General features: G+C 38.3%; 49 protein-coding genes (2 of these 49 cut by a window edge). 48 read left to right on the plus strand and 1 reads right to left on the minus strand.

Annotated elements, in window-relative coordinates:
- The 5 genes from AC1TPB_RS15325 to AC1TPB_RS15345 all read left to right on the plus strand — a co-directional run.
- Positions 1-591: the 3' portion of a flagellar hook-basal body protein gene (locus tag AC1TPB_RS15325; protein ID WP_482077296.1), read on the plus strand. The gene continues 267 nt to the left of window position 1, outside the view; the window shows 591 of its 858 coding nt (coding positions 268-858); its start codon lies off the left edge, out of view; its stop codon occupies positions 589-591.
- A 46-nt stretch (positions 592-637) separates the two neighbouring features.
- Positions 638-1,465: a flagellar hook-basal body protein gene (locus tag AC1TPB_RS15330; RefSeq protein ID WP_482077297.1), complete on the plus strand. Its 828-nt coding sequence runs from the start codon at positions 638-640 to the stop codon at positions 1,463-1,465.
- Between the two features lie 25 nt (positions 1,466-1,490).
- Positions 1,491-1,868 (plus strand): DNA-directed RNA polymerase subunit beta, encoded by a 378-nt coding sequence (locus tag AC1TPB_RS15335; protein WP_482077298.1) that lies wholly within the window; start codon positions 1,491-1,493, stop codon positions 1,866-1,868.
- 323 nt (positions 1,869-2,191) lie between these two features.
- Positions 2,192-2,629 (plus strand): 3-hydroxyacyl-ACP dehydratase FabZ, encoded by a 438-nt coding sequence (fabZ, locus tag AC1TPB_RS15340; RefSeq protein WP_482077299.1) that lies wholly within the window; start codon positions 2,192-2,194, stop codon positions 2,627-2,629.
- A gap of 32 nt (positions 2,630-2,661) precedes the next feature.
- Entirely contained in the window at positions 2,662-4,377 is a 1,716-nt protein-coding gene (locus tag AC1TPB_RS15345; RefSeq protein WP_482077300.1) for a phospho-sugar mutase, read from the plus strand.
- A gap of 40 nt (positions 4,378-4,417) precedes the next feature.
- Here the strand turns inward: AC1TPB_RS15345 and AC1TPB_RS15350 are convergent, their stop codons facing one another.
- Complete coding sequence (locus AC1TPB_RS15350) at positions 4,418-4,609, minus strand: hypothetical protein (RefSeq protein ID WP_482077301.1); 192 nt, start codon at positions 4,607-4,609, stop codon at positions 4,418-4,420.
- A gap of 295 nt (positions 4,610-4,904) precedes the next feature.
- Here AC1TPB_RS15350 and AC1TPB_RS15355 point away from each other — a divergent pair, with 295 nt between their 5' ends.
- The 43 genes from AC1TPB_RS15355 to AC1TPB_RS15565 all read left to right on the plus strand — a co-directional run.
- A complete protein-coding gene (locus tag AC1TPB_RS15355) occupies positions 4,905-7,037 on the plus strand; it encodes a DUF5693 family protein (RefSeq protein ID WP_482077302.1) in 2,133 nt (710 codons plus the stop codon).
- Positions 6,998-8,134: a polysaccharide pyruvyl transferase CsaB gene (csaB, locus tag AC1TPB_RS15360; RefSeq protein ID WP_482077303.1), complete on the plus strand. Its 1,137-nt coding sequence runs from the start codon at positions 6,998-7,000 to the stop codon at positions 8,132-8,134. Before AC1TPB_RS15355 ends, csaB begins: the two co-directional genes overlap by 40 nt.
- Positions 8,135-8,144: 10 nt before the next feature.
- The gene (locus AC1TPB_RS15365; RefSeq protein WP_482077304.1) at positions 8,145-8,891 is read left to right on the plus strand and encodes a WecB/TagA/CpsF family glycosyltransferase; all 747 of its coding nucleotides are present in this window, start codon (positions 8,145-8,147) and stop codon (positions 8,889-8,891) included.
- Between the two features lie 211 nt (positions 8,892-9,102).
- Complete coding sequence (locus tag AC1TPB_RS15370) at positions 9,103-10,248, plus strand: glycosyltransferase family 4 protein (protein ID WP_482064263.1); 1,146 nt, start codon at positions 9,103-9,105, stop codon at positions 10,246-10,248.
- 272 nt (positions 10,249-10,520) lie between these two features.
- Positions 10,521-14,831, plus strand: a complete 4,311-nt coding sequence (locus AC1TPB_RS15375) for an S-layer homology domain-containing protein (RefSeq protein WP_482077305.1) — start codon at positions 10,521-10,523, stop codon at positions 14,829-14,831.
- Between the two features lie 438 nt (positions 14,832-15,269).
- Positions 15,270-17,729, plus strand: a complete 2,460-nt coding sequence (locus tag AC1TPB_RS15380; protein WP_482077306.1) for an S-layer homology domain-containing protein — start codon at positions 15,270-15,272, stop codon at positions 17,727-17,729.
- Between the two features lie 156 nt (positions 17,730-17,885).
- A complete protein-coding gene (locus AC1TPB_RS15385; protein ID WP_482077307.1) occupies positions 17,886-20,330 on the plus strand; it encodes a hypothetical protein in 2,445 nt (814 codons plus the stop codon).
- A 95-nt stretch (positions 20,331-20,425) separates the two neighbouring features.
- Positions 20,426-20,896, plus strand: a complete 471-nt coding sequence (locus AC1TPB_RS15390) for a hypothetical protein (protein WP_482077308.1) — start codon at positions 20,426-20,428, stop codon at positions 20,894-20,896.
- Between the two features lie 199 nt (positions 20,897-21,095).
- Complete coding sequence (locus AC1TPB_RS15395; RefSeq protein ID WP_482077309.1) at positions 21,096-21,356, plus strand: alpha/beta-type small acid-soluble spore protein; 261 nt, start codon at positions 21,096-21,098, stop codon at positions 21,354-21,356.
- A 186-nt stretch (positions 21,357-21,542) separates the two neighbouring features.
- Positions 21,543-22,751 carry a methionine adenosyltransferase gene (gene metK / locus AC1TPB_RS15400; protein ID WP_482077310.1) on the plus strand — a complete coding sequence of 403 codons (1,209 nt, stop codon included), beginning with the start codon at positions 21,543-21,545 and terminating at the stop codon, positions 22,749-22,751.
- A 174-nt stretch (positions 22,752-22,925) separates the two neighbouring features.
- Positions 22,926-27,368, plus strand: a complete 4,443-nt coding sequence (locus AC1TPB_RS15405) for an Ig-like domain-containing protein (RefSeq protein WP_482077311.1) — start codon at positions 22,926-22,928, stop codon at positions 27,366-27,368.
- Between the two features lie 929 nt (positions 27,369-28,297).
- Positions 28,298-28,957 carry a hypothetical protein gene (locus AC1TPB_RS15410; RefSeq protein WP_482077312.1) on the plus strand — a complete coding sequence of 220 codons (660 nt, stop codon included), beginning with the start codon at positions 28,298-28,300 and terminating at the stop codon, positions 28,955-28,957.
- Between the two features lie 568 nt (positions 28,958-29,525).
- Positions 29,526-30,239, plus strand: coding sequence for a hypothetical protein (locus AC1TPB_RS15415; RefSeq protein ID WP_482077313.1), 714 nt, complete (start codon positions 29,526-29,528; stop codon positions 30,237-30,239).
- A gap of 204 nt (positions 30,240-30,443) precedes the next feature.
- On the plus strand, positions 30,444-30,878 hold the full coding sequence (locus tag AC1TPB_RS15420) for a hypothetical protein (protein WP_482077314.1): 435 nt from the start codon (positions 30,444-30,446) through the stop codon (positions 30,876-30,878).
- 33 nt (positions 30,879-30,911) lie between these two features.
- The gene (locus AC1TPB_RS15425; RefSeq protein WP_482077315.1) at positions 30,912-33,599 is read left to right on the plus strand and encodes a stalk domain-containing protein; all 2,688 of its coding nucleotides are present in this window, start codon (positions 30,912-30,914) and stop codon (positions 33,597-33,599) included.
- 70 nt (positions 33,600-33,669) lie between these two features.
- Positions 33,670-34,830 (plus strand): sensor histidine kinase, encoded by a 1,161-nt coding sequence (locus AC1TPB_RS15430; protein WP_482077316.1) that lies wholly within the window; start codon positions 33,670-33,672, stop codon positions 34,828-34,830.
- Between the two features lie 18 nt (positions 34,831-34,848).
- Entirely contained in the window at positions 34,849-35,577 is a 729-nt protein-coding gene (locus tag AC1TPB_RS15435) for a response regulator (protein WP_482077391.1), read from the plus strand.
- A gap of 154 nt (positions 35,578-35,731) precedes the next feature.
- Complete coding sequence (locus AC1TPB_RS15440) at positions 35,732-36,097, plus strand: hypothetical protein (protein ID WP_482064253.1); 366 nt, start codon at positions 35,732-35,734, stop codon at positions 36,095-36,097.
- Positions 36,098-36,378: 281 nt separating this feature from the next.
- Positions 36,379-38,469, plus strand: coding sequence for a helicase-related protein (locus tag AC1TPB_RS15445; RefSeq protein WP_482077317.1), 2,091 nt, complete (start codon positions 36,379-36,381; stop codon positions 38,467-38,469).
- A 295-nt stretch (positions 38,470-38,764) separates the two neighbouring features.
- On the plus strand, positions 38,765-38,920 hold the full coding sequence (locus tag AC1TPB_RS15450) for a hypothetical protein (protein ID WP_482077318.1): 156 nt from the start codon (positions 38,765-38,767) through the stop codon (positions 38,918-38,920).
- A 26-nt stretch (positions 38,921-38,946) separates the two neighbouring features.
- Positions 38,947-39,543: a hypothetical protein gene (locus tag AC1TPB_RS15455; protein WP_482077319.1), complete on the plus strand. Its 597-nt coding sequence runs from the start codon at positions 38,947-38,949 to the stop codon at positions 39,541-39,543.
- Positions 39,544-39,762: 219 nt separating this feature from the next.
- Entirely contained in the window at positions 39,763-40,617 is an 855-nt protein-coding gene (locus AC1TPB_RS15460; protein WP_482077320.1) for a hypothetical protein, read from the plus strand.
- Between the two features lie 114 nt (positions 40,618-40,731).
- On the plus strand, positions 40,732-41,154 hold the full coding sequence (locus tag AC1TPB_RS15465) for a flagellar protein (RefSeq protein ID WP_482077321.1): 423 nt from the start codon (positions 40,732-40,734) through the stop codon (positions 41,152-41,154).
- A gap of 94 nt (positions 41,155-41,248) precedes the next feature.
- Entirely contained in the window at positions 41,249-41,512 is a 264-nt protein-coding gene (locus tag AC1TPB_RS15470) for a flagellar biosynthesis anti-sigma factor FlgM (protein ID WP_482064249.1), read from the plus strand.
- A 27-nt stretch (positions 41,513-41,539) separates the two neighbouring features.
- Positions 41,540-42,049 (plus strand): flagellar protein FlgN, encoded by a 510-nt coding sequence (locus AC1TPB_RS15475; RefSeq protein WP_482077322.1) that lies wholly within the window; start codon positions 41,540-41,542, stop codon positions 42,047-42,049.
- 78 nt (positions 42,050-42,127) lie between these two features.
- A complete protein-coding gene (flgK, locus tag AC1TPB_RS15480; protein ID WP_482077323.1) occupies positions 42,128-43,726 on the plus strand; it encodes a flagellar hook-associated protein FlgK in 1,599 nt (532 codons plus the stop codon).
- 87 nt (positions 43,727-43,813) lie between these two features.
- On the plus strand, positions 43,814-44,749 hold the full coding sequence (gene flgL / locus AC1TPB_RS15485) for a flagellar hook-associated protein FlgL (protein ID WP_482077324.1): 936 nt from the start codon (positions 43,814-43,816) through the stop codon (positions 44,747-44,749).
- A 23-nt stretch (positions 44,750-44,772) separates the two neighbouring features.
- Positions 44,773-45,225, plus strand: coding sequence for a flagellar assembly protein FliW (fliW, locus tag AC1TPB_RS15490; RefSeq protein ID WP_482077325.1), 453 nt, complete (start codon positions 44,773-44,775; stop codon positions 45,223-45,225).
- Positions 45,219-45,470, plus strand: a complete 252-nt coding sequence (csrA, locus tag AC1TPB_RS15495; protein WP_482077326.1) for a carbon storage regulator CsrA — start codon at positions 45,219-45,221, stop codon at positions 45,468-45,470. The genes fliW and csrA overlap by 7 nt, the downstream gene beginning before the upstream one ends.
- A 13-nt stretch (positions 45,471-45,483) precedes the next feature.
- Positions 45,484-45,861 carry a flagellar protein FlaG gene (locus AC1TPB_RS15500; protein WP_482077327.1) on the plus strand — a complete coding sequence of 126 codons (378 nt, stop codon included), beginning with the start codon at positions 45,484-45,486 and terminating at the stop codon, positions 45,859-45,861.
- A 22-nt stretch (positions 45,862-45,883) separates the two neighbouring features.
- Positions 45,884-47,323, plus strand: coding sequence for a flagellar filament capping protein FliD (fliD, locus tag AC1TPB_RS15505; protein WP_482077328.1), 1,440 nt, complete (start codon positions 45,884-45,886; stop codon positions 47,321-47,323).
- A 23-nt stretch (positions 47,324-47,346) separates the two neighbouring features.
- The gene (gene fliS, locus AC1TPB_RS15510) at positions 47,347-47,751 is read left to right on the plus strand and encodes a flagellar export chaperone FliS (RefSeq protein WP_482077329.1); all 405 of its coding nucleotides are present in this window, start codon (positions 47,347-47,349) and stop codon (positions 47,749-47,751) included.
- Positions 47,744-48,145 carry a hypothetical protein gene (locus AC1TPB_RS15515; RefSeq protein ID WP_482077330.1) on the plus strand — a complete coding sequence of 134 codons (402 nt, stop codon included), beginning with the start codon at positions 47,744-47,746 and terminating at the stop codon, positions 48,143-48,145. Before fliS ends, AC1TPB_RS15515 begins: the two co-directional genes overlap by 8 nt.
- Before the next feature lie 96 nt (positions 48,146-48,241).
- The gene (locus AC1TPB_RS15520) at positions 48,242-49,075 is read left to right on the plus strand and encodes a flagellin N-terminal helical domain-containing protein (RefSeq protein WP_482077331.1); all 834 of its coding nucleotides are present in this window, start codon (positions 48,242-48,244) and stop codon (positions 49,073-49,075) included.
- A gap of 118 nt (positions 49,076-49,193) precedes the next feature.
- Positions 49,194-49,574 carry a hypothetical protein gene (locus tag AC1TPB_RS15525; RefSeq protein WP_482077332.1) on the plus strand — a complete coding sequence of 127 codons (381 nt, stop codon included), beginning with the start codon at positions 49,194-49,196 and terminating at the stop codon, positions 49,572-49,574.
- A gap of 2 nt (positions 49,575-49,576) precedes the next feature.
- Positions 49,577-51,430: a motility associated factor glycosyltransferase family protein gene (locus AC1TPB_RS15530; RefSeq protein WP_482077333.1), complete on the plus strand. Its 1,854-nt coding sequence runs from the start codon at positions 49,577-49,579 to the stop codon at positions 51,428-51,430.
- Between the two features lie 57 nt (positions 51,431-51,487).
- Positions 51,488-52,465 (plus strand): UDP-N-acetylglucosamine 4,6-dehydratase (inverting), encoded by a 978-nt coding sequence (gene pseB / locus AC1TPB_RS15535; RefSeq protein ID WP_482077334.1) that lies wholly within the window; start codon positions 51,488-51,490, stop codon positions 52,463-52,465.
- Between the two features lie 309 nt (positions 52,466-52,774).
- Positions 52,775-53,203 carry a hypothetical protein gene (locus AC1TPB_RS15540; RefSeq protein ID WP_482077335.1) on the plus strand — a complete coding sequence of 143 codons (429 nt, stop codon included), beginning with the start codon at positions 52,775-52,777 and terminating at the stop codon, positions 53,201-53,203.
- 846 nt (positions 53,204-54,049) lie between these two features.
- Positions 54,050-54,397, plus strand: a complete 348-nt coding sequence (locus tag AC1TPB_RS15545; protein ID WP_482077336.1) for a hypothetical protein — start codon at positions 54,050-54,052, stop codon at positions 54,395-54,397.
- A gap of 71 nt (positions 54,398-54,468) precedes the next feature.
- Positions 54,469-54,948, plus strand: coding sequence for a hypothetical protein (locus AC1TPB_RS15550; protein ID WP_482077337.1), 480 nt, complete (start codon positions 54,469-54,471; stop codon positions 54,946-54,948).
- 25 nt (positions 54,949-54,973) lie between these two features.
- Positions 54,974-55,099: a hypothetical protein gene (locus AC1TPB_RS15555; RefSeq protein ID WP_482077338.1), complete on the plus strand. Its 126-nt coding sequence runs from the start codon at positions 54,974-54,976 to the stop codon at positions 55,097-55,099.
- Positions 55,100-55,378: 279 nt separating this feature from the next.
- On the plus strand, positions 55,379-55,651 hold the full coding sequence (locus AC1TPB_RS15560; RefSeq protein WP_482077339.1) for a hypothetical protein: 273 nt from the start codon (positions 55,379-55,381) through the stop codon (positions 55,649-55,651).
- 406 nt (positions 55,652-56,057) lie between these two features.
- Positions 56,058-57,671, plus strand: partial view of a TDP-N-acetylfucosamine:lipid II N-acetylfucosaminyltransferase family protein gene (locus AC1TPB_RS15565; protein ID WP_482077340.1) — the 5' portion only. Its footprint extends 66 nt past the window's final position; only the first 1,614 of its 1,680 coding nucleotides appear in the window; the start codon lies at positions 56,058-56,060; its stop codon lies beyond the right edge, outside the window.

A 57,671-nucleotide genomic window follows, 5' to 3' on the forward strand; every position in this document is an offset into this window, starting at 1 on the left:
AACGATTTTGCTATTATTTCTAATATTTTAGTAGATGGATTGAACTTTGATCAATCAGGGAAAGCTATCGCTCAAAACGGTGAAATTACGTATCAGCCGCAAGCATACTTCACACTTCAGAATGCTTCCGGAGAGATGCGATATACTAGAGGTGGCCAATTTACTGTAGACAGTCAAGGTAATCTGCTTACAAATAATGGTGATCATTTACTTAATACGAACAATCAGCCAATCGTATTACCAGCAGGAGTAAGTATTAATGAGCTTACATTAACTGCTGATCGTCGTCTTGTTACATCAAATGGTGAAGATACGGGCATTCAACTCTTAGTCTCTCAAATAGAGAACCCTAACGGATTAGTTCGTGAAGGTGATGGTAATTTCCGATTAGTTTCCGGCACTGCTGAGGCTATTGCGGATAACGCTCAAGTGGAAGTAAGGCAAGGTTATATTGAGCTTTCTAATGTGGATATGGCACAAGCATCTGTGGATCTAATGATAGCAGCTCGTGCATATGAGGCGAATCAGAAGATCGTTCAGTATTATGATCAAACATTGCAAAAATCTGCGAATGAAATTGGGAGAATCTAATGAACTCAGATAAGTTGGATGATCTTCTAGTGAGGTGTAAATTATAATGAATAACTCGATGATTAATGCGATCAATTCCATGAATGCCTATCAAAATAAAATTAATACGATTTCCGATAACGTTGCCAACCAATATACAGTCGGCTACAAATCGAAATCAGCTGTATTTGATGATCTATTGACGACTACAAAAGAACAGCCACAAGCTTTTGGACTTGATGGTCGCTTAACTCCACTTGGTTTCAATCAAGGTTGGGGTTCGCGCGTAACGGGAATTGCAACGGATTTTACGCAAGGGCCACTTAATCAGACCAATGTGTTGACCGATATGGCAATTGAAGGTAATGCATTATTCGAAATTATTGCTGATAATGCTGGAACAAAAGCATATACGCGAGATGGCTCATTCCAGATTAGTATGAATGCTGCTGGTCAAGGAGTGCTTACAACAAGTGAAGGCTATGCTGTGTCTGGGACATTAGCGGACGGCTCAACAGGCCCGATTATTATTCCAGAGGGACATAATATACAGGTTCAGACGGATGGAACGGTACTCGCTGTTAATAATGGTGGGACAATTAACGTAGGATCTATTAATATTGTTAAAGCAGTTAGACCTGATGCGATGACTGCTATATCGGATAACTTATATGCTGTATCGGCGGGCTTGAATGTAGATGAAGTTGTTGCTAGAATAATTCCTAACAGTAATAATAAAGTTGCAATTCGCCAAGGTTACCTAGAGCAATCTAATGTGGATATGACTACACAAATGACAGATTTAGTTAGAGTGCAGCGAGCTTATCAGTTAGCTGCAAGAGCTTTAAGTTCTAGTGATACGATGATGCAATTAGCTAATAACTTACGCTCGTAACATATAGGACGAAGGTGATTGTACAATGAAAGAAAGCGGACATGAAGTGGCGGATCGGAATAGAACAGCGCAGTCTTCAAGCCTAGGTGAAAATAGGGTGCTTGATGACACGGAAAGAAGCATGCTGCTTTCCCGTTCTGACAAACACAAATCTGCCGCACGAAGTGCTAAAGAAGAGGTTCCAGTCGAAGTAGAAAAGGAAATGACCACCAAAAAAATGCCGTGGTGGGCTAGTTCAATATTTTGGATCATTCGTAAATGCATCGCACCGATCATTATGATTGCCATGCTGTTAACTGGCCTTTACATTGGCTATGTTATAGTCGGTGGTCAACCGAAGGAAGATGTATTTGAGTGGAGCACGTGGAAGCATATGTGGGATTTGATTTTCGCTGAAACTTAGAAAATATATTAATCTTCAGTTTAATAAATAATGAGCGCAAAAAGAATCAGTCAGCGATTGCTGACTGATTCTTTTTTTATGCGCCCAAGCCAATGAAAACCTTGATGAAAAGTTTTCATTTTCCGTGAGGTAGTCTATAATAGTTGAAGGTTACTGTAATCAATATACCAAGAGACCTACCCTTTAGAATATTATTCTAAAAAGCAAGTCTCTTATCTCAACCTTCATTACCTGCAGGACAATGAGGGGTAATATCAGTATAGGGATAACGACACACTTTTATACAAAAAATAATGATAATGTTGGAAGGGGTAAAATATACTATGATGGATATCAATGAAATTATGAATGTAATACCACATCGCCCGCCGTTTTTACTTATAGATCGCATTACGGAAGTAGAACCAGGTGTGAGGGCTGTAGGTATCAAAAACGTTACAATGAACGAACCCCACTTTGTAGGGCATTTCCCAGGTTATCCAGTTATGCCGGGAGTATTAATTGTAGAGGCGTTGGCTCAAGTTGGTACTGTAGCTATGCTTACGGTTGAAGGTAATGCAGGTAAGTTAGGATTCTTCGCTGGTATTGACGGATTCCGTTTCCGCGGTCAAGTGACGCCTGGCGATACACTTACTTTAGAAGTGGAGATTACAAGACTTAAAGGATCTATTGGCAAAGGTAAAGGTACAGCTAAAGTAGACGGTAAAGTCGTTGCAGAAGGCGAATTGATGTTTGCGCTATCCGATCCAACTAAGAAATAGAAGAACTACAGTATAGAAAGAGGTTATTGGTAATGGGACAATTGTTGAATGAAGAAGTATTGAATAAATATGAGTCATGGCTGAATGATCGTAATATTGATGCAGCTACTAAGCAAGAGCTACAAGAGTTGTCAGGTCAAGATGGTGAGATTTTAGATCGTTTTTATCGCGATCTTGAATTCGGTACAGGTGGCTTACGTGGTGTTATGGGTGCAGGTACGAATCGTCTTAATGCTTATACAGTCGGTAAAGCTACTCAAGGACTAGCGAACTGGTTATTGGAATCTAATGTAGCATCACCATCAGCAGTTATTGCACATGATTCACGTAATAACTCACCACAGTTTGCGCTTGATGCTGCACTTGTATTGGCTGCTAATGGAATTCGCACATATTTATTCAGTTCACTTCGTGCTACTCCGCAATTGTCTTATGCCGTTCGTGAGTTACAGGCAAACACTGGAGTTGTTGTAACGGCAAGTCACAATCCTCCTGAATATAATGGTTATAAAGTATATGGCGCTGATGGTTGTCAGTTAATACCTGAGGATGCAGAAAAGGTCATTGCGGCAATTGCTCGTATTGAAAGCTTCGATGAAATTAAGCGTATGGACCAACAAATAGCTGAAGATGCTGGTCTTTTAGTATGGCTTGATGAGAAAATCGATAACTCCTATGTTGAAACTGTTGTAGCACAAAGTGTCAATCAAGAGCTACTACATGGCGATCTAGGCAAAAACTTCAAAGTAGTATTTACACCGCTTCATGGTGCAGGTAATCAACCAGTTCGCGATGTATTAGCGGCTGCAGGTTTTGAACAAGTATACGTTGTAGCGCAGCAAGAGCAACCCGATGGATATTTCAGTACAGTCAAATCTCCAAATCCAGAGGAGAAAGAAGCATTTACACTTGCTATCGAGCTTGCTCAAAAAGTAGGTGCTGATGTTATTGTTGGTACTGATCCTGATGCAGACCGTATGGGTGCTGTTGTGAAAAACAATGAAGGTGAATATGTTGTACTTACAGGTAACCAATCGGGAGCGTTAATGATTCATTACTTGTTAAGTCAATTGCAGCAACGTGGACAATTACCTGATAACGGCGTGGTCATCAAAACAATTGTAACGAGTGAGATGGGTGAAGCGGTTGCTAAGCATTATGGTGCCGCTGTAGAAAATACGCTGACCGGTTTCAAATATATTGGTGAGAAGATGACGGCTTACGAAGCGTCAGGCGAAAAAACTTTCTTATTCGGATATGAAGAAAGTTATGGGTACCTTACTGGTACGTATGCACGCGATAAAGATGCCATTGTTGCAGCGATGTTAATTTGTGAAGCTGCAGCATATTATAGTACACAAGGCAAAACATTGTATGATGTCTTACAGGAATTGTACCAACAATTCGGTTACTATCTTGAAACACAACAATCACGTACATTGAAAGGAATCGATGGCGTACAGCAAATCACTGCCATTATGAATAGCTTCCGCGAGCAGCCTCCTGTGGAAATTGCTGGTGTAGCTGTAACTGAAGTGCTTGACTACTCCAAAGGTATTCAAGGGTTACGTCCTGAGAATGTATTGAAATATATGCTTGCAGACGGTTCTTGGTTCTGCTTGCGTCCATCCGGTACCGAGCCGAAAATTAAAGTATATTTCGCGGTGAAGGGTTCTTCCACAGAGGATTCGATTTACAAACAGGAGAGTATATCTACAGCAGTAATGCAAAGAGTAGACTCTCTATAGATGTAACTCAAATTGTCCACTTGTGATCACGATGGTTATGCTAACGTAGCATAGTCGACGGCGAAGATGAAACGAACTTGGAAAGTACGGTTCGCGTGTACCAACCACGTACACTTGCGCTTCCGCCTTTCTCAAGTAGCGTTCCATCTTCTTGATGCTGACAAGCGAACAATTTGACCTTGATTGGAATAGGATATTCAAATCGTCCACTTGTGATCACGATGTAACGCATTGTAGTGTAGTCGACGGTGAAATGGTCATCTTCGCTTGTGTACTTGAACCGTACACGTTGCTGGGTTGTGTTTTATTGCTAGGCACAGGTATACGTACAGTCTAAAATTTAACGATTTTAATTATTTTAATAAAGATCGCATCAATGAAGCATTTTATAGTATAGAACGTATAATTAGGTTGCCATCTTTACTTACTAGTGTAAGTTCGAAAAGTCTACTTTTTGAACAACCTCTTATATAATAAGGTGGCCTATGTTTTGCTCAATGATGGTTCTGCAGAAAGAGAGGGCTTTTGTGCGCACACTATGGCAGCGTTGGAGTAGACAGGCTAAGATTTGTCTATGGGTGATTACATTAATAGGCGTTATAGCAGCAATTCCACTAAGCTTTTTACGGGTTGAGATGGAGAGTTCCGCTAACACGGTTGAGTATGTATTTGATTATCGAGACTTAGAGGAAATAGCGAATTATCAATTAGACTTTACGCAATATATGGACGAGCAGCTTACTAATCTAAAAGCCGCGGGTGTTCAATCGATGTCTTTGTATGAAAGTTCTTTGAAGGACTTAATGCAATCAGGTCGATTAGTGTATTACTCTGAGAAAGAAATGGCTGCTTTGCAAGGTGAAATACTCAATACTAATGTTAATCATACATACGTTCTTTTCAGTAGTGAGCAAGCTGCTACTGAAATTTCACCGATTATTGAACGTGAATTTGAACGTCAAGGGGTTAGTGTAACAGATTATGAGTATAAAGGTAGATCGGGTCTTATTATCAATGAAGCAGTAAATGCTGCTACATTGAAAACATTAGATTTTGATCCGATGACGATTGATAAGCTGATTGATATGGGATTCCATATCGTAGCACGCTTCTCTGATCGTATTCAACCATATGATGTGAAATGGGCAGAAGAACAGCTTGCTCGTCTGAATGAACATGGTGTTACACGTATTATTTTTGATGGCTCTAAAGCAAAAGGTGCTACGGATCAAGCTGAAATGAAAAGCTTGACGCAATATGCTGCACTTCTTGAAAAATATAATATCGGCGTAAGCATTATTGAGAATTTGAAAGCACCACAAGAAGGCTTGAATAAGCTTGCTTATGGTACAGACTATAATATTGTTCGCGTGTACTCTCTATCTGCTGAGGATAGCTTTACGATGACTACAGAAGGTATGGCGGATCGCTTCTTATTAGCTGCCAAAGATCGTAACATTCGCATATTCTTCCTGAATGTTGGGATCAAATCAAACGGTAACACTGGTGTACTTGAAAGTTCTGTTGAGAAGCTTACGAGTACACTTGCAGGGCAAGAAGGAGTAATTGCGCAGTTAGCCGCTAATGATTATCCTGGAGGTATTGCCGAAGCATTTACGTATGAGAATCCGACATGGGTGAAATATGTACGGATGATTGTAGTGCTTGGCGCAATTGCGATCATTACTTTATTGATTTCAACATTCATTCCAGGCAGTCAGATTATCGTATTTCTACTAGGTCTAATCGGATCTGCTGGTCTCTATGTTCTGAATAGTGCGCTATTGGAACAAGCTTTAGCATTGGGCGCAGCAATTAGTGGACCGACACTAGGGGTCATCTGGATTATGAATCGCATCTATGCACGTACGATAGGTGAGCGCCGAATGGTCGGAGGCAATGAATGGACATTAGGCGGTACAACACCGATTCATGAAGGAAGCTTGGAGCAACGCAAGTGGATATTCCCTGACATTGCTGCTACTCGCCGTTTGGGACTTGCTTTGAATTGGTTCGTTGTAGGGACATGCATTACATTAAGTTCTGTTCCGTTAGTGTTTGGTTTGTTATATAACGTGACGTATCGATTAGTGCTTGAGCAATTCCGCGGTGTAAGTGCACTTCATATTGGTCCAATTGTTCTAGTAGCAATTTATGTATTTTTATATCAAGGCAATGGTGCCAAGGGCGTTCTATCTCGACTATGGAATATTCTTGTGAAACCAATTACACTGCTATGGGTTGTTATTGCGCTTGTGTTAGCAGCTATAGGGTTATACTACTTAAGCCGTACTGGTAATAGTGGTCAAGTACCTGCAATAGAATTAATCGTTCGTCGATGGTTAGAATCGAGCGTGGGAGTACGTCCACGTTTCAAAGAATTTATGCTGGGACATCCACCGATGTTATTAGGTCTATTCCTTGCCCTTCGTTATCGTTCTGCTTGGTTATTAATTATTGTTGGAACACTAGGTCAGTTGACGATGGTAAGTACATTTACACATATTCATACACCATTACTAATTTCTATCATTCGTACGGGATTAGGACTTGGTGTAGGTATCATCTTCGGCTTAATTCTTATCGGCATTTGGATTGTATTGGAAGGAGTTTGGCGTAAATGGGTATGGCCTCCAATTCGACAACGTTTAGAATTGTAATTTCAGGTTATTACGGTTTTCGCAATAGTGGGGACGAAGCGGTGCTTCGTTCCATTCTACTTGCCCTGCAAGAACAAGGTGAGCGTGCAAACGTAACGATTGTTCCTATTGTATTAAGTAATGATCCTGCTTTGACTACTGCGATGTATGGTGTGGAGTCCATGCCACGTATGCATCCTGCTTCTCTATGGAAGGCCATAAAGTCAGCAGATGCATTGATAAGTGGTGGAGGAAGTTTATTACAAGATGCAACGGGCAAGAAGACTATTCCGTATTATACTGGAGTCATTAAGCTTGCTCAGTGGTTAGGCAAACCAACCTTTATCTATGCACAAGGACTTGGACCAGTCAATTCTCGAGCAATGTTCCCTTTCATTTCTTCAGCTATGAAGAAAAGTCGTTATATTTCAGTGAGAGACGAGCAATCTGCACGGTTATTGCGTAATATTGGCGTAGTTAAACAACCGATAGAGGTAGTCCCCGACCCAGTAATGGGTATGCCACTTCCCGATCAGCAGACAAATTGGAAAGTAATAGAGCAGGACAAGCCTGTTATTGGTGTATCCGTTCGTTTCTGGCCCAGCGATCGCAAAGAACTGGATTATATTGTAGAAGCCTTAATCAAATTAATTAATGAACGTGATGTCCATATTCGCTTCTTGCCGTTCCATATGCCTGATGATGTGGAAGCATCTCGTTATGTCCATGATCTCATCGTACCTCATCTAAATGATTCAAGTACGGTAGAAATTGCTGATGTCGAGGATGATCCGCAACAGATGTTATTAGCTGTTTCACAGTGTGATGTCTTATTCGGTATGCGACTTCATGCTTTAATCTATGCGGCTAATCAACGAGTGCCATTACTTGGGTTAAGCTATGATCCGAAAATTGATCAATTTCTTGAGCGTATCGATTCCGTGCCAATTGGAACGACAGACCAGTTGGATGCTGATCAATTTACCGAGCAAATGGTGCAATTATTAGATGATAAAGCGAAGTGGAAAACGGAAAAAGAACCTTATATTTCACAACTTATTGAACAATCTCAGAAACCAGCGCAACAATTGATCCAATTTTTGCGTCAAAATATATAGAGGTGATCTTTTGACCAAGCCTATCCCGAAAGTTCCGATCTTTGGTATTCCATTTTCAACGATGAGTAAGCAAGAAACAGTGGAGTATATAACTGACCGTATTGAAGCGAATATCCAAACCCATGTCATAACAGCCAATCCCATTATGGTAATGAGTGCTTTAGAAAAGCCACAGTACAAAGAAATGATGCTTCGTTCAGATCTGATTGTACCGGATGGCTCGGGAATACTGTGGGCAGCTGAGCAAGGTGGCAATCCAATTCCAGAACGAGTGACCGGTATTGAGCTTATTCATGAGCTCATGAATAAGGGTGAAAAGCATCATTGGAAAGTATATTTACTTGGTACGAGTCAAGCTGTTATTGAATCGGCTGCGAAAACATTGCAGCTGCAATACCCTCAAGTTAGAATAGTCGGTTATCGTAATGGTTACTTTACTGCTGACCAGGATGCTGAAGTTGTGGCAGAAATAGCCGCACTGCAACCACAGCTACTATTTGTAGCTAGAGGTGCAGAGACGCAAGAGCCGTGGATTGTGAAACATCGTAAGCCATTAGGGGTTCCTCTTATTATGGGTGTTGGAGGAAGCTTTGACGTTATTTCAGGTCAATTGAAACGGGCACCGAAATGGATGCAACGATCACGACTGGAATGGTTATTCCGCTTAGTCCAAGAACCAACACGTTTACCAAGAATGATGGTTATTCCAAGATTTATGCTTAAAGTGATGCGAAATCGCGATAATATTACAAAATAATTAGGAAACGACGTTATTTCATCAAATTAATGTCGAATTTCTAAAAAACGATAGTAGTAATTTACCTTGTTGGGGAGTATAATTCTGTTTGATGCTTGATATAAAGAACTGGCATCAAGACCTTGGATAAGTTGATGGCTACTTGCGAATGATAAGCACAACGCGATCAGCTGTTTCCACTTGTACGTATTAGAGGGGGAGAATTATTATTATGCCAATTGGAGCAGTATATGCGGTTGGTTTTGTAATTGCACTTGTAATTGCCTTGGTGATGACACCATTGGTGAAAAAGTTCGCATTTATGGTTGGAGCAATTGATAAGCCCAATCATCGAAAAGTTCATACGAGAATTATGCCACGTATGGGTGGCCTTGCTATTTATCTTGCATTTGTTGGAGCCTTTTTCTGCGTTATTGCCTTAATTCCTGAAGGCACATTGCTACCGAAAGATCTTAATCTTTTGAAGGCGATGCTTGTTGGCGGTACAATTATTATTGTAACAGGCGCACTGGATGATCGTTTTGAATTATCGGCTAAGCTTAAGCTTCTATTTCAGATTATCGCTGCCTGTGTTGTAGTATTTGGCTTCGATATTCATATTAGCTTTGTTAGCTTGCCATTCGGCGAGAATATGCAGCATTTGAAGGAATGGATCGGTATTCCAATTACAATTCTATGGATTGTAGGGGTAACGAATGCCATTAATCTTATTGATGGGCTTGATGGTCTGGCAGCAGGCGTATCAGGTATTGCAATTACTACGATACTTATTATGGCAATTATTATGGGCTTCCAGCCTGTTATTTTGATGAGTACATTATTACTTGGTGGTATTATCGGATTTTTACAATATAATTTTCATCCAGCCAAAATTTTTATGGGCGATTCAGGATCACTTTTTCTAGGCTTCTGTCTAGCGATGTTATCGATGATCTCCTTTAAGCAAATTACGCTCGTATCATTTGTTATTCCGTTACTTATTATTGGAGTACCACTGTCGGATACGTTTTTCGCAATTATTCGTCGTTTAGTGAACAGAAAACCAATCTTTGCACCTGATAAAGGTCATCTGCATCACCGTTTGCAGGATCTTGGCTTCAGTCATCGCAAAACGGTATTAATGATCTGGGGTATTGCTGCAATCTTCGGTGCAATGGCCATTATTCAATCGGCCGTTATTAAATTCAATGGAGCGAACTGGATTACATTTGCCGTCGTATGCCTAGTCATCTTCTTCCTACAAATTGGTGCAGAAGTAATCGGCATTGTCGACAAATCAAGAAGACCAGTCATTAACCTGCTTACGAAGATGGGCTTAAAGCTAGGTAAAGTCAATGCAGAATCACGTAGCGAATAGGATAAATAACATCATAAAAATGAAAAAACGACTAAACATTTTATGTTTAGTCGTTTTTTCATTTCCTAATCCCTCAAAAAGAGTAACACTTCAACCGATATAATAAAGTATGGAACTTTTTTGATATATTTGCGTCTAATGTTAGACAGGACATGTAAATTGTGGGAAGGAGTATCAAGCGCTACAATATATTGTCACATATGTTCTGCATTCATCTGCAGTCCATATAGGAGATAAATAATAAATAAGGTTGTCAGAGAGGAGTTATTCACTTGAAAAAAATATTGTCGATTGTTTTATCATTTGCATTATTAATATCAATGCTTCCAGTGTACGGAGCGCCCAACAAAGCTGAAGCTGCAGGTAGCTACTTCTTGTTCCCGAACGAGAAAGATCTGAAGGGCTCGGCAAGAACGGTTTCAAGTAAGTATGTCGATTTAACGGGGACTATTAATGGAATAGTAGGCTCTTCCATCAGTTACAAGGTGGAGCAAGTAACGGCAGGTAGTGATACAGTACTCAATGCTACGCAAGAAATTTCAACGGGTATTACGACTACAGGTAATAATTCAATTACAGTGAATAGTGTAGGGTTATTTGCTGGGATTAACAAAATTACATTCAAAGGTGTTGCAGGTACTTCTCTAGTGGAAGAGTACATCTACATTCAGTATCTTGATAGCCCGATGCTGAATAATATGCAAATTCATTTTGAAAATCAAACTTATGACGTAGCAGAAAGTGGCGTAACGATGCTTTACTCTGGCGCGACTACTCCTACAGCAACAAGTACAGTTACCATTGTTGGTAATGCTCCGAACGCAAGCAGAATCACACTTGTCGTTAATGGGGAAAGCTTCGAGTTCAATGTCAGTCAAACGGATTATAAATTTTTGGCTTCTAATATCGTTATTAAAAAAGGTATGAACACGATTAATTTCAAAGTTGCCAATAGTGGACAAATTATTGAAACATCTCGTCTAGTAACGTTATACAATGGTGAAGTAACACATTACGACGAGAAAATATCTGACGGCACGAATAGCTATGACGTTAAGCTGAATGGGGAATATCACGTAGATAACATAGGAGCTCTAACACTTACAGGTAAGGCGATTATTGCCCTTCCGTTATATGATGTTGCGAATCTTCCTGTAACGCAGGACCCGTTAGTGGATTATAGTGTCGACTTAACGGACAGTACAGCAAATACAGCAGTCGATGCTGCAGTAAAAGCGGCTTTAAAGAAAAATATGTCTATAGAATTTGATGGTATAACATCGAATCCTGAAATTGTAATTGGTGACATAAACCCTGAAATTATCGACAAAAGCTCTAAGTTTGTAACAGTAAATTATTCATTTGATCTAAGTAGCTTGGCATTAGCTTATAATACGCCAATCAAATATAAGCTGAAAGCACCAAATGGCAAAAGATATAATGTTTCTGGGGAACGCAAATTCACTTTGCTTAATGGTAACTTACCTTATATCTCAGAAATTAATTATTTGACAGGCTTCGATTATACGATGACTACTAAGGATGAAGCAGTCTCAGACCGTGTAGCAGCAACTAATGATAACAAGATTAAAGCGCTAGAAGGTACTGTCATTCCTAGCAGTGGAGTTGAAGTATATTCTGTTCCTATGGCTGTGGAGCTATTAATTGCTAACTATGGTGAATTATCAACAGATGTGGCTGGCTTGAACGATCGTATCAAAGTTGAAATAAACAATAAAACGTATCTTTATAAAGTTATTACAGCTAAGGATGGTTCGCCGCTTACAGAAGTGGTTACAAAGATAGTGGATGGTGTGTCAAAAGATTATTTGCGCGTGTTCCTGCAATTTGACAACTTGGAAAAGTCAGGCACCAACACAGTGAAGTTCAATGTCACTGATGGAGCTGGCTCTAATACAGTTATTAATACGAAATCCGCAATCTTCAAGCTGCAATATGGACCATATGTGAAATTTGAAAGTATCGTTGATGGAATGGCTGTCAATTATGATACGTACAAGGATCAGCCGATAGATCTTATTGAACGATTGGGCGGTTTTTCCGGTAGAATTATGAATATCGCTAATGAAAAAGATATTCGATATGCTGATGAAGGTTCATTGAAAACAACAGCATTTCTATATTTGAATAACGTTAAGCTAGATCTTGAATCGTACTCACCAGCAAATCAGAATTTGAAGAATTCGCCGTTATTCAGTCCCAAGGGTGTTGACATTGATGAGAATGGTAAAGTTATCATGATAGGTACTACACCTTCGATTGATGCCACTGTAGCGGCTGAGTTATTTGCCTATATGAATATGGCAGGGGAAAACACGCTGAAATTCATGTTCTATACGGATTCGTATAGTTATGAAAGTACAATAAAATTCAGTGTTGTTCCAACCAATCTTCCAGTTATTCCAGCTGAAAAAACTGATGGCGTTTATCCGTATTCTGTCGGAAAAGAATGGCCGCCAGTAGGTAATGATCCGAATTTTACATTTACAAATGGTATTTATACGACGAAAGAAGCAGAATTCAACGTATATGGAACATTCGATTTTATTGATTTGGGGACAGAGCCTGGTACAGGTGAGAATTCTGTCTATGCCGGAATGGATAGCGTTAGCGAAGGAAATTATTTTGTAACAATAGCGAATCCGAACTGGAAGAATGATGATCCTATAGAATTCGATCTTGGGAAGCATGAATTTGCAGTAGTAGACGAAAATAAAACGAAGCTTAATATAACTGGCGCAGCGTTGGAAGGTGATGCTTTGCCATGGGTATATAATGATGGTGTTAAAGTATTAAGCCCTGATGCTGATATTTCATTCTACTATGATAAAAAACTGCAAAGCTTCTTCTTTGACATTACTGGTCAGAAGATGCCAGAGGATGGAAGTCCGTTAGTTTATGTTATCTCTGTATTTAACGCAGGAAAAGCTGGACCTCGTGCTACGTATCGTCTAGAGATCAATCCGATTTCGATTCCGTATACGATCAAGTCTCCAGTAACAGAAGAACGTATTTTGAATCAAAACTTTGTAGAATTCATTATTAACTCTCCAGGTGCTGAGTCTGTTGTCGTTAATAAAGTGAAAGCTGAAAAAGTAGTGTTCTTGGATTATAATAAGACAGCAGATTCAAGAGTAAATGCATTCAAAGCAGTTATTACTGACTTGAAGCCGAATAAAGATACTAAAATATCATTCACCATTACTAGAGGTGATACAACAATAACGGATACGATCACAGTTAAGTATGTGCCTACGAATATACCAGGTGCGCAATATATGGAGACAATGAAAAATTCACATAAAGTCTTCAATAATAGCTTAACGCTAACGTTCCCGAAAGGTACAAATCTTATCCGATCTGAGTTCAATAAGACGGATGATTATGCAACGCAAGTGTTTAATGGTCATAATCTAATGTTCGCCATTGCCAACTCCGAGGATGGAATCGTAGATCGTCATATGTATGATGGTCAAGCGCCTAACTACACGGCTGAAAGTAATTCAACGGGTTATCTATGGGTGAAAACAGGATTTGAAGATATTGCAAATCGTTATATTAAAGCAAGTCCGATGTACTGGATTGATGCTGGATTAGCTGATGACCCACTTACAACGAATAAGTTTGACCCGATTACAACCGGACTTGATCCATTCCCGTTCCCTAACATTGAAGGGGATTATCACAATAACTTTGCAAGTCGACATAGACAATATGATCGTGAGTTATTGCCAAGTAATATTGGTTCATTAACATTGACGTATGACAAAAATATTGTTGCTAGTGCAGGAACTACAATTACTGTATTCCGCTTTGACCCAGTAGAGCTATCATGGGAAAATGTTGGTGGCGTAGTAGATACGAAGAAAGGTACAATTACAGTACCATTTACTAAGTTTGGCTACTATGTTGTAACTAAGCTAACACGTAGCTACAATGACATTATCGACCACAGCTATGCTCGTGAAGCGATGGAAGCCATCTATGCCAAAGGAGTTATGAACGCTTTCCAACCCGTATCGCAATTCGGTGGAGATCGTTATGTTACCCGTGGCGAGTTCACGCGTATGATTGTTAGAGCGCTCGATCTGCCATTGAGTTATGATGGAACGTTACATTTTACGTATTACCCAGAGACCATGACCAATGCAAGTAACGCTGAAGCGATCTATGATTATCGTTATATCGAGACGGCGGCACGAGCAGGTATTGTTAATGGTACTCGACCAGGCTTCTTCGATGAAGATGCACAGCTGACTAGACAGGATGCAGCCGTTATTCTTGCTAGAGCGCTAGAATTGAAACTGGAGACGAGCTCAACGAAAGCGAAGGCTCAGCTAGATAAAGCGTTCAAGGATGGAGGCAACTTTGACTTCTATGCTATTCCATCGGTATTAGCAATTCAGAAGAAGGGCTTCATTATTGGGAAGCCGATTAGTACAGCAGATCCAAAGGCTGGATATATGTACGATCCGAAGGCTAGAATGCTTCGCAGTGATGCGGCGATTATTATGACTCGTGTCATGACTGATCTGAAGAAGCTACCAATCCTCTACAATTAAGCTACGAACAATAAACGGTGCGGATCAATCCGTACCGTTTATTGTTTTTGATGGTAAAACTTTGGTATCGACTTCAAATCTAGTACAAGCTATACTAGTATATAGATGATTAAATCAACAATTTCCATATTTATGATTTTGCGTTTATTGAAAAAAGATATATAGTTTACGCAACTTTTTCTTAGCCCATACGTCTATACATATGTACAGATGAGTTGATGCAATGAAAAGTGGTCATTTCGGAAATATTTGGAATGTATTTTCAATTTACTCTTTACGGTATGGGTACAACAATGTATAATGTTATAGTGATACTCATATTCTAGCAGTACTCTCTCATTCGTTTACAAGTTTCTACAACATGTTACTTATCAAGTCGTGTTAGTAGACATTATTTTATAATTACGTGCTCTACTCTAGGAAGGGGGTGAATTGGCTATGAGTAAAACGAGCCATTTATTATCAAAACAAAACTCTCAACAACCGAAGCAATTTAGAGGAGGAGAAAAAAAGGTTATGAAAAAAAGTTTATCATTATTAGTTGCGATTGCCATGGTATTCTCCATGTTCGCAACACTAGTATCTGCAGCTGAAACAAAAACTGCAGGTGAAAAGTTACAAGGTTATGGTATTATTAAAGGTACTTCTGAAGGTCTTGCTGAGGATGCAGAATGGGTACGTCAAGACGTAACAGTTCTACTTTCTCGTCTACTTCAAGTAGAAGAAAAAGCAAAAGCTACTGAAAACACTCACGGTTTCACTGATTTAGATTCTAAATTCTACAATGGTTATGTATCTTGGGCAAAAGCTGAAGGATACTTCACTGGCGAAAAAGAAACTGTATTCGGTGTTAACAACCCGATCACTAATCAACAATTTGCTGCTGTACTACTTCGCATATTAGGCGTTAAAGACGTTCCTTACGCTGAGTCTTTGGCAAAAGCTGTTGAATTGAAATTAGTATCTGCTGATCTAGTTGCAGGTGACAACGCTATTCGTGGCGAAATCTACACTGCACTTGTAACAGCTCTTGATTTCGAAATCGGCGGTAAAAAACTAGGAACTATTCTTGGTCTTGCTGATTATGCAATCACTGATCTTGCACTAGTATCTGCAAAAGCAGTTGTTAAATCTGCTGTTATTCTTGAGTTCAATGACGATGTTAAATCTGTTGAAGAAGCAACAATCGTTGATGCTGATGGTAACGAATACCTAGTTGAACAAATCACTACAAAAGATAAGAAAGCTACTGTTGCTCTAAGTGACAACCTTTCTTCTGGTAAAACTTACACAATTACATTGACTAACGCTGTTGGTGTTGAAGCTACTGCACTTAAAACTGCAACTGCTGACTTCAAATACCAAGCAACTGCTCCAGTTAGTGTAGAATTCGCTGCTACTACAGTTGCTAAAGATAAAGATCTTAAAGTAATTGTAAAAGACGAAAATGGTGATGACATCACTGCTAACCACACTAATGACTTGACTGTTGAGACAAGTGATGTTGGTGTAATCAATCACAGCTTCAAAGCTGTTGATGTAGGTACTGCAATCGTTAACGTTGTTCTAGCTGTTGACGATGAGACTAATATTGAAACTGCTAATGCAATTATTACAGTTAAAGAAGCTCTTTCTCTTGATATTACTGATGTATCTCTTGAATCTGCTGCTAATAAATCGGCATCTGCTAACAATTTAGAAGTTAACGCTAACACAAGTGGATATATCGTATTTAAAACAAAAGATCAAGATGGTGGGGAAAAAACATCATCTGACATTACAGCTTCATCAAATGACGAGTTCTCTGTGAAATCTCTTAACCCATCTCGTCTAGTAGTTGATTCTGATACTGGTTTCTATACTGCTGTTCAAGCAGGTTCTGCTTCTGTAAGAATTACAGCTAAAGTTGGCGGTTCTGAAATCTCTAAAACTGTAATTGTAAATGTTAAAGAAGAAGCTAAATTCAGTGCAATCTCTGTAGATCAAACTTCTGTGAAGATTGTTAACCCAGCTGATGGTTCTGAGGCTCTTGAGCACAAACTTGAAGTTAAAACACTTGACCAATTTGGTAAAGAGTTCGTAGTTGAAGCTCGAGTTGATGCTCCTCTTACTATCGAAGCTACTGTTCCTACTAGTAACGACAAAATTGTTACACCGGTAGCAGTTGACTTTGCTACAGATGCATCTAAAACAGTTGTAAATCTTAACAAACCTACAGATGTAAAGAACGGTTCAGTTACTGTTAAAATTACAGTTAAAGGCGATAAAAAGACTTTTACTAAATCAGTTTCTGTATCTCGTGTAGATCAAAATGGTCAAGGTGGATATGTAGCTGAACTTAACAATGCTACAATCGAAGTTACTGCTGGTAACCCGAAATCTGATAAAGATATGTCAGACACAGCAATTATCACTGTATATGTAAAAGACAAAAATGGTAACAAATTTGCTATCGTAGCTGCTGATAAATTCACAATTAAAGATGGTGATGCTAATGTAGCATCTGTTGATGAATACTTAGGAGTAGTTACTGCTAAAGCAGCTGGTTCAGAAGTGATTAACGTTGTTATCGGTACTGCTAACGTAGCAACTGTAACAGTTAAAGTTGTTGATACTAACGCTGTACTTACAACTGTAAGTCAAGCTAAATCAACTTTCACTGTAGAGGCTGGCCAAAGTAGTCTTCACGAGCAATTGTTCGGTACAGATGGTAATGCTTTAGTAGGTTACGATCAATACGGCACAAAAATTGCAGTTGCAACTGGTGACTACAAAGTACATTCTTCAAACCAAAACGTAGTTAATGACGAAACTGGTAATTTTGTAGATGCTGGTAAAGCTACTGTAACTGTTCTAATCAAAGGTAAAGTCTTCGTAATCAACGTTATCGTTAAGTAATTAACTTAACTTACATTACGATTAATTAATCGGGAAAAACCCTAATCATTCTTAGAATGGTTAGGGTTTTTTCTTCTTTAATATATTATTTGCATTTGAGTGCAACTTTATACATAGTTTAAGCGTTTAATATATAGATTACTAAGGAGGGAAACTATGTCTATATTAACAATGATGAATACTAAAGTAATGAAATCTTTATTAGTGATTACTTTGATTTTAAGTTTAAATATAAGTCAAGTAATGCATGTCTCAACAGCTTCACAATCTAAAGTTTCATTAATGAGTAATGTTAGTGCAGAATTATTCGATGTAGAATATTTGACTCAAGAAAACGGTAAGTTAGTTACATTTACTTTAGAAATCCGTAATAATTCAAGTAAAAGCTTACCACTCATTGATTATTGGGCAAAAATCAAAACGTCTAAAAAATCATATATTACAAAGTTGATTGAGACGGATAAAACAAAGGAATTAGTTCCTGTTAATGCAACACAATATTTGACGTTCTATGCTCAAGTTGAAAAAAATGTATCGATTTCTGATTTGTACATAGATATCATTAAGTGGGATTTCAATGCCTCGAACTATGAGACTAAGTTAGGAACACTTACGACTAGTGGCTTCAATAATGCAGCATATAAAGCGAAGAAAAATATTACTATTAACAATCAAAAATTGGATTTGTCGATGACAGATTACAAGATGTATCGTGATGATAAATATGGTTACATTAATATGGCTTTAACAATGACTAATAAATCATCCATTTCGCAAAACTTAGAAGGTGTAAGTTATCAATTGGTTGCAGGTGGTTCTAAAGTATACTCAGTTGATCCTGTATATACCGAAGTAACGTTAAAAGCCAATGAAACAAAAGAATTAATAGTTACTGCAACAGTTCCAATTGAAGACTTGAAGAAACCATTAGAATTACAAGCTTATTATAGTAAAGAAACGACGATTGTGCCGTTAATTACTATTAATTTACCAGCATTACAAGATACAGTTGCACTTACGATTGATAAATCACGATTAATATCTATTAATGGTAACGAGATTCAATTCAACGCGAATAAAAGCTCAGTTGCTACTAATGAAAATCGTACAGAATTTAAGACTACGATGACGTTGTTGAACAAAGAAGCTGGACAGCTTGAATTGAATAATGTTTATTATTACGTGAAGACCAAAGAGGGATACTTATATCCGCTCACTATAGCAGCAGATTCTAAAGTAACGTTACTACCAGGCATTAAGAAGGATGTTGAAATATCAGGACAAATACCTAATGCAGGAGTACTTTCAACTAGTCAATTAGTTATTTTTTATGAGAATGAAACATCGACAGCAAAGAGTTTCTTAGGCAATTTCAAGATTGTAATGAAAGGCGACGATCTACCCGATTCATCGAATGATGGATCTAAAAAGGTTACTTATAGTGGCTTGACGATCGAGCAAGTATCTTTGCAGCGTACGCCTAACGATATGAATGACCTATTAATTGCTGAGTATCTTGTTACGAATACAAGTAAATTGGCTAAAGGTAAGTTAGATTTAGCTGGTCAATTCATTCTCGATGGTGTGAAATTGAAAGAAACGGCAACAACATTTTTGGATATGGATGGATTATTAGCTATTGCGCCAGGGGCAAGCTATCGTGTATTAGCTTATACGAAAATTCCTTACACGCAAGATGTCAAAACATACAAATTTGGCATGACGGATATTACAGATCCAGAAAACAAAAAACAAATTCATACATTTGCGGAAAGCATTTTGCAAAATGCTCAATTACTAGGCGTTAATCAATCGTATTCTATTGCAACGGTAGGTCAACGTGCAACTGTAGACGTCATAAACTCACAATTGTATGAAGGAGTAGGAAGCAACCTTTTGTATACACAAGTAGAATATACAAACAATGAGAAACGTGCAGTAGTTCCAGGTTCACTTACAGGATATCTGTCTAATGCTACGGGAGATATTATTGATTTATCATTTGCGGAGTCTAAAAATAAGCTTCTGCCAGGTGCAACAATGACGTTGTCAGCTTGGTCTGTTATTCCGAAAAACTTTGAGGATAAGAAAGTAGAAATTCACTTTGGCGAGGCAATCACTTTAGGTGAAGATAGTGCAGTCGCAATGTTAAGTCCGGTGTATGCTGCTCATACATTCAAACCAAGCGTTGTGAAGGATAGCTTTACTGATCTTTCAGTGATGAATTATTTAATTGATCTTGATTATTTTACTGTATTATATGGTTCATCGGATGAATTCGAGATGGATACATTAGAACTGTATTTTGATTATAGTATGAAGCTGAATGAAAATGTTACGAGTTATCCGAAAGAGCATCAATTATTAGTTGAGTTTGAAGATCCAACTGCACCGAAAATTGTATTCTCTAAACTGTTCACATTAGGTGGTGAGGATAAAGACGAGAATAAGTTTGTTCTCGGTAATGGCAGAGAAGTTATGTTCAACTTTACAAGTAAATTAGTTACGAACAAAAATATTAAAGAATATAATGTTAATGTGTATGATGTAGTTGATGGATATAAACATAAAATTGCATCTAGAACATTAATATTGAATTAATGTAGCTATTAGTTGAATTGGTGAAAATACTAGTCATAACTCTCTTAATCTAGTATCTTATTAATAGAGTACTTGTTAAGAGAGGGATGAATAGGATGAGTAAGTTGAAATGGTTAGGTGCATCTGCAATTCTTGCTGTTGGTATCATTGGCGGCTCATTAATTGGAAATGCATTATCTGTTGGCACTAGCTCAGTAACTCCTGGGACTGTAACAGATCCAGTCGTTACGAAAAGCTATGTAGACGAGCAAATCGCTAAGTTGTCTGGAGATGGCTCCACAGGCGGGGCAACAGCTACATTAGAAGTGGTTACTGTTCCTGCTGATCGCATCCTGATGGTTAATGCAGGAAGTGAAATTGTTATTCGTACTGGTAAAGCTGTAGCTTACAGCTCCGATAGTAATGGGATCTCCGATGTAACTGCAGGCATTGATATTAAGAGCGGCATAGCGGTTCCAGCAAACCATGAGATATGGTTCCCAAGGGATGGACGAGGTATTCAAGCAGCAGCAGGCACTACAGGCTCGCTAACGGTCCTTGTTAAAGGTTCTTATTATTTGCAATAATGCTATATAATCAAACATTAGAAAAACCTTATCTTACTTTCCGTGAGATAAGGTTTTTTGATTTAATCGCCTCCAAGTCCAACCTATTGGAAGCAACGGAGTAAAAATAAGGGATGTTTAGTAATGTTTCATCAGTGTAGCGATTGGCTAATCACGACATAATATGAAAGTAATTATTTTATCATATGGAGGGTTTCCAATGGCAAAACGTAGTTGTGTAGTACCAGAATGTAAGGCAGCTTTGAATGCAATGAAGTATGAAATAGCGGCAGAACTAGGTATAGTAGGCGCTGCGAACACTGATTTCAACTCGGAATTTGCCGATGAACTTGGCAGTGGTTCGCAAAGTGCAGGTGGAATTGACTGGTCTACCATGTCGACAAGAAATGTAGGGTATATTGGTGGTTCAATTACGAAGCGTTTGATTCAACAAGCGGAGCAAGTACTCGGACCACGCTAAAGTAAATCCGCTACGTAAATTACAAATAGAAAAATTTACTTGCATTGACATAAAGGCTAATTTTCTGTATTATTTTATTTTAGAAGTGTTGTATTACAACCTTTTCCTTAGGGGAAAGGTTCATTTTTTGTGTATCATGTATATTCTTATATATTCATATAGTTAGTAAATGGGAGGTTGATACGGATGTCGGTAAAAGGACGCCATTTATTCACATCAGAATCAGTAACGGAAGGTCATCCAGATAAGATTTGTGACCAAATTTCTGATGCGGTTCTAGATGCATTTTTGGAAGCTGATCCGAATGCGCGTGTTGCATGTGAGGTTGCAGTTGCTACAGGTTTAGTACTTGTTATAGGGGAAATTAGTAGTAGTGCAGACTTTATTGATATTTCATCTATTGCTCGTCGTACGATTAAGGATATTGGTTACACTCGTGCGAAGTACGGTTTTGACTCCGCGACAAGTGCAGTATTGGTTTCTCTTAATGAACAGTCTGCTGACATCGCTCAAGGGGTTAATGCTGCCCTTGAATCTCGTGATGGTAAGGATGTTAAGCAAGAGAATGAAGATATTGGTGCAGGTGACCAAGGTCTAATGTTTGGTTTTGCAACAAATGAAACTCCAGAGCTTATGCCGCTACCTATCGCATTATCACACCGTATCGCTCGTCGTTTGGCTGAAGTGCGTAAAAATGGCACGTTGGAGTATCTTCGTCCAGATGGTAAAACTCAAGTAACGATTGAGTACGAAGACGGCAAACCATTGCGTGTAGATACAATCGTTGTTTCTACGCAACATGCTGAAGAAGCGACGCTTGAGCAGATTCAAGCGGATATTATGGAGCATGTTATTAAGCCAGTTGTTACTCCAGAATGGCTTGATGCAGAAACAAAATACTTTATTAATCCAACAGGTCGTTTTGTAATCGGCGGACCGCAAGGTGATGCTGGTCTTACAGGACGTAAAATTATTGTAGATACTTACGGTGGTTACGCCAGACATGGCGGTGGTGCATTCTCTGGTAAGGATCCTACAAAAGTAGACCGTTCAGCAGCATATGCAGCTCGTTATGTAGCGAAAAACATCGTTGCAGCAGGCCTTGCTGATAAATGTGAAATTCAATTAGCTTATGCTATTGGTGTGGCACAACCCGTATCGATTAGTGTAGATACTTACGGTACAGGCAATGTTGCAGATGAAAAGCTAGTTGAAGTTATTCGCAAAAACTTTGATCTTCGCCCAGCCGGCATTATCAAAATGCTTGATCTTCGTCGCCCAATCTATTCTCAAACAGCTGCTTATGGTCACTTTGGCCGTACGGATGTTGATTTACCTTGGGAACGTGTTGATAAAGCAGAACTATTGCGTGCAGATGCATTAGCACAATTATAATATTTACGAAGACAGAAACTTTTAAACCATATTTAACGTCTATATAGATGTAAAATATGGTTTTTTTGTTTAGGTAAAAAGAATCAAATCCGCTTTCTTATGAAGATTCTCTTCATTTTGACCCCTAGAAAGCCGACAAATACTATACGAGTGTATTATTAAGGAGTGAATGAAATGCAGGCGAAAAAGAGACTGTCGTTAGTTATTGCAATTATTTTATCATTACAATTAATTCTTCCTATATGGAGTAATTCCAATGAGGTAAGTGCGGCAACAGCGGGCCCGAGTATGGTTAGTTTAAGTCCAGCTAACAATACTAGTAATGTGCCAACTAACGGGATTTTTAAGGTCACATTTGATGAGAATATTCAAAAGAGTGACGTATCGAAAAAAGTTCAGATCTATAATTATAATACGAGTAACCTTATTAAGGAATTTCCGATGAAAGATTCGAAAATATCGGTATCTAATAATGTGCTAACGATTGATGCAAGGGCAGTTACATTAGATAAGAGTGTAGAGCACTATATTCTAATTGAAGCTGGTGCGGTAGAGAATGTGTCCAATGGAGCGTTGTTCGGTGGGATTAACAATGCCACACAGTGGAACTTTCGTACAGCTGCAACGGATGTGGTAGATAGAGATAGACCGATAATATTAACTAATGAACTAGTTGGATTATGTCCTTCTAATGTAACGACATGTACAGCAACTATTTCTATTACAGGTTCTCTTCAATTCGTATTCGATGAAGATGTGTACGTATCAGGTGGAAATATTGAATTATCAAGCAGTGTAGATAATCGCGTAATCTCGGTCCTTTCTAACGAGGTGCAGGGCAGTGGTTCGAATAAAATTACACTTACCCCATCTACGCCATTTATGCCATCGACTACATATACGATCAAGATTCTTAATAATAGTATTGCCGATGGTTCAGATAACTACTATGCAGGTGGATCGTGGAAGTTCACGACCCAAGCAAGTCCAGTACAGTTAATCTCGAAAATTCCATCAGCAGGTGAAACTGTGAATGGGGCAATTAACAAGCTAGTGTTGGATTTCGATCAAGGAGTACAAGGTAGTGCTACTAAGAAGCTTACTATTCGTAGAGTAAGTGATAATGTCGCGGTTTTTGAGCGAGTAACAAGCAACAATAGTTTTACATATTCGTATGGGAATAGAACGGTAACGGTGAATACAGGTAGTGCTATTGCTAAAAATACAAGTTATTACGTAACGATAGAATCTGGAGCGTTTGCACTTTCCAATAATGCTTCTGCTATCTATTATGGTATTTATGGTGCAACAGATTGGGTGTTTTCAACTTACGAGGTTGATAATACACCGCTAACATTTACGATGTCTCCAGCACGAGCAAGCACGACGGCAAGTGCAAAAGAGAAAATCATTTTGACATTTAATAAAAATGTATATGCTAACAGTGGCAACATAGAAATTCGTGAGTTTAATTCAGGTGCTTTATATCGCTCGATCCCTGTAACCTCGACTCGTGTTACAGGTGGCGGTAGTAAAGTGATTACGATTGATCCACATATGGCTGTAACTGCTAATCGGGAAGAAGTAAAAAGCTTCACACTCGCAACGAAGTATTATGTTACGTTTAGTAATACCGCATTTATCGATGCTGCTGGTAACCAGTTTAAGAAAGAAGTTGCAAACAATTACTACAATTTCCAGGTAGCTACAACATCGGCGGTTACTCCACAGATTCAATCGATTTCGCCGAGTAACGGCACAACAACGGTACCTTTTGACAGTAAGATTACCCAATTCAAAGCAACTTTTGATAAGTCAATTATCGTTGATAGCTATTCTTTGAATAGTGTAAGTTTTATTCCGGTAGTGAGTAGCTATGATACCATTTCAGGTACGCTAGAATATGATCCTAAAAATGGTAAAGGAATCATTATTAAGCCGAATTCAGATTTACGAAAGAACACAGAGTACTACATTAACATTTCAGATAATGCAATTATGGATTTGAACGGTAATTATTTCGTGGGTATTCAGAATCAATTCCAATGGAAGTTCAAAACATTAGGTGGAGATACTACGCCACCCGTTATATCCAAGGTAGAGGTTAGCGGTAACACAATTCGCCTTGTATATAATAGACTTCTGAATGAGGGATTAAAGCCGTCCGTTGCGAGCTTCTACGCAACGGCGAATGATAAGGCAAGAAATATAAGTAGTATTTCGATCGAAGGTAATGTTGTATTTGTTAAATTAGTAAGTAATGTCTCGGCGTCAGAGAAGGTGTCACTATCGTATACGAAAGCTACTACCGGATTGATTCAGGACTTGTCAGGTAATCAAGCGGCAAGCTTCTCCAACATAAATGTGACAAATGGTTTCACTGAAAATAAACCAACAGTGAAAAGTAGTAGTTACTCAGGCTCTAAAGTTAATCTAACGTTTAGTGAAACGCTTAATAGCATTCACTCGCTTGCATATACGCAATTTACAGTGACGGTGGATGGTAAAGTTTCTCCGATTAGCAGTATGACGCAATCAGGCAGTAATGTATCGTTTACGTTGAATCAATCGATCCCAGCGAAAGCGAGAATTGTTGTAAGTTATACAGCAGGCTTCTATCCGCTTACGGGAACAGCTAATGGTGCTGTAGCGACATTTAGTCATACGGTGGGAACAACAACGGGTACAGGTACGGGCACGAACACTACAGGTGCACCCGTAATTCAATATATTTCATTAAGCGGTAATCAGCTATTCTTGCAATATGATGAACCAATCAAATCTTCAACGAAGCCAGGGACATACCAGTATGCTGTGCTTGTCAATGGTAAAGCAACGAAGGTAACAACTGTTACCGTTAATAATGATACTATTATTTTGACGGTAAGTCCGAAGCCGGAAAGCTCACTACCGATCACGGTGACATACTCTGGAACGTCATCAACGGCATTGGATGAGGATTCCAACCCAGCAGCATCATTTAATAAAATGTTGGTAACTGAAGGCAATGATAATGGCAATACTTCTAGTGTTATCATTCAAGGTGCAGTACTGAAGGGTGATGTGTTAACACTTAATTTCTCAGGAAATCTTGATAAAACATCTGTGCCGACAGCGGATCAATTTTCAGTTCGCATTTCGAATAATTCGCGAGTAATTAGCAATATTAATATTAATGGTTCACAAGTAATTATGAAGCTATCAACATCTGCAAAGGTTGGTGAGGCTGCAACGGTATCTTACTTCAGCCAAAATGATATGCTGCAGAGTTCGAGTGGTGTTACAGTTAATGGATTTTCCAATATGGTAGTAGCTAATCAGACAACAATAATCGATTCATTATCCGATGATTTTGCGTCTGTTCCAAATGGTGTATTATTGAAAACATCTGCGAGTTCAATGAGCAATGATGTTTCTCCAGGTGGATCTAGAGCAACAAATTATTCGATTACAACGGACAAATTGGTAACAGCAATAACAACACTTGCAGCAGCAGAGATGAAAACTGCTAATATTGTGTTTGAAGTTCCAACAACACAAAATGCAGCAATTGTCTCCTACTCGCTTGCGGCGTTACAAGCAGCGGGGAAAAATGGTGACTTTACGCTCGTTATTAACTACGGCGATCTAAGTTATTCGGTACCAATCAGCTCGATTGATTTGAATAAAGCAGCAAGACAATCAGGAGGCAGCGCTGTTACTAACTATTTACGCGTTGCATTTGAAGAAGGTAGTTCATCGGCAACAACATCGTTAGAGACAGCTATTAATCGCAGCTCAGCAACGATTGTTACAGGTCCATTCGTTTATGAATTGAAAATTGTGAATGGTTCTACTACTGAGGATGCAGTTATTACAGGAAATATTACACGTACAGCTCAAACTTCAGCAAATCTAACATATAACAATACAACAGCTGTATACTATGATGAAGGTATTTCTGCGATCTCAGCAGTACCGACAACATTTAACCAAAACAATGGATCGACGACAATTACGTTTAAGCGTCCAGGTAATAGCGCGTATGCGATTGTGAAAAGTAATAAGGCGTTTACAGATACAACGTCACATTGGGCTCATAATTCAATTACAATTATGGCACGAAAATTTGTAATTGAAGGTCATTCCACTACAAAATTTAATCCACAAGCAAGTATTACACGTGGTGAATTTGCTACGTATATTGCGAAGGGCTTAGGCTTAAGCACGAATAAGGCTGCGGCGAAGAAATTCAAGGATGTTAATAGTGACACGGTTATGGGTGGCTATATTGGTGCCGCTGTAGAAGCGGGAATCGTATCTGGTGTGTCTAGCACTTCGTTCGCTCCCAATAGTTACATTACTAGACAGGATATGGCGTTGATGATGGTTCGCGCGGCTAGCTACGGAGGACTTTCTACGACACTAACAAGCTCAGTAGATTCAATCTTAAACGGTTATGGCGATAAGTCACAGTTAAGCTCATATGCGAAGCCAGGGGTTGCTACGGCGATCAGCCTAGGCATCATTAGTGGTACAACAACGACAAAGCTATCACCTAAGCAAAATGCAACTCGTGCTGAAGGTACGATTATGATTATGCGTTTACTGAAAAAGACCGATTTGTTACAATATTAGTAAGGTTTTGTTGGCCACTAACTTGCGTAATGCAAGTTAGTGGTTTTTTGTGCGCATGCTTCAAAAAAAGTTCCTCTAATATGTCTAGCAAGTTGGCTCGTGGAGTAATAACGCAAAACGTTTCATTAATATGCGCCATATGGTGGGAGCGTAGCGAAATAACGCAAAAAGTTTTGTTAATGTATACCATATGGCGGGGGCGCATCGAAACAAAGCAAAAAGTTCCTCTAATGTGTCTAGAGAGTTGGTTGGTGTGGCAAACAAAGCAAAAAGTTTCGTTAATATGCACCATATGGTGGGAGCGCATCGAAATAAAGCAAACAGTTACTCTAATGTGTCTAGAGAGTAGGTTGCTGGGTCGAACAAAGTAAAAAGTTTCGTTAATATGCATCATATGGCGGGAGCGCACCGAAACAAAGCAGAAAGTTCCTCTAATGTGTCTAGAGAGTAGGTTGGTGTGGCAACCAAAGCAAAAAGTTTCGTTAATATGCATCATATGGCGGGAGCGCACCGAATAAAGCAGAAAGTTTCTCTAATGTGTCTAGCGGGCTGGCTCAAGGAGTAGATAAAGCAAAAAGTTTCGTTAATATGCACCATATGGCGTGAGTGCGCCGAAATAAAGAAAAAAGTTCCTTTAATGTGTCTATCGAGCTGGCTCGAGGAGTAAATAAAGCAAAAAGTTTCGTTAATATGCACCATATGGCGTGAGTGCGTCGAAATAAAGAAAAAAGTTCCTCTAATGTGTCTAGCAAGCTGGCTCGAGGAGTTAATAAAGTGAGATTTAAAATATGGTTGAAGTTATATTATTATTAGAATTGGTTGATTATTTAGTTGATTGTGTTATTATCTACGTATTAACTATACTGGGATGAAGAACACCCCGTGCCGAATTATTAGGTGCGGGGTGTTCTCTGTTTAAAGGGGAGATTATGATGAGATTTGAAGATGCTCATAATGAGTGGGTACAGAAACATTTAAAGAAGCGGACTGGGGAACGGAAAGACAGGTTAGCAAGAGGACATTCACACGGTGAAGTTATGTTTGTAAAGAAAATATGGTGGCCGCTCTTTGGCAATCTCACAAACCTACATCCAGAGTACGAAATAGTAGACTGGCGAGGCATGCGATTTTTTGTTGATATACTTTATAAGGTGAATGACATTAAAATTGCTTTTGAAATAAAGGGATATGGTCCCCATGTGGAACGAACCGATCGCACAAAATATAAACTAGAGCTAAATAAGGAACTTTTTCTTCAATCATTAGGGTATCTGATTGTGTCTATTCCTTATGATGAGTTGGAGGAAAATCCAGAACTAATTCGTAATTTTGTACAGATAATAATGGAAAAGCATCAGGATACAACAAATCAAACAAAATCGTTTGGGAATTTAATTGAGCAAAGTATTCTAAGGCTGGCTAGACAATGTGATACTACTGTACGCCCAATTGATATCTCCCAGCAGTTGGGAATTAGCTTACCAACGTCACGAAAGTATCTTCAAAACTTAAGTAGTAGTAATCAATTAACGCCTATCATTACTCCAAATACGAAAAGGGTTACGCGTTATAAATATTTATCCAAATAACCTCAATGCTAAAGGGAAATCAGCTAATGCCATTGGACGGAACATTAGCTGGTTTTTAGTATGTATAGTGAAACCGAGTGTTGAGTAGAAGGAGTTTCTGGTAAGGGACAGTGGAGTGAACAAAACAAAAAGTTTCTCTAATGTGTCTAGAGAGTTGGTTGGTGGGGCAAACAAAGCAAAAAGTTTCGTTAATGTGCACTATATAGCGTAAGCGCATCGAACTAAGGTAAAAAGTTCCTCTAATGTGTCTAGAGAGTTGGTCGGTGTGGAAAACAAAGCAAAAAGTTCCTCTAATGTGTCTAGCGGGCTGGCTCAAGGAGTAGATAAAGCAAAAAGTTTCGTTAATATGCACCATATGGCGTGAGTGCGCCGAAATAAAGAAAAAAGTTCCTTTAATGTGTCTATCGAGCTGGCTCGAGGAGTAAATAAAGCAAAAAGTTTCGTTAATATGCACCATATGGCGTGAGTGCGCCGAAATAAAGCAAAAAGTTTCTCTAATGTGTCTAGCGAGCTGGCTCGAGGAGTAGATAAAGCAAAAAGTTTCGTTAATATGCACCATATGGCGTGAGTGCGCCGAAATAAAGCAAAAAGTTTCTCTAATGTGTCTAGCGGGCTGGCTCAAGGAGTAGATAAAGCAAAAAGTTTCGTTAATACGCACCATATGGTGGGAGCGTGCCGAAATAAAGAAAAAAGTTCCTCTAATGTGTCTAGCGGGCTGGCTCAAGGAGTAGATAAAGTAAAAAGTTTCGTTAATACGCACCATACGGTGGGAGCGCGCCGAAATAAAGTAACAAATTTCTCTAATGTGTCTAGCGGGCTGGCTCAAGGAGTAGATAAAGCAAAAAGTTTCGTTAATACGCACCATAAGGTGGGAGCACGTCGAAATAAAGCAACAAATTACTCTAATGTGTCTAGCGAGCTGGCTCGAGGAGTAGATAAAGCAAAAAGTTTCGTTAATACGCACCATAAGGTGGGAGCACGTCGAAATAAAGCAACAAATTACTCTAATGTGTCTAGCGGGCTGGCTCAAGGAGTAGATAAAGCAAAAAGTTTCGTTAATATGCACCTTATGGTGGGAGCGCGTCGAAATAAAGCAACAAATTACTCTAATGTGTCTAGCGGGCTGGCTCAAGGAGTAGATAAAGCAAAAAGTTTCGTTAATACGCACCATACGGTGGGAGCGCGCCGAAATAAAGTAACAAATTTCTCTAATGTGTCTAGCGGGCTGGCTCAAGGAGTAAATAAAGCAAAAAGTTTCGTTAATATGCACCATATGGCGTGAGTGCGCCGAAATAAAGCAAAAAGTTTCTCTAATGTGTCTAGCGAGCTGGCTCGAGGAGTAGATAAAGCAAAAAGTTTCGTTAATATGCACCATATGGCGTGAGTGCGCCGAAATAAAGAAAAAAGTTCCTTTAATGTGTCTATCGAGCTGGCTCGAGGAGTAAATAAAGCAAAAAGTTTCGTTAATATGCACCATATGGCGTGAGTGCGCCGAAATAAAGCAAAAAGTTTCTCTAATGTGTCTAGCGGGCTGGCTCAAGGAGTAGATAAAGCAAAAAGTTTCGTTAATACGCACCATACGGTGGGAGCGCGTCGAAATAAAGTAACAAATTACTCTAATGTGTCTAGCGGGCTGGCTCAAGGAGTAGATAAAGCAAAAAGTTTCGTTAATACGCACCATAAGGTGGGAGCACGTCGAAATAAAGCAACAAATTACTCTAATGTGTCTAGCGAGCTGGCTCGAGGAGTAAATAAAGAAAAAAGTTTCGTTGATACGCACCATATGACGAGAACGCGCCCGCATGCACCTTATGGTGGAAGCGCACCCGCCACCAACTCTACCAAATGTGACAATCTCGCATCAATTGAAAAAACTTACCATGAAGGGAAACTTTCTATTCTCTTTTGTAGTCTAATATAATAGAGAGATAGGAATGGGAGAGTAGATTACAAGATGCGTAGATATACAATCAAACAATTATTCACTAAGAAGAAAGCAATTATGATCATGCTGACGGGTGCGCTAGTTATTACGCCAATCCAGCAAATGTTACCATTTGGAAGCAGCCATTATATGAATGTTGCAGACGCTGCAACGAATTCTAATAGTTTAGTAGCTATAGGTGAGAGTATTGTTTCAGCGGGCGTGGTAAGGAAAGAATATACGTTCAAGACAACAAGAAATGCTAAAGCTGTCTCAACTGGCGTTCATGTTATGGAAATCGATCTTAGCAATCCGTATATTTCGTTGCAGGCACTTAGTGGAACGAATGGACAAGTAGGCAAGCGAACCAATGTAATGAATATGGCAAGTAATACTGGTGCCATCGCAGCAATTAATGGCGATGTTTTCGTTATGAAGAATGAAGGCACTTCATTAGGTTCGCAAATTATAGCAGGATCACTAGTTGTCAGCCCGTCTTTATTGAAAGGTATGTATGCATTTGGCGTGACAACGGACAAAAAACCGACCATTGATATGTACACATTTGAAGGAAATGTTCAATCAAGTAGCGGTCAAAGCTTCACATTATCAGGAATTAATCAGTCTACATATTCATCTGATGTTACTGGGGAAGCCTACAGTCATTCTAACAAGCTATATATATATACTAGTTCATGGAGCGGGGCACAGCGTCCGATTAACTCTGGCACAACGCCAACGGAAGTACTTGTCGTTGATAATGTAGTCCAGGAAATTGTGCAAAATGGTAGCATTACGACGGCAATTCCAAGCAATGGCTATATTTTACGCGGACATAAGGATGCAGCACAATTTCTCGTGACGAATATGACGGTTGGATCGACGGTAGAGGCGAACTATAATCTAGTATCACAGACGACGAAGCAGAAGGTTGATCCAGCTAAGTTTGAGATGATGGTGAGTGGACATACTTTGCTTGTAGAGAATGGGAAGGCATCGAGCTTTTCTCGCGATATTGCAGGTGTAAGTGGTAACTCTTACACATCTCGTACAGCGATTGGTTACTCCGCGGATGGCAAAAAGGTATATATGGTTACGGCAGAAAAGTCAGGCGCTAATACGGGGCTCAGTTTGAAGGAGCTACAGACGGTACTCGTATCGCTTGGTGCGCATAAAGCGGTTAATATGGACGGCGGTGGATCTACGACAATGGTAGAGCGCAAGCTAGGCTATTCAAGTCTATCACTCGCTCACGTTACACAAGAAAGCTCATTGCGTAGTGTAGCTAATGGTATTGGTGTATTTACAACTGCTCCTCAGGGCTCATTGAAAGGTCTAATTATTTCGGGCAGTAATTCAATTTTAATTGGGCAGTCCATTACTTTAAATGCGCGGGCATATGATTCTTACTATAATCCGATCAGTGCAGATGTTAGCTGGTCAAGCTTGAATAGCAATGGAAGCTTATCTGGTGATGTCCTTACGGCTAAGGCCAAAGGAACGGTATCGATCAAAGCTACGTCGGGTAGCGTTTCAGCATTGAAAGAAGTGAATGTTGTTGGCGGAGATCAAATCGCGTCATTAGTACCTTCAACTAAGATAGGTACGTTGTCTGCTGGAGCGTCATTACCAGTTACATTTAAAGCTACGTTGAAAAATGGTGAGACACATCAATTAGATGGAAACTATTTGAAATGGGATTTTGTTGGATTTAATGGTACATTTAAAGATGGCAATATTATTGTAAATTCAGTCAATGCAAATGCAAAGAGTGGCTATGCCGTTGCTTCGTATGATGGATTTACGACGATGATTCCGTATAGCAATGAACAAACGGTTAGCAGCGTTGAGAATTTCAATGCAGTTGGCTATGCGATTACGAATCAAGTGCTTCCAGCAGATGTAACAAAGGGTAGCGTTAAGCTAGTAGCGGGTTCTACTTCTGATAGTGCAGATAAAGCATTGCAAATTAGTTATGACTTTTCTGCAGGCACAGGAACAAAAGCTTCTTATGCAAAGCTCGGTGACATAGGTAGAACGCTGTCTCCTAATCTAACCGCATTAGCATTTGATGTGAACGGTGACGGAAGTAATAACTGGCTTCGTGCAGAGATTATCGATAGCGACAGTCAATTACATTATGTTGATATTGCGAAAAGCGTCGATTGGACGGGCTGGAAAAACATAAAAGTCAATGTAGATACGAGTGCGATGAAGGGCACTATTAAATTAAGAAGAGTATATATGATATCTCTAGACTCTACAAAAGCTGGGCTTGCAAGTTCAGGTCAAGTAACGGTAGATAATATTATGCAGTATTCAAATTCTACGAATACATCTGAAAAGGCGAATGCCGTTGTCAAACTATATATTGATAAAAAACAAGCAACAGTTAACGGTAAATCAACTACTCTTGATGCAGCTCCAATATTGAAAGGTAAATATACGTATTTACCATTACGATTCGTAACTGAGCAACTAGGTGCAACATTGCAATATGATAATGCAACCAAAACAGTGAAGGTATTTAGCGGCTCAACGCTACTTCAGATGACAATAGGTAAAAAAGAGTATGTGCTGAATGGCGTTCGTTATGAATCGGATGTCGCACCATTTACAACGAATAACCGTACATTAATTCCAGTGCGACTGTTCTCTGAAAAGCTAGGCTTCGAAGTTAATTATAATCACCTCGAGCGTAGCGTGACTATACAGTAAAAGTATGGTTGTTAGCGCAATTATGATATGATAAGACAAGCAATAAATGTAAAAGGAGTGCCTGGATACGGTGGATCACCACTCAGTCGATCTTAATCGAATATTTTCTAATGCGATTCAAGTAATGGAAACTAGCAAATATCAAATCTACGAGGTATGTGAATCTGCTAGAGATGAGCTACGTGCCTTGGAGAGAGAACTTGAACAGGTGCTACAGCAAACGGTTCAGGTGATTGAGGAGGTTGACAAGCTTGAGCTTGAATACCGATATACCAGAATTCGTTTGACAGAGGTAAGTCGCGAATTCTCTCGCTATGGTGAGCAGGATATTAAGCGGGCTTATGAAAAAGCAACGTTGACACAGTTGCAGCTTGCAACTTTACGCGAGCAAGAAAAACATCTTAAGCTCCGTAGAGATGATCTTCAAATTCGAGTTCGAAATGCCGAAAAAAATATTGAACGAGCGGAAACAATAGCATCTCAAATGAATGTTGTACTCGACTATTTGTCAGGTGATCTAGAACATGTGACCCGTATAATAGAATCGGCTAAAAACCGTCAATTGCTTGGATTAAAAATCATTTTGGCACAAGAGGAAGAACGCAAACGAATTGCAAGGGAAATTCATGATGGACCTGCACAATCGTTGGCGAATATTGTACTTCGTACCGAAATAGCGGAACGAATGCTCCAAAAGGAAGATTATCCACTCGTACAAACTGAATTAGTGGATCTAAAGGGTCAAGTTAGAGCGGGTATAGAAGAAATTCGGAAGGTCATTTTCAATTTGCGCCCGATGGCATTAGATGATCTAGGCTTAATTCCGACGCTAAGAAAGCTCACTCAGGATTTTGAAGAAAAATCTAAAATCCATACGATATTCGATATTTCAGGCAAGGAATTACGTCTTAATTCTTCTATGGAAGCTGCGATCTATCGCCTTGTACAAGAAGCGTTATCCAATGTAACGAAGCATGCTGAGGCGACGAGAGTATCGGTAGGAATTGGATTCCAGCAGGATCAGCTCCAGTTAAGTATCAAGGATAATGGAAAAGGATTCCACAGCAGTTGCAATACCAATTCTAATCTCAATTCGGAAGATGACCAGACACATTATGGTTTGATCGGGATGCATGAGCGAGTGGAGCTTATTGAAGGCACAATTGATATTCAATCGGAAGTAGGCAGAGGAACGGACATCAGGATAGTCATACCTCTTAAAACGACCTAAGAAAGGGGAAAGTTTATGATGAGTAAGCTAGATAACGGCCCATCCGATAGTACAACAATTAAAATTTTATTGGCAGATGACCATCAATTATTTCGCGAAGGTTTAAAACGTATACTGAATATGGAAGATGATATTGAAGTGATTGGGGAATGTGGTGATGGCATACAAGTGTTAGAGTTTTGTAACCATACAATACCTCATATCGTTCTGATGGATATCAATATGCCCATTGAGACAGGAGTCGTTACGACAGAGCGATTGAAAGATTTATTTCCAGATGTGAAAGTTATTATATTATCGATTCATGATGATGAAAGCTATGTGTTTGAGGCGCTGAGAAAAGGTGCAACTGGCTATTTGCTGAAGGATATGGGAGCAGAAGCATTAATCAATGCGATTCGTTCAGTTTCACAAGGATATTCTTATATTCATCCTAAAGTAACGGGTAAATTAATTAATCAACTGCGTCGTATGACGTATTTAGATGAAATTGGCGTGTCAGCGAGCCAAACGATTGATATTGGAGCGACATATATTCCGTTAGAGGAAAGCCCGCTTACACGTCGTGAAGCAGAAGTGCTGCGCTTAATGGCGGAAGGTAAAAGTAATAAGATGATAGGTGAAAATTTGTTCATAAGCGAAAAAACAGTAAAAAATCATGTTAGTAGCATACTACAAAAAATGGAAGTTGATGATCGTACTCAAGCGGTTATTAATTCTATTAAATTCGGTTGGGTTACGCTCTAATATTACAGCTATATTTCATATTGTAAATGATGGTTATGTTATATCTTATTACTGAATAAGATACGACATAACCATTTTTTTGTGTCGGTAAAGTTGGAGTAGGTTACCGCTTAGCTTTGTTTTGCATACAATATGCAAAGAGGGGGTATCAACGATGATTAAACTTCTGCTTATTGTTATTGGATGCTATATTATCGCGGCTGCTATCGTACATGTGTATTATTACTTATCAAGTCGTCAACAACCAACAAAGCGTCATTATATATTGTTAGATCACGAGCAACAGGATAGTATGGAGTGGTACTATCGCTCGTTCCAGCGTTTTTCACATTGGATGGGTATCCCGGTTCACATAACGGTGGTCAACACTCAGCCTAATCGGGATTTGCGTCAAATGGTAGATCACTGGGGTAGAAATAATAATGATATTGTATTGAATGATCGAGTTAGTGGCATATCAGATCATGCGATCATTATTGATCTGAGTAAACAAGATGACTTGTGTAAGTTGCCATTCTAGCCTATAATAGTGACATAATTTGTAAGCGTGAAGCACACGAAACGATCCATTTATGGACATTCGTGTGCTTTTTTGCGTTTGTTTATGCTTACGAAGTTACTTTTTGTTTACTAAGTAGCGTTTCGCGATGCTACAAAAGTTTGGATTATGCTTTCGAAGTTACTTTTTGTTACTAAGTAGCATTTAGCGATGCTACAAAAAGTTTGGATTATGCTTACGAAGTTACTTTTTGTTTACTAAGTAGCATTTCGCGATGCTACAAAAAGTTTGGGGGAATACAGTTGTATGCAAAGTTAATATTATGGACGCAATCGACAGAGTACCGGCTACTGCTACTACCTTATGAAAAGCGTAATCAGTTTCAAGTGGAGGAATGGGTTTGCTACATGCAGAGAGGGAGTAAATATAGTGTGACCATACAGCCAATTTCGCTAGCGTACGGTGATTATGTAGTTAGGCAGTGGATGACGAGTAAACGGAGCTATCAAAGTTTGCATAGTGCAAAGGCGGCAGTAGCTCGGCTGCTGCATGCTCAGCTACAGGTGCGCTGGAGCGATGGAGTAGTGGAGTTAGAGCCAGTAGCTGGTGCTACTGCTGTTAATGTTAGTAATGCTGCCATGGGTGAGTTTGTTATTAGTAGTGATGCCGTTAGTAGCGCTGACGCTGAGCAAGGAAGGCTTGCTGCATTGCAGTTGGCGTCGTTAATGAGGGGGAGAAAGCTGCTTTATGGGGAACTGCAATCATTGGTGGCAGATCAAGTACAAGGCGGAGTACTACATAATTGGCGTGCAGCATTGCAAAGATGCATCATAGAGGGAAGTATCGTAGTAGGAAGTAGCGTGCAGTTGCAACGCTTGGAAAGTGGAAGCAGGCAGGCTCGATATTGTTGCTTACGTTGCTATGAGCAGCAATTAGAGCATACTTCGTCAGTCTGCGTTTACTGTGGAGAAGCCTGCTACTATTGCAAGGAATGTCTTGTTATGGGGAGAAGTCGTACTTGTGGATTGTTGCTCGTAGGACGGTATCTTTCACCTTTACTTGGGGGAGGGGAGAAGAAAATAGTCGTTCATCCAAGTAAAATTGTGCAATTAGCGAGATATCATCTTAGTCCCGCACAGCAAAAAGCGACGAAAGCGGCGCTAGGTTACATTTATACACAGAATAAGCGCTATGTGGAACTGCGAGAACGTGGTCGTGCAGTCGAACCTAGTACGGAGCGGGAGGGCCGAAGGGAAAATAGGCAGCTTGTAGATAACCGAGAAAAGGAGGGGTTGCGTGAGCGTAGTGTTAGGAAGGGAGCGTTACCAGCGAGGAGATTACTTGATCATATGATCGGCCATAGGCTGCAACAGCTGCAAAGTTGGCGGCAACGCTACGATCGCAACTATCTTATTTGGGCGGTGACAGGGGCGGGTAAAACCGAGATGATTTTTCCGCTTATCGAATATGTAACAAAGCAAGGTGGTAAAGTGCTACTGGCAACGCCGCGCCGAGATGTTGTACTAGAGCTAGATCCACGTTTGCGAAAGGCATTTCCTGAGCTGTCGATTGTAACATTGTATGGTGGGAGTACTCAGCGCTGGCAAGAGGGACAGCTCGTAGTAGCTACAACCCATCAATTAATGAGATTCCAACAAACCTTTGAGCTTGTTATTATTGATGAACTGGATGCATTTCCTTATCATGGTGATCCCCGTCTATATCGTGTAGCGGCGCAATGCAGCACATTAGGCGGGATTAGAATATTGTTATCAGCCACCCCGCCTAGAGAGCTACAACAGGCGATGAGTGCGAAGCTACTCAGTTATGTTTTACTCCCCGTTCGATATCACCGCCATCCACTCCCCGTACCAACTATGCTAACCACGCCTTCCATAGCAGAGCAATTGCGAAAGTCTAGTATTCCGACAGCTGTAATTACCGCAATGAAGCAATCCATTGCTAGAGGCGCGCAGTTGTTTGTATTTGTCCAACGTATTGCCGAAGCGGAGCCATATGTTACATTGTTACAGCGCTATTTTCCAAGCATAGTTATTGCGGCAACATCCTCTAAGGATGATGGGCGCACGGAGAAGGTGCAATCTTTTCGCCAGAGACATATAAGAATGTTGGTGACGACAACAATATTAGAACGTGGTGTCACTATTCCACAAAGTGATGTCTATATTTGCGATGCGGATGGATCATTATTCGATGAAGCATCACTCGTACAAATGGCAGGACGTGCAGGCAGATCCGCGGATGATCCCAAGGGTAAAGTGTATTTTGCAGCCAAGCATCGTAATGAAGCACAATTGCGAGCATTGAAGCAGATTGTGAAAATGAATAAGCAAGCGAGGAAGGAACGTTATTTGTTGGAGCAGTATTGGTAGTGGAGCAATATAAGTATTTTTATTTCAAACAAATCGAGTTGCCATGCAGAATAAATGTCAAAGTGACTTATTTCGCCCCGAAAAGGGTATTCCCGAGTAAAATAAAGGTAACTCTGTTCTCTCCGCTGTGCATAATATGTGAGGAATTGAAGAAAACAAACGCAGTTTAAGCACAACTTTTAATGGGGTAATTCAGCCTTGTAGATATGGGATAGCAGATATGTAACTACAGTACTGTGACGATTATTTGTGTTATAATCATAAATATGAATAACTAATGTGCGGGGTGGAAAATATGGCTACAGCCGAATTTCAAAAATATATCCATGGGATGGATGAATACATTAAGAAAATTAGTACAGAACAGAAGCAGGCATCTTTAGAGTTCTTGCAGAAAGCGGGGATTGCTGATAAAGATGGTAAGTTATTACCACAGTATAAGGAACAATGATGTACTCAAATTTGCCTAATTTCGTGTTGGGCTTTCATGGTTGTGATTACCAAGTAGCGGAAAGTATAATATTGCATCAGGATTCAATGCGTTTAAGTCAGAATGACTATGATTGGTTGGGACCAGGTATTTATTTTTGGGAGAACAACCCTCAAAGAGCCGTGAATTATGCCGAAAAGCTCAAGGCTCAGCGATCGCGTGTTGCAGGTATAGTAGAAAATCCAGCTTCTATCGGAGCGATTATTGACCTTGGTCATTGTTTGAATTTACTGGAGGAAGGTTCTCTTGAGGTCTTGAAGCGCGGGCATGAGATATTGAAGATAAAGAGCCGTAATGCTGGTACATCGTTGCCAGAGAATAAATACGGTCGTGGAGCCGAGAGTGAAGAACTGTTACGACGATTCCTTGATTGTGCGGTTATTCGTGCAGTACATGAATACAACCAGGAGACAGGACAAAAGCCGTACGATTCTATCAGAGGTGTTTTCTTTGAAGGGAACGATTTGTATCCCGGCGCAGGTTTCAAGGCGAAAAATCATATTCAGGTTTGTGTAGTTAATCCAAATTGTATTAAAGGATATTTTAAACCGATGAATCCAAACTTGGATTATCCTATTCCCTAGGGCCTAATCTGCACTAGGTTATTGAAGGGTTTGAAACTCCATAAGATGGCATGGAAACATTTGATGGAGTTGAATAGTTTACCAGTCTCTTTGTATGCGGTTTCAGTTTGTTGTTTCATGTAGTATTTCCGGTTTTTCCACGTGATTCTTTCCTATCCTCAAGACCCCCCAACAAAGAACATCCTAATTCACCCACATACACGAAGGAGGTGACACCTGATGCCATCATCTACGCAAAATAAATGGTTATGGTGGTTAACAGCTAGAAAGCGTCATTGTCTCTGCTGTCAAAATAGTGTTACGCGTAATCGTTATGAACGCAACAACCAACATCCTTGGATTGATCGAAGATTATATGATCTGCTTTGCGCAACTTGTGTGGCGAACATTCCGTGGATTACTACAGTACAATGTAGACGGTGTGGACGAGCTCAGGTTTGCCAGGATTGTCATTATCGCGAGACGAGTGCATTACGTTGTAATCGTAGTGCGGTAAGATATACGGATGAGATGAAACAGTGGCTTAGCACGTACAAGTTTCAAGGGGATGAGCGGTATCGAGAGCTGCTGGCTTTCATGCAATCGCATGTCTATGAACAGGTGACACTTCAATTAGTGAGGGATCAAGGATTGTATGAGCATTGGCGAGCTTCACGACTAACCATTCATACATATGCTAAGCGATATAAGCTGTGGCAAGTAGTTACTGCGGTACCGATCAGCGAAGAAAGACTGTTGGAGCGTGGGTTTAATCAAGCAAAACAATTAGCAATGAGTGTTGCTGAGTATGGTGAGCTTCCCTTTATAGAGCTACTGCGTCGTCAGCGAGACAGTATTAAACTAAGCTCGAAGAAGAAGTGGGAGCGGGTAAGCACCGTTCAGCAATTGTATATAAGTGAACCATCATACTGGCTGCCGCTTATGGAAGTGTCATCTAGTCGAACGCCAATTAATATACTACTTATAGATGACGTATATACGACGGGCAGCACGATAGAAGCCTGCGCTCAGGCCATCTTAGATAGTGCTCCCAGCGAGGTAACAATCTACGGGCTCACATGGGCAAGGGCATAGTAAAGCAGAAAAGATAAAAATATTTGGAAATTCACGATAGAACTAATGAAATCCCCCCGAAATTACGATAAAGTATAGTATAAGGTAAAGTGGAATAAAGGAGTTGATTGGGAGATGAATATTGCTAATTGTCCTCGTTGCGGTAAAGTGTTTGCAAAAGGGTTCAAGGATGTATGTCCTGCTTGCGTACGAGATATTGATAAAGAATACGAATTATGTTCTACGTATTTGCGTGAGCACAGAGGCGCATCTATTACAGAACTATCTGACGAAACGGGTATTTCGATTAGGCAAATTACTAAATTCGTGCGTGAAGGTAGAATTTCGATGATGGATGCTCCAAATTTATCGTATCCATGTGAATCATGTGGGATGCTAATATCCCATAATCATCTATGTGATAGCTGTCGTACTCGTTTAACAAATGCTTCGAAAAATTTGTTCCATGAAACCAATATTGCTGAAAGCAAAAAACTTACTGACGAACAGGTTCAGAGTGCTTACAAAGGGATTAGCCAATACAAAGATAGGACTTAAATAGGATTTACTATTCATAATAAATACAAAGGAGCCGATAATACTACTAGTAGCTTATCGGCTTTTTAGTTTTTAGAACAATGGGGTGAGTGTAATGAAAATCAACGATATAAATCGTATTAATGGAATCAATAAAACATATCAAAGCCAAACCGATTTTCGGAAGGAAGATAGAAAATCCGTTGCCAAGGATGATATTCAAATTTCCCAAGCAGCACAAGAAATGTTAGAAACGAGTCGCACAGAAAATAGTGAGCGTACTCAATACTTGAATGAATTGAAGCAGGTTGTACAGTCTGGAAACTACCATGTAGAGTCTGGAAAAATAGCGGAAAAGTTGTTGCCTTTCTTCAAATAGAACGACGCTAGATATGGAGGAACATGGATGGAACAGACAGCATTTCAACTTATGATGAATCAGCTAAGACAATTATTGCTTATCTATCGTGCTTTATTCACATTATCTGATGAGAAAAAAAGGGCCATTATTAACAATGAGATTGAGCTCATTAATGCGCTTACGATGAAAGAGACGAAAGCACTTAAGCCTGTTCCAGAACTTGAGGCAGGGATTCGTACTCAACTAACGAAGCTGCAAAGAGATCTAGGATTTCGACCCAAATTAAAAATGACATTATCGGAAATGACGAAAATGTTAGTTGTACCTGAAGAAAAGCAGGAGTTAACAGAGATTCAGGCTGCCCTTGGAGATGTATCAATAAAGCTTAGTAAAGCGAATGAGCTTAACCAGCAATTGATCCAGCAATCATTAGAGTATGTACATTTCTCGCTGGATGTTCTATGCGGACCGCCCGATGATGAAGTGACGTATAAGCGTCCTACAGTCAATACAGATATACAAAAACGATCAGGAATATATGACACAAGAGCGTGAATTCGCTTATGCTTCCGATGCTACTTTTATTTGCAGGCAGCAGCTCAGGGAGTCAATAAAAGTTTTAGGAGGTTTATAATGGTATCATCATTTCACGGTTTAGAGACGAGCAAGCGTGCACTATTAACGCAACAGGTTGCTTTGAATACAATAGGCCACAATATTTCCAACGCAGCAACAGAGGGCTATTCTCGCCAACGAGTTAATCTTATCAACGCATCACCATTATCTGCTCCTGGATTCAACCGTATTTTCACACCTGGTCAGATTGGATCAGGCGTAGAATATTCGAGCATTACACGCGTACGTGACAGCTACTTAGATATGCAGTACCGTCGTGAAAATCAAGATAAAGGGATGAATGGAATATACAATGCCACGATGGAAGCCATTCAGACGATTATTAATGAACCTTCTAATAATGGGGTAAGTGCTGTAATGGATAAGTTTTGGAACTCACTTGAAGTTATGAATCGCGACCCGAACCTACTAAGTGCACGTGTTGATTTTATTGGTAATGCGAAAAATATGGCGGATACATTTAATAAAATCGGAACTTCATTAACAACACTTGAAGGTGATATTAATAGCAATATTGATATTAAGCTACAGGAAGCAAACCAACTTATTGATGGCATTGCTGAATTGAATGAAACGATTCGTAAAATTGAAATGCTTGGCGATCATGCGAATGATTATCGTGACCAACGAGATGTCCTTGTCGATAAATTATCCAAAATTGTAGATGTACAATATACAGAAGATGCGAACGGCATGCTTAACGTCTATAGCGCTGGCATTCAGGTTGTTAATGGCCAAATGCAAACAGCTTTAACTGGTGCTGATGTTGCTGGTATTACGAGTGGTGAAATTTCAGGTTACAAAAAATCACAAACGGATATTATCCAAACACGTAGTCAATTGGATGCATTGGTTGATACGCTTATTAATGGTAAAGTTCAAATTACAATGCCTAATGGCTACAAAACGTCAACTCCGATGATTGCTGATAACGCTGTAACAGTGAGGGATGATACAGTCGTACCACCAACTGTAACAACTTATGCAGCAGGTACAACCATTCCAGCGAACTCAAAAATAACGACTGAAGCAAAGTTTACGGTAGAGGGTTTCAATGGTGTTCATAAGTTAGGTTACACACTGAACTCACCTGCTGAGACGGGATTAGATTTCTTCACATTGAAGGATCCAACACTACCGTTCTCTATCGATAATATTGAAGTTAATCCGGAAATTCAGAAGGATACGAACAAAGTTGCAGCATCAGGTCAATACGAGGGTTCCGGGGCAGGTATGTCAGCGATTAAAGGTAATAGCGATATTGCGTTAGCATTAACAAGCTTACGTAATTTGAAGTTTGAATTCCCTGCTGATATGACTTCACTATCTACAGGTACAGTGGATGATTATTTCCGAGCATTTGTTAGTGATCTGGGAACACGTTCAAATATTGCAGACACAAATTACAAGAAAAGCAGCGATTTGACTGATAATGTAGATATCCGCAGGCAATCAGTAAGCGGCGTGCAAATGGATGAAGAATTAACGGATATGCTTCGCTTCCAGCATGCGTACAATGCAGCTGCTCGTAATATGACAGCGGTAGATGAGATGCTTGATAAGATTATTAACGGCATGGGGCTTGTAGGAAGATAATATACAAAAATAGATAATGCTTTCGAAGTGTTTTTTCATTACTGGAGGCAACTAAGTTAGCGATGAAAAAATTGGAGGAGGTAGATTATGCGAATCACTAGTATGATGCAAAATACGCAATTGTTACGTAATATCGGTAACAATAGTAATAATATATTGGATTGGCAGAACAAGCTGTCAACGGGACAGAAAATTAGTAAGCCAAGTGATGATCCTGTTGGAATTGGTTATCAGATGCGCTATACGACAGAGCTTAGTCGTAATGAACAATATCTTGCCAATGCGAACACGGGATATGGTTGGCTGAGTCAGACGGATTCGGTGCTGCAACAAGCGAATGGAATATTGCAACGTTTGAATACGCTTGTGAATCAAGCGGCAAATGGTACAGTAACTGCTGAAGTAAGAAAAGGGATAAGTAATGAAATTTCTCAGCTCCGTGAACAAATGATTTCGATTGGTAATAGTACGTATGATGGTCGTTACATTTTTAATGGTCAGAAAACAGATATGCCCCCTTATTCGATAGGCACAGTGAAGACTGATCCAACAGATCCAAATTCTCCCGATCGTAGTATAGCTGCTACTGAAACAACAGATCAAGGTATTTATTATCTTAACGTGAGTTCATCTGTCACCGTAGAGGTAAGCTTGACAGGGGGAGCAGTATTCGGCGAAGCTGGCGCTGATGATAATATCTTCAAGATGTTTGATGACATTATTGGTCATCTACAAAACAACGACCAAACTGCTTTATCTGATAGCTTAACTGATATCGATGGTGCAATCGGACAAATCTCGTTAAGTCTTGCTGAGGTTGGCGCGCGTATGAATCGCTTTGAATTGATTCAAAGCCGTATCGCGGATGAGAAGGTTAGCTTAACAACATTGAGATCTAGTGTTGCTGATGTAGATATGGCTGATGCGATTATTCAATTACAGCTACAGCAGAACGTGCTGCAAGCTTCCCTATCTGTTGGAGCAAAAGTGATGCAGATGTCGTTACTGGATTATATTCGTTAGTAAGTTAAGGGAGTGCAGTATATATGGGTGAGAATACCGTTTCTAATCAAGTGATCAAGAGCAATCTTTATGGCGAAATCATCGTAGAAGATCATCAGATCTTTCATTTTTCACAAGGTATTGTGGGCTTTTCTCATCTAAAGCAATTTGCATTACTGCCTTATGAAGATACTGAACTATTGGTTTTGCAGTCATTTAGTGAAGATATTAGCCTATTATTAGTTCCTGCTGCGTACAGTGAGAATAACATTAGTTTTCACATAGATGAATCAACCGTTGAACAACTGGGCGTTCAAGATGAAGATGAATTAGCAATATTTTATATATTGCGATTTATTGATAATAGTCCTTTTATTAATTTACGGGCACCTATTCTTGTCGTATCGACTACGCAGAAAGGTTGCCAATATGTCGTTTCAGATGATTCATTAAGCCTGCGAGCTCCATTGGTAATTAAAGGTGAGGTTGAATGCTAGTATTGAAGCGCAAAGTAGGCGAGGTTGTTCGGATTGCCAATGATATAGAAGTTTATGTATTAGCAGTTGAAGGCGATACGATCAAGTTGGGGTTCGAAGCTCCCAAGCATATTCAGATTTTGCGATCTGAAGTATATGATGCCATCAAAGCGGAAAATATGCAGTCAGTAATGTCGAGTGATCATGACACTAAGGAAATATTGAAGCAGCTTAAGAAGAGATCTCTCCATAACGATAACAGTTAAGGGAGGAATTATTGTGTTTAGTTCAATCAATCGTATGGATGGATCCTCAGTTGATTGGAGTCAATTACCTGGAGTGAAGAAGCAAGTAGAGGCTTCACAGGAAATTCAGAAAATCGGCTCTTCTGCACATGCTATTAACAACGCAGATTCTAAATTCACAGAGCAAGACAGAGATAGACTCTACAAGGAAGTGGAGAAAGTCAACGCAACACTGAAAATGGAAAGTAAATCTATGCGCATCAAGTTCAGTGAAGAAGCTGAACAGTATTACGTGGAAGTCTTCGATTCTCGTACGCAAGAGGTTATTGAAAGCATCCCTGGTAAGCATATGATTGAGTTGGCGGCTAAGCTCAAGGATATGATTGGATTTTTCATCGATGAAAAACGCTAAATAATAAAGAGGAGTGATTATAATGGGTATTAGTATTACTGGTTTATCATCAGGACTAGATACTGCACAAATGGTTAAAGATTTAATGGCTATTGAAAAGATTCCATATAACAATCTCACTACAAAAAAAACGAATCTGCAATCGGAGCAAACGATTTTCCGTACAATTAATACAAAGATGAAAGCATTAGAGTCAGCACTTATTAATCTAAAGATGTCGAGTGATTTTAACACTTATAAAGCTAATAGCACTAACTCAAATGTTGCAACTGCTATCGTATCATCAACTAGTTCTATAAGTGGGGACTCCTATACACTTAAGGTTAGCCAACTGGCTGCTGGCGCTACAGCAAAAGCCGATGGCATTTCAGTTGATAGTACAAAGTGGTTAGATTCATTGCAAGGCGGAACAGTTCAAATCAATGGTAAAGAAGTTGCCATAGACTTTAGTGAATATAAAACTGATAAAGAGGCATTAACTGCTTTGAGAGATCATCTGAATAAAAACCCTGAGAAATTTGATGTGAAAGCGTCGCTGATTAATACAAGCACAGATGAATTTTCATTTATTCTTACATCAACTGAAACAGGAAGCAGTTCTAATGTATCCCTAACTGTGATCCCTCTGGATGATCCAGATGCTGTGCCTACAGATTTATCTACGCTTTTTACAGATATAGATCCTGGCAAAAACGCTATATTCGAACTAAATGGATACACTATTGAGAAGGCGACTAATTCAATCAGTGATGTTATCGATGGTGTTACCTTTAATTTGACTGGAACGTCTACTGAGGCTACAACGATAAGCATTGCTAGAGATACGGATGCAATTGTTAGTAAGGTTAATGCGTTTGTAACAGCATATAATGACTTAACGTCTTTAATAAAATCAAATTTAGCTAAACCAGATAGTGATGATAAAACAAATCCATTACAAGGCGATTCGACTTTAAAACAATTAAGTAATCAATTATATTCGATTTTTACTTCTATGGTTGCTACAGATAGTGGTAATGCGTATATGGAGCAAATGGGGTTGAGTATTGATAAAGGTTTTACCTCTGGTAGTCAAATGACTGGTAAAATTACGTTTGATACTGAGGCGTTTAAGAGTGCGCTAGAAAGTAATCCTGCAAAGGTTGTTTCACTTTTTACTGCAAATAAGATAGATGCCGATCCTAATGCTCTTGTAAAAGACAATGGTATCATTACGCAATTAAATGACATTATGAGTAATTATACATCCACTGTAAGTGGTATGCTTACTTCAAAAATTACAGGATATGACTCGGAAATTAAAATGGTGGATACGCGCCTAGAATCCATGGATAGAAGTCTGGAAATGAAAGAATTACGGTTAAAGCAACAATTTTCGACAATGGAGACCTTATTGTCCTCTTTGAAGAATGAACAAGCTTGGTTAACTTCACAGTTTGAAGCCTTAACTAAATCTAAATAGTTGACTTGAATAATATAGGGAGGGTGAAGAACAATATGATCTCGAATATGATGGGATATCAAGCGTACCAGAAAAACAAATATGAGACGGCTTCTCCTCATCGACTAATAACTATGCTATATGAAGGTGTAATCCGCTTTGCTAATCAAGCGATTAATGAAATAGAAAGTAGTAATATCCAAGGTTCTAATCTAGCTATAAAACGTATGCAGGATATCGTCTATGAATTAATTGCATGCTTAAATTTCAAAGAGGGTAAAGAAATAGCAGAGCAATTACATCCACTCTACCAATATGTAATAGACTTATCAGTTCGCAGTAATCTCGAAAAGACAGTAGATCCTTTGAAAGAAGCGATACTGATTATTACTGATATCAAATCTTCCTGGGAGCAGATCGGGAAGGATGTGGCGCTGAGCAATGGCTGATGGTGAAGTGGAAGATCTAGTATCTATCTATTGTGAATTGGTGATTGTGCAGCAAGAACTGGTCAACATTGCTAAGCAAGAAAGATTTGAAGAACAGATAGATCAAATGAAAACGCTAGAGCAGCAAAAGATATCGTATAAGGCTACTATTAACATGCTGCGATTAAAGCATCCTTATACGGACCAAGTGTCAGGTGAGAAGTTGCTACAGCTCACAAGCTATATTACCGAGCTTAAACAATTGAATGAAGAGGTTCAGGACATTGTTAATCAGTGGTATAGTGAAGATTCAAGTGACATGAAGAACGTTAATGTCCAAAGGAAAACATTAAACTCCTATGGTGGAGTTCATAACAGCGATATTCTATCCTATTATATAGATTATAAAAAATAATTTTGAAAAACTATTAACTATTACCGGATTATATCCGATAATAGTATTGTGACCACAAGGATGTGGCACTAGAACCTATCATGGAGGATGATAATTATGTTTATTAACACTAACGTAGGTGCGATGAACGCGCACCGCAATCTAACTGCAAACAATGGCGCAATGAATAAAACTATGGAGAAGCTTTCTTCTGGATACCGCATTAACCGTGCTGCTGACGATGCTGCTGGTCTTGCAATTTCCGAAAAAATGCGTTTCCAAATCAATGGTCTTCAACAAGCACAACGTAACGCTCAAGATGGTATCTCTTTGATTCAAACTGCCGAGGGTGCACTTACTGAAGTTCATTCTATGCTTCAACGTTTGAACACACTAGCTACTCAAGCTTCAAACGGTACGTACAATAATGCTGAAGACCGTGCTGCAATTACTAAAGAAGTTACGGCATTAACTGCTGAAATCGATAATATTGCAAAAAACACTAACTTTAATGGGATTTCTCTATTATCCTCAACTGCTGGTGCGGCTAATGTTGAACTTAATTTCCAAGTAGGAAGTACTGCAGATACTAAAATTTCTGTTGCATTGAAAGATATGAGTACTGGTACTGATGGTCTGAATATTACTGGTATCGATTTAAGTACTGAAGGTGGAGCTCTAGCTGCTATTGATACTATCAAAACTGCAATCAACACTGTATCTGATCAACGTGCAGAATTCGGTGCTGCTCAAAACCGTCTAGAGCACACAATCAACAATCTTGGAGTTAATGCTGAAAACCTATCTGCTGCACAATCTCGTATTCGTGACGCTGATATGGCTGCAGAAATGACTTCATTCACTAAGAACCAAATTTTAGTACAAGCTGGTACTTCTATGCTTGCACAAGCTAACTCTGTACCACAAAACGTTCTTAAACTTCTAGGATAATAAAAGTTAACAAAAAAGGCTGCCCATGGGCAGCCTTTTTTGTTAATGAAACAATTATAAAAATCCGATATAGTAAGTAGAATGTACATCCAATATAAATTTTGTTAGGAGAAACTATATGAGAATAACCCATGAACTTTGGAATGGAATTATAGATGAAATTGAACAATATATACCTAAGCTAATTGCTGCAAGTGATTCCGTAGGGGAACTCTTTTATGAGCCACTTAATGAACAAGGAAGTGAGTTATTTTCACAGTATATAACGGGTATGAGTAATTTAATTCAAACAACGATGATGACGCTGAATGACGCGACTGATCATGCACCACAAATGATTGAGCGCTCAACCCCGGTTTTGCAGAGCATTACATCTTTTATTGCTGATATAGAGAATGCATTGGAAAAGCAACAATTTGTCGATGTTGCTGATATTATTAAACATGAAATTACAGAGCAGTTGAAATTATTACTAGTTGCGATAAAGGAGTCTCGTTAAGGATGACAACACAATTCGCACAAAACTTATCTTATTTGAAGAATTTCCAACCTTTTACTTATGAAGTCGTTATAAATGCTGTAAATAATAGAGCAAATAGTAGTTATAAGTTAGTGAGTAATCGTAATCAATCCTACAATATCGAACGTAATGCTGACGAGAACTCTTTATTGTATAGCAAATATGATCCTGTTCACGAGAGTAATCGTTGGTGTGAATCGCTACAGTTAGATGAGAATGGCGAAAAAGACATCATACTATTTGGATTAGGTTTAACGTATCATTTGTCTGCACTAATGGAAAGATATCCGAATCATAAATTTTTCGTATATGAGCCGGAGGTAGAACTATTCGTAGAAATGCTTAACGTTGTCGATGTTTCGATATTGTACGGGCATGTAAACATTAAGTATATCGGTATAGGGAAAAACGAGCTTGCAATGCAAAATTGTTTGGAAGCAATTAATAAGTATTGTACGCTACAATATGAATTTGTTCATATTCCCTTTTACGGACAAATTAGTTTAGATATTGAAAAACAGTTTCTTAGTGCTTTACGACAAGTGGATCTTCATAGAAAAGCTGTAGTTGGTATTCATCAAACGTTTGGTAAAATTATGTACACGAATACATTACGTAATATACCAGCTATGTTGAAAACGCCAATACTCCAAACACTTGAAAACCATTATGAAGGTGCAACTGCACTAATTATTGGTGGAGGACCATCTCTACAATATGATATTGAATACATTAAGAAGGTACAGAATGAGTGGTTAATAATTGCAGCAGGATCAAGCGTACAAAGCTTATCGCATTATGGAATTACACCTCATTTGATTGTATCTATGGATGCTGGTGTATACAACGCAAAGATATTTAGAGCAAATAGTTTTATAGATATTCCATTACTAATGATGCCACAAATCCATCATGAAATAGTTACATTGCATCATGACAATAATATGTATGCCTATTACGATAATGATGTTATTGTGAACTTCTTGATTCCATATCAGGATCAGAATTATATTATGAAGCCAACATATTCTGTTACTGGAACTGCAATTCAAGCAGCTGCTTATATGGGAGCTACAACGATTGTATTAGCAGGACAAGATCTGTCGTATCCTGGTAAGAAAAAGTATGCACCAGGGGCGGCACATCTTGGAAACAATGAATTAAGTTATATAGACCAGGATTTACTTTATGAAGTTGAGAATGTTAAGGGAACTACTAACCCGACAACCTTTAGCATGCTTCAGACTTTGAGAGATATCGAACAGCTTGTTGTTAATATGAATACAGTAAACTTTTTCAATACGTCAAAAGAAGGTGCAGCTATTAATGGGTTTATGTATCAGGACTTAGAAACATTAATAGGTGAACCTACTCACAAGCAATATTCATTTCATGAAATGAAATCTATTCTGCGTGAAAAACCTTTATATCATTCTGTGGATGTACAACTGCTGATTAATAGATTGCAAAATGCCATTCAATATGTGACAACCATATTAGAAAAGACAAAGTGGCTGGAGAAGGAGTTAAGTAAACTTAACACAATGAGTAGAACTAGTCCTAATAAGGCTGCTGTACTACTGAAGGAAATCGAATATCAACTTAATCAACTATTTGCAGAGGATACATTTATTCGTCTCATTAAAGAATGGCTTATTGTTGAATATAATGCATTTGAACGTCAATTGTTGGATGTCGTCAAAGAGCCTCAACTAATTAAAAAAGTAACATTACTAATACGAATTTTGTCTCCCTTTTTGAGCAAGATGATAATAGAGCTTCCGGAGATTAAAAAAGAATTAACGCACACAAGGGAGCAACTTAACCAGAAGTAGATTAAGCGTAATTTATAAGATAGAAGTAATGATGTACAGCAGAGAAGGGTGAATGAGATGTTACAAAATCCTCTAGAAAACAAAACAATTCTTATTACAGGTGGAACGGGATCATTTGGTAAAAAGTTTGTTGCACAAGCATTGGAATTAGACGCGAAAAAAATTATTGTTTTCAGTCGTGATGAGTTGAAGCAATATGAGATGAGAAAAGAGTTTGGTGAGAATAGCCGACTACGCTATTTCATTGGAGATGTACGCGATAAGGAACGCTTGTATCGTGCCTTTGAAGGGGTAGATATTGTTATTCACGCTGCAGCTATGAAGCATGTAGAAGCATGTGAGTATAATCCATTTGAAGCTGTTAAGACAAATATTAATGGTGCACAAAATGTGATCGAAGCCGCAATCGATTGTGGTGTCGAAAAAGTTATTGCATTATCTACAGATAAAGCAGCTGCTCCCGTGAACTTATACGGGGCGACAAAGTTGGCTTCTGACAAGCTGTTTATTGCTGCGAATTCATATGCCAGTGGTACACATACAAAGTTTTCTGTAGTTCGCTATGGCAACGTTGTAGGGAGTCGTGGTAGTGTTGTGCCATTCTTTCAACAGATTAAGCATACTGGGATTCTTCCAGTGACTGATGAACGCATGACACGCTTCTGGATAACCTTAGAGCAAGGTGTTCAGTTTGTAATCGATAATTTGAGTCGTATGCGAGGCGGAGAATTATTTGTACCGAAAATTGCGAGTATGAAAATTATCGATCTAGCAAAAGCGATAGGGCCAGAATGTGAGATTGAAATTGTAGGTATTCGCCCAGGTGAAAAATTACATGAGACGATGATTACAATAGATGATTCAAGACATACAATTGAATATGATGACTACTATGTGATAGCACCAGAGTTTTCTTGGTGGACGACTGAGAAGATCGAAGGACAAACGCTTCCTGAAGGCTTTGAATATAATAGTGAAACCAACGATAGATGGCTGACGGTAGAGGATTTGAGAGGAATTGTGAAGGGGCATTAAATTAAAGATTGTAGTAGTTGGTGCAGGGTATATAGGAGGCTTATTCTCTTGCAAATGGTCTCAACGTTGTGGTACTTCGATATTTTTTTAATGCCGTAGGAGCCGTATCGTGGAACAGTTCGCGGAGACAGGTATAAAATGCCTGTTTAGAAGAGATTACATTAAGAGATGAATTACAGCTGAAGCTGTTTTATCTAGGACAATATAATATTAATAGAATCGTTACGGGAAATGTCTGTATAAGTTAGTAGGAAAAAACGGGATGCATTTAAATTTATGATACTATTTTTAGAATGTGAGGAATAAATCATGAATCTACATGAAGGAGATAGACCGAAAATTCTTTTTGGAACGGGTCAGTTTGCTGAAATTGTATTAAAGTGTATTGATCATAACGATTTTTTTTGCTTCATTGATAATTCCGAGAATAAAATTGGGACAAGCTTTTATGGTAAGCCCGTGTATTCCTTAGAGTCTATATTAGAAATGGTTGATCTAAGAGAGTACCAAATTTTTATTGCATCCATGTACTATGAAGATATTGCTACACAGTTAAACGAGTGTAATCTAATCGAAAGTATCCATTACAGGGATGGCATGGAATTATTATCTGCCGAGCATGTGAGAAGATTGAATAATATAGATGTTGACATAGAAGATGAATTCAATGAAATATATATTAAGGTTAGAAGATATACTATGACTTCTATTGAAAGGATGTATGCGTTATACCAATGACATTAATTACAAAGGGATTACAGTTGAACAAGAAATAAAGAGTTGTTAAGAAAATAATATTAATTCGTGGTGTAATGCTTCTATTGAAGGTGTACAACAAATTCTAAAACAAACACTATATCCTTCTGAAAATATTCATTATGTTATTGGAAGGGTTGAAGAAACACTACTAAACACGGTTCCAGATAGAATTTCCTTAATGCGACTTGATACTGATCTTTATTATTAAACTTACAAATAAATGGAATATCTTTATCCCTTATTAGAAATAAAAGGGGTATTAATTGTGGACGATTATGGACATTGGCAGGGGGGCAAAAGAGGCGGTAACAGAATATTTCACTGAAAATAATATAGTTATGTTGCTAAACAAAATTGATTATACAGGTCGCTTGGGAATAAAGATATAAGTATCTATAGCATTCTATTATCGGAATGTGAGGGTGGTGGATACTTTTTGGTTTTTGTGCCGAGTGTTAGTAGCGAAGCGATTTATAAATACGAATTTTATATAATAAAAGATTTAATGATATGTGAAGATAATAAATGAAAAACACTTAGTTGTGGGTGAAGTTCGTCTGAAGAAGCTAAGTACTGAAAACCAAATTACCTAAGAAAATAGCCATCCACATATTCTTATAGATGGTGAAATATATAACAAAACAGAACTAGTACCCATTTTTGATTTTTCGAACAAAGAATCTTTGTTTGAAATGTACAAGAAGGATAATTACTTCTCTTTTTTTTGAAAGCAGATGTTTTTTTACTAGTGAAGTTTAATAATTAAAGGCTTCAAGCCAACTGTTACAGTTATTTTACTTTGAGAAGATGTAGAGAGGTGATTTGATGGATTATATTATTTGGGGAGCTTCAAATTTCGGGAAATCTACTCTCTCTATATTAGGAGGGAAATTTAATGTTTTAGGTTTTGCTGACAACGACATTAGTAAGTGGGGGCAAAAGTTTTGTGATATAGAGGTATATTCACCTACAATGGTGATCTCAGAAATGAAAATGAATGATGCTATGAGGATTGTAATTGCAAGCATGTATTTCAATGAAATATACAAGCAATTGTTAGAATACGGAGTGCCTAATGAGAAAATATTCAAATTTACTTTTTCGTTAGAATTAGTGTCTATCAATGAAGAATTAGTTAATAAAAGTGCAAATATCTTTTTGAATGTGGAGTAAAGGCGAAATCACAAATAATAAAGAGTTCATATTTTCCAAATGGAAAAATTAGAGTTGTACCTATAGATGAATTGAGATTAGGATTTGATTGGCTGAACAACGATTTAACCCTAATTGGTCAGAAAATTATTGAATCTCCACATTTTGAATTAATGAAAACTATTAATGACAATAAAGATTTGAAAGACTGTGAGTATATACTAAGGAAAGAGAAAGGAACGCTTGATTTTAATGGATCTTGTGTAATTTCACAAGAATTTTTAGAGCAAAGTCTATTTTATTTTGAAAAGAGAAAACAGGAAATTTTTATGGATTCATATGAACCTATAAAAATTGCTAATTTTGGTGGTGATGTATTTATTCTATATGGAAAGCATAGGGCTGCAATGGCGTTATTAATTAATAGAGGAGAAATTAAGGCAATTGATATTACAATGATATTAAACGATAGTTATTATCATTGGATTTATGAGTATATAACAGATAATGTGTATTTCTCTAAGAATGTGATAGCATACGAACGATTTCTTACTTACCTCAATAATTACTAGAACTTAAACAGGGAGAGATGTAATCATGAAGAACATAAAAGAACTTGTGGTTGAACTTGAAAAAAATCCAATTGAGGCAAGAGGGCATATTTATCATCCAATTCCCTTTGGAGAATTTGATCATCTGAAAACCAGTTTAATAAAAGAGTAATTTTTGAAGAAAAGTAAAATTATTTCAGATTATATCTCAAACAATTTTACAGATCAACTACGTACAACCAATATCTTAGATATTGGTGCTAACGGAGGATGTTTTAGCTTCACTCTTTCAAATGATGTAAATGAAGTTACAACATTTGAAACTAATTTACGTTATTCAGAACTATGCCAAACTATTATTAAATAAAAAAATATAAGTAACATTACTTGGAATCATTCACCTTTCGATATTACAAAATTAGATGTTGATAAAAAATACGGTGTTGCTTTAATGTTAAGTGTATTTCAATGGATGGCTGAGGGCGGTGATAATATAGAGGTTGCTTTTAAGGACTTAAGATATATATCTGAAATTAGTAACTGTCTAATCTTTGAGTTAGGATTTAACCATGGAGCATCAGCTATTCAAACAGATAAAGAAGATCATTATGAGGCATTAATTGATTTGTTGAAAGAGAATACGATATATACTTCATTTGAATTGATTGGCACAAGTGCAATTTGGAGTGGAATTAATAGATATATTGTCGCTTGTACAAAATAGAGATTTTCAAAAGAAAATACAGTGTATTTTTTTACGGTTTATTAAATGAAAGTTGAACTGTAAAGGTTTTACATAAAAGATCCCTAATTTTACGGGATTTTTTACGATTTCTTTTATAAAAAGTTTTTGAACTATCTTTGTAAAATTAGTGGACTTTTCATGAGGTTGTCTCTATCAAATCAGATAATCTAACAGAAACAATTTGAAAAGACAGGAATAACTAAGTCTTTTTACATCGGAATTACTCAAATAACCAACTTATTTTCCAATTGGAGTTAGGATAGAAATGAAAAAACCTCTATGAACGTAGGTGGTAGGTACGTTTGATGGAATGAGGAAAACCTTGTCCCATCGGCCTCGGTGAATGCCGAGAGGCCATTATTATAGTAGGAGGCATAATAACTACATGAATGATGGTAGTAAAGAATATCAAATCGTGATTTTTGGAACAGGTAATTTTTCTCAAATGATTGTTAAACAATTGTCAGTACCAGTTTTAATGTACCTTGATAACGATGAGGAGAAGCATAGGGCAGAATTAAATGGTATTAATATTTATTTGCCGGAAATATTAATTAAAAAAAGCTTCTTACCATATAAAGTACTGGTAGCTTCAAGTTATTATAAAGAAATTTCTTTGCAATTAATGGGTTTTGGACTAGTAGAAAATCAAGATTTTTACAATGCGAAGTGGCTATTTATCGAAGAAAATATGGAAACAAGAGCATGGTTACATGAGTTAAAGTATTTAAAACAAAAAATACTTTTTTTGAAATCCTTCCCTATTAAAAGCTTATTAGAAACCTATCTTAATAGGTATGAAGAGTTAAACCCCACAGATAAAAGGATTAATCTCATAAGAAACTATATTACTATTGATGATTTAAATGAGGAAGAAATCAAGATTATCTATTTTTCAAAATTAAAAAAAGATACAGTAGGTATAGAAAGCAGAAATATTCATTTTATTATGGACAATATGGCGTCCAAAGCATTTTATGATTACATTCAAACACAAAATTATAAACATCAAAATCTGTTTATACTAATTGACAATAGAAATTCTTTTGATTTTTTTGAAAAGACAACAGAAAATATTCATAAAATTTCTTATTTAGATATTACAAATTATTCATTGAATTATTGGTTAATTGATACCATTAACCGTTCGGAAAATGTATATATACATTTTCTATTCGACTCAATAATTGATTTGTTTGAAAATCCTTTAATTTGCAAACCGAAGACTCATTGGATCATATGGGGTTCGGATTTATACTCTGATCTTAATATTCAACTGTATGGTGAAAAAACGAAAGAGCTATTTGTGGATAAATATTCAACGGATAAGTATGAAAAAAAAACAAGTAAAGTGAAATTTATAAAGGAACTTGACAAGGTTTTGACAGGAATTAAGGGAGAGTTCAATTTAGTAAAAGATCACTATGAAACTTCTGCACAATATATTAATTTCCATTATCCTTCACATATTGATATGGATATTCTTGATAAAGTTATAGCTGAGGGAAATGAAAATCTTAGTAGAAATATTAATGTATTAGTGGGTAATTCAGGAAGCCAAACAAATAACCATATAGAAGTTTTCGATGTTTTACTTAAATATTTAGATGAAATCACCCAAGTAATTGTACCACTTTCTTATGGAGACGAGGTATATATAAAACAAATTAGTCAATATGGGAAACAAATGTTTGGGGATAAGTTCAAACCTATGTATGAATTTTTGGATGGTTATGAATATGGGAAACTAATCAATGATTGTGATTTTATTTTTATGAATCATAAAAGACAGCAGGGATTCGGTAATATTCTTATTTCGTTATACTTAGGGAAGACGGTGTACCTCTCGGAAAATGTTACAACATACAATACATTGATTGAATGGGGGTTACAAGTGAACTGTATAGAGAGTTTCTTGTATAATCCGTTCAATAAATTAGAAGATCAATTAGGTGGACGTGAAGATTCTGTATCGAGGAGTGCTATTAACCGAAAAATT

Source organism: Paenibacillus sp. Y951 (assembly GCF_056786395.1).

What these genes read in the sequence shown, in the direction of transcription:
- AC1TPB_RS15330 (WP_482077297.1), top strand. Translation starts at nt 638, where the DNA reads ATGAATAACTCGATGATTAATGCGATCAATTCCATGAATGCCTATCAA.
- AC1TPB_RS15335 (WP_482077298.1), top strand. Translation starts at nt 1,491, where the DNA reads ATGAAAGAAAGCGGACATGAAGTGGCGGATCGGAATAGAACAGCGCAG.
- fabZ (WP_482077299.1), top strand. Translation starts at nt 2,192, where the DNA reads ATGATGGATATCAATGAAATTATGAATGTAATACCACATCGCCCGCCG.
- AC1TPB_RS15345 (WP_482077300.1), top strand. Translation starts at nt 2,662, where the DNA reads ATGGGACAATTGTTGAATGAAGAAGTATTGAATAAATATGAGTCATGG.
- AC1TPB_RS15350 (WP_482077301.1), bottom strand. Translation starts at nt 4,609, where the DNA reads ATGCGTTACATCGTGATCACAAGTGGACGATTTGAATATCCTATTCCA.
- csaB (WP_482077303.1), top strand. Translation starts at nt 6,998, where the DNA reads ATGGGTATGGCCTCCAATTCGACAACGTTTAGAATTGTAATTTCAGGT.
- AC1TPB_RS15370 (WP_482064263.1), top strand. Translation starts at nt 9,103, where the DNA reads ATGCCAATTGGAGCAGTATATGCGGTTGGTTTTGTAATTGCACTTGTA.
- AC1TPB_RS15380 (WP_482077306.1), top strand. Translation starts at nt 15,270, where the DNA reads ATGAGTAAAACGAGCCATTTATTATCAAAACAAAACTCTCAACAACCG.
- AC1TPB_RS15385 (WP_482077307.1), top strand. Translation starts at nt 17,886, where the DNA reads ATGTCTATATTAACAATGATGAATACTAAAGTAATGAAATCTTTATTA.
- AC1TPB_RS15390 (WP_482077308.1), top strand. Translation starts at nt 20,426, where the DNA reads ATGAGTAAGTTGAAATGGTTAGGTGCATCTGCAATTCTTGCTGTTGGT.
- AC1TPB_RS15395 (WP_482077309.1), top strand. Translation starts at nt 21,096, where the DNA reads ATGGCAAAACGTAGTTGTGTAGTACCAGAATGTAAGGCAGCTTTGAAT.
- metK (WP_482077310.1), top strand. Translation starts at nt 21,543, where the DNA reads ATGTCGGTAAAAGGACGCCATTTATTCACATCAGAATCAGTAACGGAA.
- AC1TPB_RS15405 (WP_482077311.1), top strand. Translation starts at nt 22,926, where the DNA reads ATGCAGGCGAAAAAGAGACTGTCGTTAGTTATTGCAATTATTTTATCA.
- AC1TPB_RS15410 (WP_482077312.1), top strand. Translation starts at nt 28,298, where the DNA reads ATGATGAGATTTGAAGATGCTCATAATGAGTGGGTACAGAAACATTTA.
- AC1TPB_RS15425 (WP_482077315.1), top strand. Translation starts at nt 30,912, where the DNA reads ATGCGTAGATATACAATCAAACAATTATTCACTAAGAAGAAAGCAATT.
- AC1TPB_RS15435 (WP_482077391.1), top strand. Translation starts at nt 34,849, where the DNA reads ATGAGTAAGCTAGATAACGGCCCATCCGATAGTACAACAATTAAAATT.
- AC1TPB_RS15440 (WP_482064253.1), top strand. Translation starts at nt 35,732, where the DNA reads ATGATTAAACTTCTGCTTATTGTTATTGGATGCTATATTATCGCGGCT.
- AC1TPB_RS15450 (WP_482077318.1), top strand. Translation starts at nt 38,765, where the DNA reads ATGGCTACAGCCGAATTTCAAAAATATATCCATGGGATGGATGAATAC.
- AC1TPB_RS15460 (WP_482077320.1), top strand. Translation starts at nt 39,763, where the DNA reads ATGCCATCATCTACGCAAAATAAATGGTTATGGTGGTTAACAGCTAGA.
- AC1TPB_RS15465 (WP_482077321.1), top strand. Translation starts at nt 40,732, where the DNA reads ATGAATATTGCTAATTGTCCTCGTTGCGGTAAAGTGTTTGCAAAAGGG.
- AC1TPB_RS15470 (WP_482064249.1), top strand. Translation starts at nt 41,249, where the DNA reads ATGAAAATCAACGATATAAATCGTATTAATGGAATCAATAAAACATAT.
- AC1TPB_RS15475 (WP_482077322.1), top strand. Translation starts at nt 41,540, where the DNA reads ATGGAACAGACAGCATTTCAACTTATGATGAATCAGCTAAGACAATTA.
- flgK (WP_482077323.1), top strand. Translation starts at nt 42,128, where the DNA reads ATGGTATCATCATTTCACGGTTTAGAGACGAGCAAGCGTGCACTATTA.
- flgL (WP_482077324.1), top strand. Translation starts at nt 43,814, where the DNA reads ATGCGAATCACTAGTATGATGCAAAATACGCAATTGTTACGTAATATC.
- fliW (WP_482077325.1), top strand. Translation starts at nt 44,773, where the DNA reads ATGGGTGAGAATACCGTTTCTAATCAAGTGATCAAGAGCAATCTTTAT.
- csrA (WP_482077326.1), top strand. Translation starts at nt 45,219, where the DNA reads ATGCTAGTATTGAAGCGCAAAGTAGGCGAGGTTGTTCGGATTGCCAAT.
- fliD (WP_482077328.1), top strand. Translation starts at nt 45,884, where the DNA reads ATGGGTATTAGTATTACTGGTTTATCATCAGGACTAGATACTGCACAA.
- AC1TPB_RS15515 (WP_482077330.1), top strand. Translation starts at nt 47,744, where the DNA reads ATGGCTGATGGTGAAGTGGAAGATCTAGTATCTATCTATTGTGAATTG.
- AC1TPB_RS15520 (WP_482077331.1), top strand. Translation starts at nt 48,242, where the DNA reads ATGTTTATTAACACTAACGTAGGTGCGATGAACGCGCACCGCAATCTA.
- AC1TPB_RS15525 (WP_482077332.1), top strand. Translation starts at nt 49,194, where the DNA reads ATGAGAATAACCCATGAACTTTGGAATGGAATTATAGATGAAATTGAA.
- AC1TPB_RS15530 (WP_482077333.1), top strand. Translation starts at nt 49,577, where the DNA reads ATGACAACACAATTCGCACAAAACTTATCTTATTTGAAGAATTTCCAA.
- pseB (WP_482077334.1), top strand. Translation starts at nt 51,488, where the DNA reads ATGTTACAAAATCCTCTAGAAAACAAAACAATTCTTATTACAGGTGGA.
- AC1TPB_RS15540 (WP_482077335.1), top strand. Translation starts at nt 52,775, where the DNA reads ATGAATCTACATGAAGGAGATAGACCGAAAATTCTTTTTGGAACGGGT.
- AC1TPB_RS15545 (WP_482077336.1), top strand. Translation starts at nt 54,050, where the DNA reads ATGGATTATATTATTTGGGGAGCTTCAAATTTCGGGAAATCTACTCTC.
- AC1TPB_RS15555 (WP_482077338.1), top strand. Translation starts at nt 54,974, where the DNA reads ATGAAGAACATAAAAGAACTTGTGGTTGAACTTGAAAAAAATCCAATT.
- AC1TPB_RS15560 (WP_482077339.1), top strand. Translation starts at nt 55,379, where the DNA reads ATGTTAAGTGTATTTCAATGGATGGCTGAGGGCGGTGATAATATAGAG.